This is a genomic window from Oceanicaulis sp. (assembly GCF_051859625.1).
In the GTDB taxonomy this organism is placed as follows: Bacteria; Pseudomonadota; Alphaproteobacteria; order Caulobacterales; family Maricaulaceae; genus Oceanicaulis.
Window position 1 is genome coordinate 57672 of record NZ_JBHYFH010000002.1, and the last position, 54776, is coordinate 112447.

56 protein-coding genes (2 of these 56 cut by a window edge) are annotated in these 54776 nt (G+C 63.1%); 38 read left to right on the plus strand and 18 right to left on the minus strand.

Annotated features, from left to right (window positions below; translation table 11 throughout):
- From ACTIGF_RS09745 to msrA, 7 genes are all read left to right on the plus strand, one after another.
- Positions 1–386, plus strand: partial view of a hypothetical protein gene (locus ACTIGF_RS09745; protein ID WP_439636707.1) — the 3' portion only. 55 nt of this gene lie to the left of the window's left edge; only the last 386 of its 441 coding nucleotides appear in the window; its start codon lies beyond the left edge, outside the window; its stop codon occupies positions 384–386.
- 12 nt (positions 387–398) lie between these two features.
- Complete coding sequence (locus tag ACTIGF_RS09750) at positions 399–4052, plus strand: S8 family peptidase (protein WP_439636708.1); 3654 nt, start codon at positions 399–401, stop codon at positions 4050–4052.
- Between the two features lie 199 nt (positions 4053–4251).
- The gene (locus ACTIGF_RS09755; RefSeq protein ID WP_439636709.1) at positions 4252–4974 is read left to right on the plus strand and encodes a helix-turn-helix domain-containing protein; all 723 of its coding nucleotides are present in this window, start codon (positions 4252–4254) and stop codon (positions 4972–4974) included.
- Positions 4975–5021: 47 nt separating this feature from the next.
- Positions 5022–6542: a serine hydrolase gene (locus ACTIGF_RS09760; protein ID WP_439636710.1), complete on the plus strand. Its 1521-nt coding sequence runs from the start codon at positions 5022–5024 to the stop codon at positions 6540–6542.
- A 13-nt stretch (positions 6543–6555) separates the two neighbouring features.
- Positions 6556–6996: a phosphoribosyltransferase gene (locus ACTIGF_RS09765; RefSeq protein ID WP_439636711.1), complete on the plus strand. Its 441-nt coding sequence runs from the start codon at positions 6556–6558 to the stop codon at positions 6994–6996.
- Positions 6997–7108: 112 nt separating this feature from the next.
- Positions 7109–7576, plus strand: a complete 468-nt coding sequence (msrB, locus tag ACTIGF_RS09770) for a peptide-methionine (R)-S-oxide reductase MsrB (RefSeq protein ID WP_439636712.1) — start codon at positions 7109–7111, stop codon at positions 7574–7576.
- A gap of 2 nt (positions 7577–7578) precedes the next feature.
- Positions 7579–8109 (plus strand): peptide-methionine (S)-S-oxide reductase MsrA, encoded by a 531-nt coding sequence (msrA, locus tag ACTIGF_RS09775; protein WP_439636713.1) that lies wholly within the window; start codon positions 7579–7581, stop codon positions 8107–8109.
- 54 nt (positions 8110–8163) lie between these two features.
- Here the strand turns inward: msrA and ACTIGF_RS09780 are convergent, their stop codons facing one another.
- Both ACTIGF_RS09780 and ACTIGF_RS09785 read right to left on the minus strand, forming a co-directional pair.
- Positions 8164–8478, minus strand: coding sequence for a hypothetical protein (locus tag ACTIGF_RS09780; RefSeq protein ID WP_439636714.1), 315 nt, complete (start codon positions 8476–8478; stop codon positions 8164–8166).
- A 20-nt stretch (positions 8479–8498) separates the two neighbouring features.
- The gene (locus ACTIGF_RS09785; protein ID WP_439636715.1) at positions 8499–9803 is read right to left on the minus strand and encodes a pyridoxal phosphate-dependent aminotransferase; all 1305 of its coding nucleotides are present in this window, start codon (positions 9801–9803) and stop codon (positions 8499–8501) included.
- 179 nt (positions 9804–9982) lie between these two features.
- Here ACTIGF_RS09785 and ACTIGF_RS09790 point away from each other — a divergent pair, with 179 nt between their 5' ends.
- Together ACTIGF_RS09790 and ACTIGF_RS09795 are read left to right on the plus strand one after the other, a co-directional pair.
- Positions 9983–10957: an NADPH:quinone oxidoreductase family protein gene (locus tag ACTIGF_RS09790; RefSeq protein WP_439636716.1), complete on the plus strand. Its 975-nt coding sequence runs from the start codon at positions 9983–9985 to the stop codon at positions 10955–10957.
- A gap of 129 nt (positions 10958–11086) precedes the next feature.
- Positions 11087–12472, plus strand: a complete 1386-nt coding sequence (locus ACTIGF_RS09795) for a serine hydrolase domain-containing protein (RefSeq protein WP_439636717.1) — start codon at positions 11087–11089, stop codon at positions 12470–12472.
- On the opposite strand, the gene ACTIGF_RS09800 is transcribed toward ACTIGF_RS09795, so the two are convergent.
- The gene (locus ACTIGF_RS09800) at positions 12469–13458 is read right to left on the minus strand and encodes a LysR family transcriptional regulator (protein ID WP_439636718.1); all 990 of its coding nucleotides are present in this window, start codon (positions 13456–13458) and stop codon (positions 12469–12471) included. The genes ACTIGF_RS09795 and ACTIGF_RS09800 overlap by 4 nt on opposite strands.
- A 101-nt stretch (positions 13459–13559) precedes the next feature.
- On the opposite strand from ACTIGF_RS09800, the gene ACTIGF_RS09805 reads away from it, so the two are divergent.
- The 8 genes from ACTIGF_RS09805 (at position 13560) to ACTIGF_RS09840 (ending at position 20271) form a co-directional block, all read left to right on the plus strand.
- Positions 13560–14144, plus strand: coding sequence for a hypothetical protein (locus ACTIGF_RS09805; protein ID WP_439636719.1), 585 nt, complete (start codon positions 13560–13562; stop codon positions 14142–14144).
- A gap of 75 nt (positions 14145–14219) precedes the next feature.
- Positions 14220–14813, plus strand: a complete 594-nt coding sequence (locus tag ACTIGF_RS09810; RefSeq protein WP_439636720.1) for a GNAT family N-acetyltransferase — start codon at positions 14220–14222, stop codon at positions 14811–14813.
- Positions 14810–15394 (plus strand): cysteine hydrolase family protein, encoded by a 585-nt coding sequence (locus ACTIGF_RS09815; protein WP_439636721.1) that lies wholly within the window; start codon positions 14810–14812, stop codon positions 15392–15394. Before ACTIGF_RS09810 ends, ACTIGF_RS09815 begins: the two co-directional genes overlap by 4 nt.
- Before the next feature lie 148 nt (positions 15395–15542).
- Complete coding sequence (locus tag ACTIGF_RS09820) at positions 15543–16598, plus strand: isoaspartyl peptidase/L-asparaginase family protein (RefSeq protein ID WP_439636722.1); 1056 nt, start codon at positions 15543–15545, stop codon at positions 16596–16598.
- A gap of 5 nt (positions 16599–16603) precedes the next feature.
- A complete protein-coding gene (locus ACTIGF_RS09825; protein WP_439636723.1) occupies positions 16604–17008 on the plus strand; it encodes a hypothetical protein in 405 nt (134 codons plus the stop codon).
- A 55-nt stretch (positions 17009–17063) separates the two neighbouring features.
- Positions 17064–18203 (plus strand): homogentisate 1,2-dioxygenase, encoded by a 1140-nt coding sequence (locus tag ACTIGF_RS09830; protein ID WP_439636724.1) that lies wholly within the window; start codon positions 17064–17066, stop codon positions 18201–18203.
- A 5-nt stretch (positions 18204–18208) separates the two neighbouring features.
- Positions 18209–19219 carry a hypothetical protein gene (locus tag ACTIGF_RS09835; protein ID WP_439636725.1) on the plus strand — a complete coding sequence of 337 codons (1011 nt, stop codon included), beginning with the start codon at positions 18209–18211 and terminating at the stop codon, positions 19217–19219.
- Positions 19220–19257: 38 nt separating this feature from the next.
- Entirely contained in the window at positions 19258–20271 is a 1014-nt protein-coding gene (locus tag ACTIGF_RS09840) for a fumarylacetoacetate hydrolase family protein (protein ID WP_439636726.1), read from the plus strand.
- Here the strand turns inward: ACTIGF_RS09840 and ACTIGF_RS09845 are convergent.
- The 3 genes from ACTIGF_RS09845 to hspQ form a co-directional block, all read right to left on the minus strand.
- Positions 20268–21509, minus strand: a complete 1242-nt coding sequence (locus tag ACTIGF_RS09845; RefSeq protein WP_439637290.1) for a PepSY-associated TM helix domain-containing protein — start codon at positions 21507–21509, stop codon at positions 20268–20270. The genes ACTIGF_RS09840 and ACTIGF_RS09845 overlap by 4 nt on opposite strands.
- Positions 21509–23671, minus strand: a complete 2163-nt coding sequence (locus tag ACTIGF_RS09850) for a TonB-dependent siderophore receptor (protein ID WP_439636727.1) — start codon at positions 23669–23671, stop codon at positions 21509–21511. The genes ACTIGF_RS09845 and ACTIGF_RS09850 overlap by 1 nt, the downstream gene beginning before the upstream one ends.
- Positions 23672–23751: 80 nt before the next feature.
- The gene (gene hspQ, locus ACTIGF_RS09855; RefSeq protein ID WP_439636728.1) at positions 23752–24078 is read right to left on the minus strand and encodes a heat shock protein HspQ; all 327 of its coding nucleotides are present in this window, start codon (positions 24076–24078) and stop codon (positions 23752–23754) included.
- A gap of 215 nt (positions 24079–24293) precedes the next feature.
- Here hspQ and ACTIGF_RS09860 point away from each other — a divergent pair, with 215 nt between their 5' ends.
- The 3 genes from ACTIGF_RS09860 (at position 24294) to ACTIGF_RS09870 (ending at position 27063) form a co-directional block, all read left to right on the plus strand.
- Entirely contained in the window at positions 24294–25457 is a 1164-nt protein-coding gene (locus ACTIGF_RS09860; RefSeq protein ID WP_439636729.1) for a Ppx/GppA phosphatase family protein, read from the plus strand.
- Positions 25444–26184, plus strand: a complete 741-nt coding sequence (locus tag ACTIGF_RS09865; RefSeq protein ID WP_439636730.1) for an RlmE family RNA methyltransferase — start codon at positions 25444–25446, stop codon at positions 26182–26184. The genes ACTIGF_RS09860 and ACTIGF_RS09865 overlap by 14 nt, the downstream gene beginning before the upstream one ends.
- A gap of 108 nt (positions 26185–26292) precedes the next feature.
- Positions 26293–27063 (plus strand): Coq4 family protein, encoded by a 771-nt coding sequence (locus ACTIGF_RS09870; RefSeq protein WP_439636731.1) that lies wholly within the window; start codon positions 26293–26295, stop codon positions 27061–27063.
- On the opposite strand, the gene ACTIGF_RS09875 is transcribed toward ACTIGF_RS09870, so the two are convergent.
- Positions 27060–27437: a hypothetical protein gene (locus ACTIGF_RS09875; protein WP_439636732.1), complete on the minus strand. Its 378-nt coding sequence runs from the start codon at positions 27435–27437 to the stop codon at positions 27060–27062. The genes ACTIGF_RS09870 and ACTIGF_RS09875 overlap by 4 nt on opposite strands.
- A 170-nt stretch (positions 27438–27607) precedes the next feature.
- On the opposite strand from ACTIGF_RS09875, the gene guaB reads away from it, so the two are divergent.
- Complete coding sequence (gene guaB, locus ACTIGF_RS09880; RefSeq protein WP_439636733.1) at positions 27608–29080, plus strand: IMP dehydrogenase; 1473 nt, start codon at positions 27608–27610, stop codon at positions 29078–29080.
- A gap of 54 nt (positions 29081–29134) precedes the next feature.
- On the opposite strand, the gene ACTIGF_RS09885 is transcribed toward guaB, so the two are convergent.
- Positions 29135–29965 (minus strand): isocitrate lyase/PEP mutase family protein, encoded by an 831-nt coding sequence (locus ACTIGF_RS09885; protein ID WP_439636734.1) that lies wholly within the window; start codon positions 29963–29965, stop codon positions 29135–29137.
- Positions 29877–30950, minus strand: coding sequence for a bifunctional transcriptional activator/DNA repair enzyme AdaA (locus tag ACTIGF_RS09890; protein ID WP_439636735.1), 1074 nt, complete (start codon positions 30948–30950; stop codon positions 29877–29879). Before ACTIGF_RS09890 ends, ACTIGF_RS09885 begins: the two co-directional genes overlap by 89 nt.
- Positions 30951–31209: 259 nt before the next feature.
- Between ACTIGF_RS09890 and ACTIGF_RS09895 the strand changes: the two genes are divergently transcribed.
- Positions 31210–32526 carry an RsmB/NOP family class I SAM-dependent RNA methyltransferase gene (locus tag ACTIGF_RS09895; RefSeq protein WP_439636736.1) on the plus strand — a complete coding sequence of 439 codons (1317 nt, stop codon included), beginning with the start codon at positions 31210–31212 and terminating at the stop codon, positions 32524–32526.
- A gap of 298 nt (positions 32527–32824) precedes the next feature.
- On the opposite strand, the gene ACTIGF_RS09900 is transcribed toward ACTIGF_RS09895, so the two are convergent.
- The 3 genes from ACTIGF_RS09900 to ACTIGF_RS09910 form a co-directional block, all read right to left on the minus strand.
- Positions 32825–33622, minus strand: coding sequence for a copper resistance protein B (locus tag ACTIGF_RS09900; protein WP_439636737.1), 798 nt, complete (start codon positions 33620–33622; stop codon positions 32825–32827).
- Positions 33619–35583 carry a copper resistance system multicopper oxidase gene (locus tag ACTIGF_RS09905; protein WP_439636738.1) on the minus strand — a complete coding sequence of 655 codons (1965 nt, stop codon included), beginning with the start codon at positions 35581–35583 and terminating at the stop codon, positions 33619–33621. The genes ACTIGF_RS09900 and ACTIGF_RS09905 overlap by 4 nt, the downstream gene beginning before the upstream one ends.
- A gap of 74 nt (positions 35584–35657) precedes the next feature.
- Positions 35658–36071 (minus strand): hypothetical protein, encoded by a 414-nt coding sequence (locus ACTIGF_RS09910; protein WP_439636739.1) that lies wholly within the window; start codon positions 36069–36071, stop codon positions 35658–35660.
- Positions 36072–36181: 110 nt separating this feature from the next.
- On the opposite strand from ACTIGF_RS09910, the gene guaA reads away from it, so the two are divergent.
- The 4 genes from guaA to ACTIGF_RS09930 all read left to right on the plus strand — a co-directional run bounded on the left by guaA (position 36182) and on the right by ACTIGF_RS09930 (position 38882).
- Positions 36182–37750: a glutamine-hydrolyzing GMP synthase gene (guaA, locus tag ACTIGF_RS09915; RefSeq protein WP_439636740.1), complete on the plus strand. Its 1569-nt coding sequence runs from the start codon at positions 36182–36184 to the stop codon at positions 37748–37750.
- A 26-nt stretch (positions 37751–37776) separates the two neighbouring features.
- Entirely contained in the window at positions 37777–38091 is a 315-nt protein-coding gene (locus ACTIGF_RS09920; RefSeq protein ID WP_439636741.1) for a cupin domain-containing protein, read from the plus strand.
- Positions 38091–38291: a SlyX family protein gene (locus ACTIGF_RS09925; RefSeq protein ID WP_439636742.1), complete on the plus strand. Its 201-nt coding sequence runs from the start codon at positions 38091–38093 to the stop codon at positions 38289–38291. Before ACTIGF_RS09920 ends, ACTIGF_RS09925 begins: the two co-directional genes overlap by 1 nt.
- A 180-nt stretch (positions 38292–38471) precedes the next feature.
- Positions 38472–38882: a hypothetical protein gene (locus ACTIGF_RS09930; RefSeq protein WP_439636743.1), complete on the plus strand. Its 411-nt coding sequence runs from the start codon at positions 38472–38474 to the stop codon at positions 38880–38882.
- A 45-nt stretch (positions 38883–38927) separates the two neighbouring features.
- Here the strand turns inward: ACTIGF_RS09930 and ACTIGF_RS09935 are convergent, their stop codons facing one another.
- The 3 genes from ACTIGF_RS09935 to ACTIGF_RS09945 all read right to left on the minus strand — a co-directional run bounded on the left by ACTIGF_RS09935 (position 38928) and on the right by ACTIGF_RS09945 (position 41998).
- The gene (locus tag ACTIGF_RS09935; RefSeq protein ID WP_439636744.1) at positions 38928–39434 is read right to left on the minus strand and encodes a hypothetical protein; all 507 of its coding nucleotides are present in this window, start codon (positions 39432–39434) and stop codon (positions 38928–38930) included.
- 105 nt (positions 39435–39539) lie between these two features.
- Positions 39540–40223: a type 1 glutamine amidotransferase domain-containing protein gene (locus ACTIGF_RS09940; RefSeq protein WP_439636745.1), complete on the minus strand. Its 684-nt coding sequence runs from the start codon at positions 40221–40223 to the stop codon at positions 39540–39542.
- A 119-nt stretch (positions 40224–40342) separates the two neighbouring features.
- Positions 40343–41998: a LytTR family DNA-binding domain-containing protein gene (locus ACTIGF_RS09945; RefSeq protein WP_439636746.1), complete on the minus strand. Its 1656-nt coding sequence runs from the start codon at positions 41996–41998 to the stop codon at positions 40343–40345.
- A gap of 49 nt (positions 41999–42047) precedes the next feature.
- Here ACTIGF_RS09945 and ACTIGF_RS09950 point away from each other — a divergent pair, with 49 nt between their 5' ends.
- The 4 genes from ACTIGF_RS09950 to ACTIGF_RS09965 all read left to right on the plus strand — a co-directional run bounded on the left by ACTIGF_RS09950 (position 42048) and on the right by ACTIGF_RS09965 (position 46461).
- Positions 42048–43484, plus strand: a complete 1437-nt coding sequence (locus tag ACTIGF_RS09950) for an alpha/beta fold hydrolase (protein ID WP_439636747.1) — start codon at positions 42048–42050, stop codon at positions 43482–43484.
- Positions 43485–43582: 98 nt separating this feature from the next.
- Positions 43583–44728, plus strand: a complete 1146-nt coding sequence (locus tag ACTIGF_RS09955) for a helix-turn-helix transcriptional regulator (RefSeq protein ID WP_439636748.1) — start codon at positions 43583–43585, stop codon at positions 44726–44728.
- 120 nt (positions 44729–44848) lie between these two features.
- On the plus strand, positions 44849–45637 hold the full coding sequence (locus tag ACTIGF_RS09960) for a MipA/OmpV family protein (protein WP_439636749.1): 789 nt from the start codon (positions 44849–44851) through the stop codon (positions 45635–45637).
- 2 nt (positions 45638–45639) lie between these two features.
- On the plus strand, positions 45640–46461 hold the full coding sequence (locus tag ACTIGF_RS09965; RefSeq protein ID WP_439636750.1) for a CPBP family glutamic-type intramembrane protease: 822 nt from the start codon (positions 45640–45642) through the stop codon (positions 46459–46461).
- Here the strand turns inward: ACTIGF_RS09965 and ACTIGF_RS09970 are convergent.
- A complete protein-coding gene (locus tag ACTIGF_RS09970; protein WP_439636751.1) occupies positions 46436–46879 on the minus strand; it encodes a helix-turn-helix domain-containing protein in 444 nt (147 codons plus the stop codon). The genes ACTIGF_RS09965 and ACTIGF_RS09970 overlap by 26 nt on opposite strands.
- 76 nt (positions 46880–46955) lie before the next feature.
- Between ACTIGF_RS09970 and ACTIGF_RS09975 the strand changes: the two genes are divergently transcribed.
- Both ACTIGF_RS09975 and ACTIGF_RS09980 read left to right on the plus strand, forming a co-directional pair.
- Positions 46956–47807, plus strand: coding sequence for a class I SAM-dependent methyltransferase (locus ACTIGF_RS09975; protein WP_439636752.1), 852 nt, complete (start codon positions 46956–46958; stop codon positions 47805–47807).
- Positions 47804–48298, plus strand: coding sequence for a DUF2938 family protein (locus tag ACTIGF_RS09980; RefSeq protein WP_439636753.1), 495 nt, complete (start codon positions 47804–47806; stop codon positions 48296–48298). The genes ACTIGF_RS09975 and ACTIGF_RS09980 overlap by 4 nt, the downstream gene beginning before the upstream one ends.
- 56 nt (positions 48299–48354) lie before the next feature.
- Here ACTIGF_RS09980 and ACTIGF_RS09985 read toward each other — a convergent pair whose 3' ends face one another.
- Positions 48355–50556, minus strand: a complete 2202-nt coding sequence (locus ACTIGF_RS09985) for a M3 family metallopeptidase (RefSeq protein ID WP_439636754.1) — start codon at positions 50554–50556, stop codon at positions 48355–48357.
- A gap of 118 nt (positions 50557–50674) precedes the next feature.
- A complete protein-coding gene (locus ACTIGF_RS09990; RefSeq protein WP_439636755.1) occupies positions 50675–50941 on the minus strand; it encodes a hypothetical protein in 267 nt (88 codons plus the stop codon).
- A gap of 139 nt (positions 50942–51080) precedes the next feature.
- Between ACTIGF_RS09990 and ACTIGF_RS09995 the strand changes: the two genes are divergently transcribed.
- The 6 genes from ACTIGF_RS09995 to ACTIGF_RS10020 all read left to right on the plus strand — a co-directional run.
- Complete coding sequence (locus ACTIGF_RS09995; protein ID WP_439636756.1) at positions 51081–51665, plus strand: NnrU family protein; 585 nt, start codon at positions 51081–51083, stop codon at positions 51663–51665.
- Positions 51666–51710: 45 nt separating this feature from the next.
- Entirely contained in the window at positions 51711–52088 is a 378-nt protein-coding gene (locus ACTIGF_RS10000) for a DUF6249 domain-containing protein (RefSeq protein WP_439636757.1), read from the plus strand.
- A 27-nt stretch (positions 52089–52115) separates the two neighbouring features.
- A complete protein-coding gene (locus ACTIGF_RS10005; protein WP_439636758.1) occupies positions 52116–52658 on the plus strand; it encodes an RNA polymerase sigma factor in 543 nt (180 codons plus the stop codon).
- A complete protein-coding gene (locus tag ACTIGF_RS10010) occupies positions 52655–53011 on the plus strand; it encodes a hypothetical protein (RefSeq protein WP_439636759.1) in 357 nt (118 codons plus the stop codon). The genes ACTIGF_RS10005 and ACTIGF_RS10010 overlap by 4 nt, the downstream gene beginning before the upstream one ends.
- A gap of 88 nt (positions 53012–53099) precedes the next feature.
- Positions 53100–53927 carry a 3-methyl-2-oxobutanoate hydroxymethyltransferase gene (panB, locus tag ACTIGF_RS10015; RefSeq protein WP_439636760.1) on the plus strand — a complete coding sequence of 276 codons (828 nt, stop codon included), beginning with the start codon at positions 53100–53102 and terminating at the stop codon, positions 53925–53927.
- A gap of 81 nt (positions 53928–54008) precedes the next feature.
- Positions 54009–54776: the 5' portion of a tetratricopeptide repeat protein gene (locus tag ACTIGF_RS10020; RefSeq protein WP_439636761.1), read on the plus strand. Its footprint extends 6 nt past the window's final position; the window shows 768 of its 774 coding nt (coding positions 1–768); the start codon lies at positions 54009–54011; its stop codon lies beyond the right edge, outside the window.

Below are 54776 nucleotides of genomic sequence, written 5' to 3' on the forward strand. Positions count from 1 at the left end.
CGTGTGCAGGGGGTTGCGCTGCGCCCTCAGCGTCTGATCAATCTGGCGCGCAGGAGCACCCCATGGCGGACCGGGTCAACTACATCGTCTCGCTCGAAGACGGACCGGGCGACATCTCGACGCCGGAAGGCGTCGAGCGCGCACGACGAAGCCTTGATCAGCTCCGCGAGCAAGTCCTGTCTGACGTCTTCGGCGCAGACGGGTATGTCGCGGCGGCAGACGGCCATGCTGACCTGCCTCGCTCTGGCCAGAGTTTTATTTCGGCCTATGCTTTTGAAGTGAGGCTGACAGCGGATGAAGCCCGGCGCCTGGCCCGGCATGATGCGGTTCGCACCCTCCAGGAAGATGTTCCCGCACGCCCGATGGGCGCTCGGTCAGACGGCTAGAGGCTTGATTGAATGACCTTTCATAAAACCCTTTTGATCACCGCAGCGCTCGGTTTGGTCGCTTGCCTCGCTGCAACGTCGCCTGTTCTGGCCCAGACAGCCGAGACCGGGGCTGGCGTCCAGGCGCTCGATGGGGCGGTCAGCGCCCGTGCGGTGAGCCGGCTGCAGTCGGGCGAGCGCACATCCGTCATCGTCATTTTGAACGTCTCACAGGATGAAACCTTGCTGGCGGGCGAGCCGGGGTTCGCCGGTCAGATGATGCGTCAGCAGATCGACGATATGCGCCGCGCCGTGACCGCACGCGTGTTTGCGCGAAACGCTGAAAGCATTGGGCGGCAAGACGCGGTCGAGGGGTATGAAGCCTTTGAGCTGACGCCTGGCTTTACCATTATGGCCAATGCTCGGGAAATCGCGGAGCTGCGTGCGAATCCTGATGTGGCGCACGTATACGACAACGTCCCCATGCGCCCGATGACGGACACCTCGGTTCAGCAGGTCGGCGCTCCTGCCCTGTGGGCTCGGGGGTATTCTGGCTTCGGTGTGGCGGTCGCTGTTCTGGACACGGGGGTGGAGAAAGACCATCCCATGATCGGCCCCGCCATCACCGCCAGCGCGTGTTACAACACAACCATCACCGGTGAGTCCTCGTCACTTTGCCCGAACGGGCAGGATGTCCAGACTGACTTGACCTCCGCCGAGGCGGGGGATGCCTGCGTTGAAGATAATTTTGATTCTGAGAACGGAATTGACGGCTGCTTTCATGGCACGCACGTGGCTTCGACAGTGGCCGGGCGTCAGCTGAACCTCTCCTCGGGCCGCACGGTTTCGGGCGTAGCGCGAAGCGCAAGCATTGTCGCGGTCAATGTTTTCAGCCGGTTCGAGCCTGCGGAATGCGTCGAGGATGGCGAGCCTCTCGAGGGGCCGTGCACGCTCTCTTATACGTCTGATCAGATTGCGGCTCTGGACTGGCTTTATCTCAATCGCGACACGCTCAATCTGGGCGCGGTGAATATGAGCCTGGGCGGCTCGACGGCGAATGCGTCTCCCTGCACGAGCAGCTCATATGATCGCACAATGGGCGCTCTCAACGATGCTGGGATCGCCGTGGTCGTCGCCGCTGGCAATGACGGATTCGCGAACGGATTGAGCTCTCCGGCCTGTATTCGCAGCGCCATTTCCGTCGGTGCGGTGGATGATAGCGATGAGGTCCCGTCCTTCTCAAACGATGCAGACTATCTGGACCTTCTGGCGCCAGGTGTAGACATTTACGCCGCTTTTGGCTCTGAAGAGCCCGCGCCCGGGCAGAACTGCGTCATCAACAACGCAACGCCGAATTCTGAGGGATTCTGTCACTGGTTCTCCTCTTCAAACGGCACCTCCATGGCCACCCCGCATGTGGCGGGCGCCATGGCGTTGCTGAGAGACGCATTCCCGAACGCCAGCGTCGCCGATTTTCTCGAAGCGCTGAAAGTCACAGGTGAGCCTGTGATGGATGTGGCGACCCAGCGTGTTCATGCCCGCATTCAGGTGGATGCCGCTTTTACGTTTCTGAACGAGGGCGCTGGCGTGGTGAATTCCGTCAGTCTGAGTGATCTGATGCGCTATGACGCCCGCAACACCACCAGCGCCGTCTCTTCGTTCAACACGGCTGTCCGCGGCCTGAACAACGCCAGTTTCCAGGCGCGCACCGTTCGCGTCATCTCCAAGCCGAGCTGGCTGACCACGGAGTTCTTTTCCGGATCGGGCGCGCCGTCCGGTTCGCCTGTTTCAACAACGGCTCTGACCCTGTCGGCGAATGGAGCCGGGCAGCTGCGCCTGAGCATCGCCGATAACGGCCTGAACGACGCGTTCAATTCCGGCGAGCTGGTGCTTGGCGTCGATGGGGCAAGCACGCGTATCCGTATGAAAGCGACAGCCTTTGTAGCGACTGCGCTTAATGCGAACCAGGAAACCGTCCGCTTTGGTCCGTTTGAGTGGGTCAGCGACGTCGATCAGGGCACGTCCAGCATATTCCGTGTGGTCGGCCTGAACACCGCCATACCCAGCGCCGTCAGCGCGGATATCGAGCGCTGGGGCGACGCCGCAGGGCAGTCCGTGAGCAACGCGTCCATACGCTGTGATTTCAACGTTCGAGCCAATCGTTATTCGGGCAATGAGTACATTATCGGCGGGTCAGATTTCGTTGATTGCGCCCGGTTTGATCGCGGCGACCTGTATATTGATGTGACCGTGGAGTCCGCCGATGCGAGCAGCGTGCGCATGCGCCGTTTCCTGTTCAATTCCAACGGCGGCATCACGGACGCCGCGTTTGACCCTTCAGGGGGGCAGGGGGCGGCGACCAGCGGGACGTCCGGCGTCCGGGTTCGGTCCGTTGCAGGACCTTCAAGCGTGACCTTTGAGAGGGCGGCGGATTTGCAGCCCACCCCGGAAAGCGACAATTCTGCGCCGCAAGCGACTGTCCAGGCGGACTATGGCCCGTTTGAATGGACCTATGACGCCAACGGCGCCCTGCGCAGCGAGTTTCGTCTGACGCCGGTGCTGCAAGGGGACGCCCTGACGATAGACGTGGCGATCGCGAACGCGTCCCAGTCAGGGTATGCAGGCGCGTTTTCTGATTGCCGGCTGACCATCCGGTCCAATCGGCGCAGCGAGAACGATTTCCTGATCTTGCCCGAGGACCTGGCTGATTGTGGCGCTTTCGGACGTGCCGATCTCACCTTCCGGGTGACCGCAGACGATAGCCGCGTCAATTATTCGCCCGGCGACATCGACAATATGCGCATGCAGCGCCTGATCCGTCAGGCCAGCGGTTCGCTGACTGATTTTCATATCGACGCTCAATCCAGCGCCGGCGTGGTCCCCGTGAACATTGGCGGCGGTGTGGGGCAGGTCAGCGTGGGGCCGTTTGAATGGACGGGTGACAGCACGGCGGCGACCTCCAACCAGTTCCGCATCGCCGGCATCGCGAATGGCGCGGTGACCCGCATAGACGTCTCCATCGCCAACGCCACGGCCAATGGCTATTCGGGCACGACGGCCGATTGTTCTCTGGCGATCCGGCCTCAGCGTGCAGGTGCGAACGATTATCTGATCCTGCGCGAAGACCTCGCTGATTGCGGAGCGTTCGGCCGGGGGGATCTGACTTTCACGGTCCAGGCCTCTCTGGCGAACATGGCGAGCCGGATCAAGATTCGGCGCATCGCCTTTGGCGCTCAGGGCGATATCACCGATTTCGGGTTTGACGCCGAGAGCGGACAGGGCGTGAGCCCGACCGCCATTTCCGGTGGCCGCGAAGAAGTGGTGTTCGGGCCCTTTGAATGGGTGGGCGACGCCCATGCGGGCACGAAAGGCGTGTTCCGGATCACGGGCATCAATGGCGGACTGCCAGACTCCATCGAGGTGGCGATCGCCAATGCTGCGGGCGGCAATGGCCAGTTCACCGGCGCCTATTCAGATTGTTCCATCACCCTTCGCTCCAACCGGGCGGGACGCAATGAGTATGTGATCGGAGCCGCCGATTTCGTGGATTGCGGCAATTTCAGTCGCGGCGATCTCAGCTTCCGCATCCGCGCCGACGCAGCGGTGCTGGCGGACACCGTCCGCATGCGCCGCTTCGCAGTCACCACCGCCGGCGGCCTGACCGATTTCGGCTTTGACAACGAATAGCTGAGACGCACACCTGACAGGTGCAACGACGCGGCTCCTGCCTTGGGGGCCGCGTTTTTGTGTCAGGCGAGACTTTATCCTCTGAAACGCCCCGATATTCATGCCTAAGGCGCTGATATTCATCTGTCAGTCGCGCCCCGACTTTCCAAGACTGCGCTCAAGGACGTACGGTTGGCGTACGCATTGAGCGGAGACGGTTATGACATTCGGCGAGTATCTGAGAGCCCAACGAGAACAAAAGGGGTGGACCCAGCCCGAAGCCGCGGCCAAGGCCGAGATCGAACAGTCTTATCTGTCCAAGCTGGAGACGGGGAAGTCTTTCCCATCTCAGGACGTGTTTGAGCGGCTGGCGGCGACCTATGGCTTTGACGCCGAAGCCGTGGCCCGGACCCTGGATGCGCAAAGCCTGAAGGATCTGCGCGAAGTGGCGCAGGTTCGCTCCGCCATCATCACCCTCCAGACGCGCAGTACGCGCCTGGCGCGCAGCTGGCTGGCGGCGGGGGTGGCCAGCGTGTTTCTGGGCGGAGCGTCTTTGGGGCTTTTCAGCCTGGCTGAGGACGACGAACACACCGTCTATCATTACACGTCGCCGGGCGTGATCGCGCCGGGTGAGGACATGAACGTCTACTCCATTCTGGATCGCAGCTTGCGGCCGGATCTCGGCGAAGACCGACCCGAAGAGGCCGCCGCTCGAGCGCTGCAAATCGCCATGATGGAGCGAGCCGATCCGCAAGCGCGGGTCAGTCAGGACATGCATGCAAACGGCTATCTGGAGCGCGTGGAGGGCGGACAACGCTTTTTCAGGCCTGTGGACTCTGAACGGGTGATCACCCCGTCGCCGCTGCGCTGGTTCCTGGCGCCGGCGGTCATGTTCCTGTTGGGCGCGCTGGGCTGTTTCTTCGTCAGCTTTCGCTGGAAATAGCCCAGCCCTGTTTCGTCTCTGACACCATCAAACCTAAGGAGGTCGCCATGTCCGTATGGAAATGGCTGGGAGCGGCGTGTGCGCTGTTCGGGGCGGCGCCGTCTTGGTCTGTTCCCTACGCCCCTGCGCCCTTGTCGGTTCGGATTGGGTCCTATGTTCAGGCGTCAATGGCTGAGGGCGCCACGCCGGGCGTCGTGTGGGTCTTTCAAGGCGGCGTGCCGGTCTATGAGGGCTATCACGGCGCCCTGGACCGGCGATCAGGCGTTTCTCTCCAAGACGATACCCTGTTTGATATTGGGTCTTTGACCAAGTCGTTCACGGCTGCGGCGGTGTTGCGTCTGGTGGAGCAGGGAGAGGTGGCGCTGGATGACCCGCTGGCGCGCTATTTCCCGGAAACGCCTGAGGACAAGGCAGGCATCACGATCCACCAGCTGTTGACGCATAGCTCGGGCGTGTCGGACGAGACCGGCGCTTTCGAGGGACGCGACTCCGATCCCTACCTCTCCGACGCTGATTTCCTGGCGCCGCTCTGGGCCAGTCCGCTCAATCGGTCGCCGGGTAGCGGCTATGAGTACTCGAACGCCGGCTATTCTTTGCTCGCCATGGTGATCGAGCGCGCCACGGGGGAGGGATATGAAACCGCTCTGCGCCGGTTGGTTCTGGAACCAGCCGGGCTGACCCAGACCGGGTATCGGTTGATGAACTGGTCCGCCCGGAACGCCGCGCGCGGATATGATGACTTTTACGCGGACCCGAATCGCGCAGACCGGGGCTTGTTTTATCTCGAGCGTTGGCGGAACGAGCCGGTCTCATACCGCTTGCTGGGCAATGGCGGGCTCCATTCAACGCCCGCCGATATGCGCCGCTGGATGATGGCGCTTACCGCTGGCGACGTGCTCAACACGGACTCGCTGGCTCTGTTGCAGGCGCCATTGATGCAGGTTGATGCCCCCTATCCGCCGTCCTTCACGCATTACAGTTACGGGTGGGGCGTGGGCGCCCGCCCGTCTGGCGAGCCCTGGATGAGCCATGCAGGAAGCAATGGCGTCTTCTTCGTCAGCGTTCAGTACGGCCCGCGCTCAGACACTTTGATCCTTCATATGACCAACGCCGCGCGTGGATCTGTCGGCCGCATGGGATATGAGATCGCGCGCATGATGGATGATCCGCGCTATGTCCCTGATCCGGTGCATGGAGGACCTGTGCGGCTAGTGCTGGCCTTCACGGCGGCGCACGCCCCGGAGAGAATCAATCAGCTTCCTGACTATCTGGCGTCGCGCCTGGGAGGTTCGGCGCCGGCGCCCTGGGTGCTGAACCGCGCGGGGCTGCACCAGATAGAACGGGGGCAAGGGGCATGGGGGCTGGCGCTGCTGGAGCTCAATGCCGAGCTGTATCCCGGAAACGGTAATCTGCAGGACAGTCTGGCGTATGCCTATGAGCAAACCGGGAGGCATGACCTGGCTCTCCGACATTACCGGCAGGCTTTGACCTTGGGTCTGGGCGAGGAGGACTGCTATTGGTGTTCCAATACTCAAGAAGCGCTGGACCGGTTGGCCTCGTCAGAATGAAAAGGGACGCCTTATGCTCAAGCTCAGCTGGACCGATATTGAAGCCCTGTCCGCCAACATCGCCGATCAGCTGATCGAGCGGCATGGCCCGATTGATCCCGACACGGTGCTGGTGGGCGTGGCGCGGGGCGGGCTGATCCCCGCTGCGCTGGTGGCCCACCGGCTGGGCTTGCGCAAGATGACCTCTCTGGGCCTGATGTCCTATGCGGACGGCGTTGAGGGCGCGCAGGGGCGGATGCAGGCCTATGGCGCGGCGCCAGAGAGCGCGGCCATCGTGATCGACGACATCATTGATTCCGGTCGGACCCTGGAAGCCGTCCGGGCGCGCTATCCCGACGCCATCGTGGCGGCGCTGGTGGACAAGACCGGCGGCGCGCCAGGCGTCGTCATCGGGCGTCAGACGCCGGCCGATGAATGGGTGGAGTTCCCTTGGGAAGCCATCGGCGCTCTGTAGCGTCGCGTTCTGCGCCTCTTGTCTGATGAGCCTGTCGCCTCACATTGAAGAGAGCAAGCTGGCGGGCGCTCTAATGCGCCCCATATCCGTGTGAGAGGCTGAGGAGATCGTGATGACGACTGACCCCAAATGGGCCCGCACGCCGGACGCGCTGGCGCGGCTGACCCCTGAACAGCGTTATGTCACTCAAGAGAGCGGAACGGAGCGCCCGTTCACTGGCGCGCTGCTGGATGAAAAACGCGACGGGATTTTCGTGGATATCGTGTCGGGCGAACCCTTGTTCGCTTCGGCTGACAAGTATGAATCGGGCTGTGGCTGGCCCAGCTTCACCCGGCCCATCACGCCCGAGGCGCTGGATGAGTTGCGCGACGACACGCACGGCATGGTCCGCACGGAAGTGCGCTCCACCCATGCCGACAGTCATCTGGGCCATGTCTTTCCGGACGGCCCGGAAGAGGCGGGAGGCTTGCGGTACTGCATCAACTCCGCGGCGCTGCGCTTTATTCCGCTCGAAGAGATGGAGGCGGAAGGCTATGGCGAGTATATCGATTTCGTGAAAGCTGGCCGTAAGGAGGCCTAGTCATGGTTGAGACCACCGAACGCGCCCTGCTGGCGGGCGGCTGCTTCTGGGGCATGCAGGATCTGATCCGGCGTCGTCCCGGCGTGATCTCCACGCGCGTGGGTTACAGCGGCGGCAAGACAGACAATCCCACCTATGACACGGTGAAGACCGGCCAGACCGGCCACGCAGAATCCATCGAGATCGTGTTTGATCCGGCCCAGACCAGCTATCGCGAGATGCTGGAGCTGTTCTTCCAGATCCATGATCCCACCACCGTGGACCGTCAGGGCAATGATATCGGCGACCAGTACCGATCCGCGATTTTCTATCTGAACGACACGCAAAAGGCGGTCGCGGAAGATACGATTGCCGACGTGAACGCGTCAGGCCTGTGGCCCGGACAGGTGGTGACGCAAGTGGTTCCCGCCGGTGAATTCTGGGAGGCGGAAGACTTCCACCAGGATTATCTTGAGCGCTATCCCAATGGCTATACCTGCCATTTCCCGCGCCCCGACTGGGTCTTGCCCAAGCGGAACGCCGGCGCCGCGTAAGCCAAAACGCCTGATGCTGACAAACCCCGTCTCCTTTGGGAGGCGGGGTTTTGTTTATCCGCCTGTGGCTTGCCGCCAGAAGAACAGCACCACCGCGCCCTGGATAAAGAGTGGGATGGCGAAGCTGGCGCCGCCGAACAGGGCGGCGACCCCCAGCAGCAAAAACCGGGTCGGCAGGCGCATCATCATGCGCGAGCGTTCGCCCGCCGTGGCGTAGCGCGAGGTGATCACTTCGGTCATGTCTGTGAAGCCGCCGCGCAACAGCACGACGAACAGCCAGATCACGCATGCGACCCACACCCAGATCATGATGCGGATCCAGGTGGAGAACCCCTCGGCGGCCATCACCGCATTCCAGTCAATGTCCATGACGGTCCCGCGCGTGAGGGTCAGCCGCGCGCCCAGTGCGCCATGGCCTTGATCCCCTCGATCACCCGCCAACAATGCCGGTTCAGAAAGGCTTCGTCGAGCGTTTCGCCTTCTGACAAGGCCCGCAGCGCCAATTCTCCGTCAAAATCCACAAACGCCAGCCGCAGCGACAGCTCGCTCTCGGGGCGTCCGAACGCCGAGCCGGGCAGGGTGGCCACGCCGGTGTCTTCCAGCAGCGCTTCGCAGAGCTGGGAGCTGGTTGTGATCCCACGCGCGTTCAGGGCGCTGCGCAGCGGATCAAAATTGGGGAAGCCGTAAAATCCGCCGCGGATCGGATTGACCTGCGCGCCGGCGCCGGTCAGCTCTGCGGTGACGAATTCCGCTAGAGCGGACAGCACCTGCCGGGAGCGAGTGAGATAGAGCTCCATCTCCGGTCCGCCTTCAAAGGCGAGCTTGGCGGCGTGCTGGATGGGGGCGGAGACCGAGGTGTAGGTCTCGCTCGCCGCGGTCGCCATGGCGTCCTTGAGCCAGCTGAGGGATTTGGGGAAGGCGAAAAAGCCCAGGCGCCAGCCGCCCGCGCCCGCCCATTTCGAAATGCCGTCGGAAATGATGGTGCCGCCGCGATAATAACGCGCGGCGGAGTGGTGCTTGCCGTCAAACTGCACGCCGCCATAGATCTCGTCTGACAAGAGCAGCAGGCGATGCTCGCGCGCGGCTTCCGCGATGCCGAGCATCTGGTCAGGGGTATAGGCCGTGCCGGTCGGATTGCCCGGCGAGTTCAGAATCAAAAGCCGTGGACGATCAGGATCGGCTTCGCACGCCCGGTGCAGCACCTCCGGCGTGACGCCGAGGCCGGTGTCAGGCGCGGTCGGCAGCCAGCGGATCGGGCGGCCGATGATCTGGGCCTGAGGCGCATAGCTGACCCAGGACGGTGTGGGGATGAGAAGGTCGCCATAATAGACCAGCTGCAGCAAGAACATCAGCTCTTTGGAGCCAGGCCCCACCAGAATGTCTTCGGGATCAAAATCGAGCCCCTGGGTGCGTTCAAGATACCGGCAAATGCTTTCGCGCAGGCTGTAGAGCCCCTGAACCGGCAGATAATCCTTCTGGAAGGCGTTGTCGCGCAGCGCCTTCTGCATGATGTCCGGCACGGGGAAGGGGGATTGGCCCAGACCCAGCTTTGACACCTTGCGGCCCTGCTTCATCAAGGCGGCGGAGCGTTCGTTGATCGCCAGTGTCGCGGACAGGCCCAGCCCGCGTATGTTGAGATTGAGCTGCACGGACGGAGCGAAAGTCTGGGGCGCCTGAATGTCTTTGGGGCTCATGAAGCGGCCTTTCTGCTCGGGTCTGAATAAGGATGCAGCCTGTCGTTAGTCATCACCCTGCGCCATACGTAGAGATTCGGGAAGCGCAGGCGCTTTAGCGGTTAAGGAGTTGCTTGCGCCACGCGTTTGCTGCTCTATCGTGCCCTCAAACAGACAGACGAGTCAGGGAGGAGCCGTTCATGCGCGCATTGATCTGCAAGGATTTCGCACCTTACAAAAATCTCACCGTGGAGGAGGCGCCCGAACCGCCTCTGGGTGAAGGCATGGTGATGCTCGACGTCAAGGCGGCGGGCGTGAACTTCCCCGACATCTTGCTGGTCGAGGGCAATTACCAGATGAAGCCGCCGACCCCTTTCGTGCCGGGCATGGAGGCGGCGGGCGTCATCTCCGCGCTGGGCGACAAGGTTCAGGGCGTCAAGGAAGGCGACAGGGTGATCGCGGCGACCATGCTGGGCGCGTTCGCGGAAAAGGTGCCGGTGCATTTCAGTCAGGTCGTGCCGATGCCTGACAGCATGAGCTATGAAGAAGGCGCGGCGCTGACCACGATTTACGGCACCAGCTATCACGCGCTGAAAGACCGGGCGCAGCTGAAAGAGGGTGAGACGGTTCTGGTGCTGGGCGCCGCCGGCGGCGTCGGCATCGCCACGGTCCAACTCGCCAAGGCCATGGGCGCAAAGGTGATCGCGGCTGCGAGTTCTGAAGAGAAGCTGCAGTTCTGCCGCGACAATGGCGCTGACGAGACGATCAATTACACCACCGAAGACCTGAAAGTTCGCGCCAAGGAATTGAGCGGCGGCAAGGGCGTGGATGTTGTCTATGACCCGGTCGGCGGTGATTTCGCCGAGCCTGCGCTGCGGGCGACGGGGTGGAACGGTCGCTATCTGGTGATCGGTTTTGCGTCCGGCCCGATCCCGAAAATTCCGCTCAATCTCGCCCTTCTCAACAGCCGCAACATCCAGGGCGTGTTCTGGGGCGCCTGGGCGGGCCAGAACCCGCGCGCCAATGCGCAAAACCTCAAGGAAATCTTTGATTTCTACGAGGCCGGCAAGATCAAGCCGCAAGTCTCCGCGAGTTACAAACTCGAAGACTACGCCAAGGCGTTCGAAGATCTTCTGGAGCGCCGCGTGAAGGGCAAGGTCGTCCTGACGCCGTAACCTGATCTAGCGTTGATGCTATCCAAAGCTCCCGGGCGAGACTTCGCCCGGGAGCTTTTTCATGAGCGGACAAGGCGGCTTGGTCATTTCAGACGCCCGGTGCACGATGACCTCGGACAGGGGGACTTCATGCGGCATATTCTGATAGCGGTTCTGACGTTGCTTGCCCTGGCGACGAGCGCCCTTGCGCAGACTTCAGACGATCTGGACGCCTTCATTGCGCGTCACATGGCGAGCTCGGGCGCACCGGGCCTGGCTTACGCCTTTGTGGACGGGGAAGGCATCGTCTCTGACGCTTCGGGCGTCATGCGCTCGGGCGAGAACGCGCCGGTCACGCCGCACACCCTGTTTCGCATCGGCTCGGTTACAAAGGGCTTCACCGCGCTCGCCATCGTGCAATTGGCCGAGGCGGGCCACCTGACATTCGACGATGAGGTGGCGAACCATCTGCCTGTGTTTGAAGCGCAGGCGCCGATCACGCTGCGCCAGTTGCTGGGCCATATGAGCGGGTATTCGACAGTTCAGGGGAATGCTGCGGCCTCCGGGCTGACGCTGTCTGAGCGCGGCGTCCAGCTGGCGCAGGACGGCCCCGCCCGGACGCCCGGAACGGGCTGGGCCTATTCCAACGCGAACTATCAAATCCTTGGCGCCGTCATCGAAGCTGTGAGCGGCCAGACTTATCCCGATTATGTTGAAACCAACATTCTGAGGCCAGCGGGCATGCATGACAGCCACGTGCTCAACGGAGAGCCGGTTGAAGGCCTCGCGACCGGTCATCAGCCCTGGTTGTTCGGACGCCGCCCCTATGACACCCATTGGGGAGATGGGGTTCATGCGCCGTCGGGCGGCATCGTTTCAAGCGCTGCTGACATGGCCCTTTATCTGAGCCTGATGCTCAACGGCGAAGACGATCTGGTCTCAGCGGCCAGCAAGGCTGAGATGGTGCGTCCGGCGAGTGAAAGCTCGCCCTATTACGGTCTGGGCTGGGCGCTCGATCCTGAGGGCGGCTACGCGCTTCACACCGGGCTGACGCCAGGGTTTGAGGCGATCGCCTTGCTTGAGCCTGCGCAGCAGCGCGGCGTTGTCGTGCTGATCAACGCCTCGGGCGGTATGGGGTTTGGCGAGGTGCAGCCGCTTCTTTTCGGCGTCACCAATCTGGCGTTGGGCGAACCCTATGAGGCCGGCGTCGGCTGGGGTCCCAGATCGCTCTACCTGTTCGTGCTGTTGACGCCGCTGGCCTATCTCGCGGCCAGCGTCTCGGCTTGGGTCTTGCGGGACGGCCTGCGCGCCAAGTCAGGGCTCGCAGGGGCGTTCAGCCTATGGTTTCCGCTGGTGATGTCCGGCGTGCTGGCGGTCGTTCTGCTGGGCCTGTTGCCGCGCCTGTTCGGGACGACGCTGGGCGGCCTGGCGCTTTACCAGCCTGATTTCGTTCTGTTGCTTCATGCCTGCGTCATCACGAGTGCGATCTGGGCGGCGCTCCGCCTCGTCATCGCTCATACCGGACCACGCGCCTAATCCAGTGCGCGGGGCCTGGGGCGTTCACCGCGCACATGCACCACATCCACGTCCGAGAAGGTGCTGGGGGGCAGGTAATCCTTGCGGAACCAGGGATAGAGGCTGCCGTCGAAAATCTCGCGCAGCCAGTCCAGAACCTTGCGCACGCGCGTCACCCGGCGCTGATCGGGGTGATAGACCATCCACAGGGTGATCGGCACTTCCAGCCCCAGATCCACATGCACCAGATCAGGCTGGACCTTGGCGGCGTAGGTGGGGATCATCGAGATGGCCGTACCCGCGCGCACCGCCTCAACCAGCGCTAGTGAATTATCCGTCGTCAGGGACGGGTTCATCATCTGTTTGATGGCGCTGGCTTCCTTGGGCCAATGGGTTTGCTGCTCGCGATAGCTCACAAGATCCGCGATGCGGTGATTGAGCACGTCCGCGACGCTTTTGGGCGCGCCATAGGTGTCGAGATAGGCGCGCGCGGCGAAGGGCACGTAATGCAGCGTCGCCAATTCGGTCGCCACATGGCTCATCCGTTTGGATTCCGTCATTTGCAGGCTGATATCGCTCTGATCGAGCGCCAGCTCGCCATCCACGCGGGTGTTGATCTCCAGATTGATCAGCGGATTGGCTTCCACAAAGCTCGGCAGCTGACGCGCGATCCAGTATCCGGCCACGCCTTCAGGCGCCGCCAGATGCACTGTGCCGGCGTCGGCGCGGTCCGCCTGGTGGGCGATGCGTTCAATGTCGCCGGCGGTGTTCTGCATGATCTGGACCTGCGCCCAGATGCGCTCGCCGATATCGGTCAGCTCCACACCATCGGCGCCGCGGGTCACCAGACGCGCGCCGATGCGGGTTTCAAGCTGCTCCAGACGCCGACTCACGGTTGGCTGTCCGATACCGAGCTTGCGCCCGGCGCTGCTCATGGATCCAGAGGACACCAGCGCATGAAAAATACGCAGATCGTCCCAGTCAAACAATTGCGGCTTAGTGGTCATGAGCGGGTCCGCTTTGCGGATGAATAGGGGGCATGTCGACTTCGCTGGAGGGGATGAGGGATCAGAACCGGTACCATCCGTCTCATTGGATGAGGGGCTACATGCGCGATCAGGATAAGCAACACCGGCTTGCAGGGCCAGATGCGCCAGCGACCGCTGAACTGTTCCGTATATTTGCGCGCCATGGCTTTACATCTTCTGAAGAGCCTCTCGACGTCGCAGACGCCTCCACAGTTGCAGAGACCGCGCTGGGCGGCGCACTGGCGTCCAAAGACATCGTGCTGGCCTGCCAGGCCAAGACCGGGCGTTGTTTTTTCATCCGTCGTAATGAAGCGGGCGAGGCCAGCGGCTTCATCGCCCTGTTGTTTCTCAATCCAGTCGGGTTCGAAGCGCTGATGTACGGGCGCTTGTCGCCGGATCAGCCCGACCTTGATCAGCTGACTGCGCCTGATGAGCGCGCATCTGCGATTTACGTCTGGTGCCTGGCGGGTGTCAGCGAAGCCGATAAACGCGCCGTGGTGCGCGCTGTCACAGAAGCACGCCGCAAGGCGTTTCCGCATGTCGCCCTGTTCGCCCGGCCGATGAGCCGGGAGGGCCGCATGATGACCGCCGCGCTTGATGCGCCATCGGCGGGCGCAGCCTGGCTGGGGTGGGTGCCCCAGGCTGCGGACACCAACAAGACTTAGGGTTTGGAGGGGGCTATGGACGGAACGCATGTTGAGGAATTTGAACCGCCTGTGATCGTGCGCGTGGCGCGAACCATGGACGATATGCAGCGGATCTCGGTGGTTCGTGCGCTGGTTTACATGTCCGAACAGGACTGCCCCTACGACGAAGAATTTGACGGCAACGACCTTGCGGGCGCGACACATTTGCTGGCTGAAGCCGGTGGCGAGCCGCTGGGCTGCCTGCGGGTGCGCTGGTTCGCCGACTTCGCCAAGATTGAGCGGGTCTGCGTGCGCAACGGGCATCGGTCAGGCCGGGTTGCGCGCCAGATGATGAAGGATGCGATCGATCTGATCCGCCGCAAGGGCTACCGCAAATTCGTGGGCCATGTGCAGGAACATCTGATCCCGTACTGGAAGCGTTACGGCTTTATTCACCGCGAGCATCGCGGGGTCTTCGTATTTTCAGATAGGGCGTATGCGGAAATGGAGGGGCGTCCGGACCCTCATCCCAAAGCGCTTCACATTGATACCGATCCGCTGATCCTGGATCGGCCCGAAGGGGATTGGGACAAACCCGGCCCCTTGGACAAGTCGGTGAAGCGTGGCGCTTCACCGTTACAGGGGAGGGAGCCTGGACGCGGAGCCAAAGCCGCGCCGGCCAAAAAACAGACGGAGACAGCAAAATGAGCCTGGGAGTTCCTGTATTGGTATGCCTGGACCTGCAGATGGAGTTCGTCGCCAAAGGTCGTCCCTGGACGGATCCTGAAGGTGAACGAGTTGCTCAGGTCAGCGCCTCTATCCTGTCCGAGGCCCGCGCGGCGAACTGGTCTATCGTGCATGTCCAGCTTCATCCCGGCGGCCCGATCATGGCCGATAACGGTCTTCATCAACCTGCGCCGGGCTGTGAGCCGCGTCCGGGCGAGATTTTGCTCCGGCGCGCCGGCGTCTCCGCTTATGCGCACCCGGATCTGTCCGGCATTCTGGAAGGCGCCATGGGCGCGCCAGCCTATCTGATGGGCTTTTCCGCGCCGACATCCCTGACAGCGACCCTTTATGACGCTGAAGAGCGGATGCACCCGTTGAATCTTGTTGAGGAAGCGGTGGGATCCGCAGATGTGGGCGAATGGTCGGCTGAGCATGCTCGCGCTCTGTGCAAGGACACCGCGCAAAAACTCAACCGCCTCGCCTCCCGGACGGGAATGTTTGGTGAAAAAGCCCAGTATGCGCTCGGGCGCGTGGGCATGCTGTCCCAGCCACGACTGAGCTAGACTGCAGCAGTTCAGACGTGCGGAGAAAGGCGAGGTCGGGGGCCTCGCCTTTCGTTTTTTCGCCCTGCGCTTTCCTGCGTGACTGCGTCCTTGCCAAGGCGCGCGCAAGCTGGTCCTCTCATCGAAAGATTTCTTCGGGGAGAGTGAAATGCGGCGTTTGGTTCTAGGCGTGTGTGCGATGGCTCTGGCGAATGGAGCCGCGCTGGCTCAGGCGCAAGAGCAAGACTGGTCGATCGTCCTGCATGGGGGCGCCGGGGTGATCGAGCGCGGCGACATGGACGCTGAGACCGAGGCCGCCTATCGCGACGCCCTGGACGCCGCGATCCGGCTGGGCGGCGACATGCTGGCGGACGGGGCGTCGGCCATGGATGCGGTCGAAGCGGTCATCCACACGCTTGAGGACGACCCCAAATTCAATTCCGGCGTCGGCGCGGTGTTCACCGCAGAAGGCCGAAACGAGCTGGACGCATCCATCATGCGCGGATCGGACATGCAGGCCGGCGCCGTGTCGGGCGTGACCACAGTGCGTCACCCGATCAGCCTGGCGCGGGCGGTGCTGGAAAACAGTCCCCATGTGATGCTGCAGAGCCCGGGCGCGGAAGCGTTCGCCGCCGATCAGGGGCTCGAGCTGGTGGACAATTCGTATTTCTTCACCGAGCGGCGCTGGGCGTCGATGGTGCGCGCGGTGCGCCGCATGGGCCTGCCCGTGCCGCCGCGTCCTGAAGGCGCGCCAGAGGCTGAACCCATTCGTGAGGGTGCTTTGGATCTGATGGAGCGCGAGCACGCCTTCGGCACTGTCGGCGTGGTCGCGCGCGATGTGTCAGGTGAAGTCGTCGCCGGAACGTCGACGGGCGGCACCACAGCCAAGCGCTGGGGCCGGGTGGGCGACAGCCCGATCATCGGCGCCGGCACCTACGCCACGCCAGATTGCGGCGTCTCGGCCACCGGAACCGGCGAATACTTCATCCGGCTCAATGTCGCCGCGCGCATCTGCACGCAGCTGGAGGTTTTGGGCGAGGAGGGCGGCCAGCAAGCCGCTGACGCCGTGATCCAGGATGCGCTCACCAACATGGGCGGCGATGGCGGCGTCGTCATGCTGGGCCATGGTGAGCCGATCTGGAGCTTCAACACGGCGGGGATGTATCGCGCCAGCTGGACGCCGGGCGACGAGCCTGTCGTGTCCATTTATGGCGATGAGGACTAAGCGCGATGAAGCGGGCCGCGCTTGCCGGTCTCGCCTATTTCGCGATTGTTTTCGTTTTCGGCTTTGGTTTGGGAAGCGTGCGGGTTCTTCTGGTCGCGCCAGCTCTTGGGGAGTTCAAGGCTGTGCTGATCGAGCTTCCCGTCATGTTGATGGCGTGTTGGTTGATCGCAGGGTGGCTTACGCGTCGGCTGCGCGTTCCGAACAGTCAGGCGGCGGCGCTGCTTATGAGCGGCGTCGCCTTCACCTGCCTGATGCTGGCAGAGCTGAGCTTTGGGGCTTTGGCCTTTGACCGTACGATTTCAGATCAACTGCAGCATTGGCTGACGCCTGCAGGCGCGCTTGGACTGATTGGTCAGATCGCGTTTGCACTGTTTGCATGGATTCAGGTCCGCCGCCCGGCTTCCAATTAGTTTCAAATGTAACTAACTTGTCCGATATACGGTTTCGCCAGTCAGGGAGCGCCTCATGGCTCGCAAGTGGATTTACGCATCGCGCGTTGAAGGCAACGCCTCGCGCCAGGCTCATGCCGACATGCCCGAGGGCACCTATGAGCGGGAGATGAGCAAGGAGGGGTTTTTCGGCCCCGCCGCGTTCCTGCATCACAAGCGCCCGCCCACGGGCTGGGTGGATTTTGAAGGTCCGCTGCAACCGCGCGCCTTTGATCTCAATAAGCTTGGCACGCCGCAGAACACGCCGTGGGAGTCCGCCTCCGTTCTGTTCAACGCCGCCACCGATATCCGCTTCTGGTCGCTCGCCGAGCCGATGACCACACTGGCGCGCAACGCCGATGGCGATCAGCTGCTGTTCATCCATCGCGGCGCAGGCTCGCTGTTCTGCGACTTTGGCCATCTGGAATATGAAGCGGGCGACTACATCGTCCTGCCGCGCGGCACGCTGTGGCGCATGTCGCCGTCAGAGCCGACGCTGGTGCTGATGGTGGAAGCGACCAACACCCATTACACCTTGCCGGACAAGGGGCTGGTGGGTCCGCACGCCGTGTTCGACCCGGCCATGTTTGACGTGCCCGCCATGGATGACGCCTTCAAGGCCCAGCAGGCGGAGGAGGATCATGAGTGGAAGGTGCTGATCAAGAAACGCGGCCAGGTCTCCACCATCACCTATCCCTATAATCCGCTCGATGCGGTGGGCTGGCATGGCGAGCTGCACCCGGTGCGCCTGAATGTGCGCCATATCCGGCCGCTGATGAGCCATCGCTATCATCTGCCGCCGAGCGCCCACACGACCTTCCTGTCCGACCGCTTTGTGATCTGCACCTTCGCCCCGCGTCCGTTCGAGACCGATCCGGGCGCGCTGAAAGTGCCGTTCTTTCACAATAATGACGATTACGACGAAGTGCTGTTCTATCATGCCGGCGACTTCTTCAGCCGCGACAATATCGATGCGGGCATGATGACCTTCCACCCGGCGGGCTTCACCCATGGTCCGCACCCCAAGGCGCTGGCGAACATGCTGGAACAGAAAAAGCCTGCGACCGACGAATACGCCGTGATGATCGACACCCGCGACCCGCTGGATGTGGGCGAGGGCGCATCACGCGTAGAAAATCTTGATTATGTGAACAGCTGGAAGCCGAAAGCGGAATAGCGTCCATGGCGTCATCTGATGTGTATCTGGACCCGGCCTGGCGGCTGGACCGGTTTGACCCGACCGGCGCGGAGGCGATTTTCGTCCGCGCCGAGCGGAGCCGGTTGAGCGAGGCCCCGTTTCTGGATCAGAGATGGCGCCGGACCGAGGACGAGCTTGCGTCTGTGACCGTGCAGAATCTCGTCACGCATGCGCCTCAGAGCGCGCCGCCGGCCTTCATCTGGCACAGTGCGTTTTGTTGCTCGACCCTCCTGGCGGGCGTGCTGGACCATGACGGTCTGGCGCTGGGCGTGCGCGAGCCGGACATGTTGATGACCCTCGCCAATCTCAAACGGCAGGGGCAAACGGTGACCGGCATCTTGCCGGCGGCGCTCAACTGGATCGGTCGCGGCTATGCGCCGGGCGAGCGCGCGGTGATCAAGCCCACCAATCTCGCCAATAATTTGATGGGCGATGTGATGGCGGCCAGTCCGTCGAGCAAGGCGATCCTGCTGACGTCTTCCTTGCGGGCCTTTATCCTGTCGATCGTCAAGAAGGGGGAGGCCGGGCGCGCCTTCGCCCGCTTCATGTACACCGTCTTCGCCATGGATGGACGGGCCTTGCCGATCAGCGAGGTGGATCGGATGCGCCTGACTGATCTTCAGGTGGCGGCTCTGGTCTGGCACATGCAGATTGCGGAAATGAACGCCCTGTCGCGCGGCGCCGGGGCCGGGCGCGTCGCCTGGCTGGACGGCGACGCCTTCATCGCCGACCCCGAACCGGTTCTGAAACAAGTCTCCGATTTTCTGGAGCTGGGTTTGTCCGACGATCAGGTTTCACAAGCCGCGAATGGTCCTAAAATGCGGCGAAACGCCAAGGCTCCGGAGCAGGACTTCGCGTCATCCAGCCGGGCTGACCAAAACGACCAGATCGCCCGCTCGCTCGGGCCTGACCTCGACCGTATCATCGAGTGGAGCTACGGGCTTCACACCGACACCCCCGCTGACATCCCCGTCGCGCCCGCCCTTCTGGGCTGACCGCGCGTCCGGCAACGACATTTGCAGAGGAAAGAGCCATGAAACTCGCCACGCTGAACAATGGAAAACGCGATGGCCGCCTGGTGGTGGTCTCCAGAGATCTCGCCTGGTGCGCAGACGCCAGCCATATCGCGCCGACCCTGCAGGCGGCGCTTGATGACTGGGCGACGACCGAGCCGGCGCTACGCAGCCTGTCTGACGAGCTGGAGCGCGAATCCATCCCCCGCGAGCGCTTCCATGAGCGTGAGGCCTTGTCGCCGTTGCCGCGGGCGTTTCAGTGGGCGGACGGCTCGGCCTACGTCAACCATGTCGAACTGGTGCGCAAGGCGCGTGGCGCCGAGCTGCCGGACAGCTTCTGGACCGATCCGCTGATGTATCAGGGCGGCTCTGACAAGTTCCTCGCCCCCCGTCAGGACATTCCGCTGGGCGATGACAGCTGGGGCTGTGATTTTGAAGCCGAAGTCGCCGTGATCACCGGCGACGGTCCGGCGGGCCTCAGCGCGGATGACGCCGCGAAGGAGATCCGCTTGCTCATGCTGGTCAATGACGTGTCGTTCCGCGGCCTCATTCCGGGCGAACTGGCCAAGGGGTTTGGCTTTTTCCAGTCCAAGCCGCCGAGCGCGTTCTCTCCGGTGGCGGTGACGCCGGACGAGCTGGGCGAGGCCTGGGATGGCCGCAAGGTTCACTTGCCGCTGCAGTCCTGGCTGAACGGTTCGAAATTCGGCGAGCCTGAATGCGCCGTCGACATGACGTTCGACTTTGCTCAGCTGGTCGCCCACGCCGCCAAGACCCGTCCGCTGTCAGCAGGCTCGATCATTGGGTCAGGCACCATCTCCAACAAGCTTGATGACGGCCCCGGCAAGCCGGTCGCCGAAGGCGGCAAGGGCTATTCCTGCATCGCTGAAATCCGCATGATCGAGACGATCTATGACGGCGCCGCGAAGACCCCGTTCATGACGCCGGGCGACACCGTGCGTATCGAGATGCTCGACAAGGACGGCAAGTCCATCTTCGGCGCTATCGAGCAGAAAGTCGTGCGTTACGAAGGCTAGAGCACGAAGGGCGCAAGCCCGAAAGGCAGCAGGATCAGGGCCGCCGCGAGCCATCGCGCGCGGCCCATCTTGTTCCAGAGCCGGTAAAGCCCGCTGATCCAGCCCGGCTCCTCGCGCTCGGTCTTGGCGATGCGCAACACGTAAATCACGGCGCCCGTCGCAGCGAGGCCGGTGAGCATCGCGCCGAACAGGAACCAGAGCGTCTTCGTCCAATAGCCGCCGAACGTGCCGAAATGCAGCGGGTCCGCCATCTCGGCGATGCGTTGATGGGCGGTGAGGGTGCGCGGGTCCGCCTCGCCCAGAAGCGCGCCCGTCTGCGCGTCAATCCACACCGCGTTGGCGCGGGGACGCACCAGCAGGGCGCGGCCAGCTTCGCCATGAACCTCGATCACGTCCGGCTCCGCACGGGTCCAGCGCACCAGCGCGACCTGATAGCCCGGTTGGCTCTCGTGCAGGCGTTTGAGACCGGCGTCGAGCGCATGGCCGGGAGAGGGGAGGCTTCCCGCCTCCACAGCGACTTCCAGACTTGCCGGGGTCATATTGGCGGCGGGCGCATCCAGCCCCCATTGCTCGGCGAGATACCAGTATCCGGTCAGGCAGATCAGCGCGACGAACCAGATTGACCACAAGCCCGCCAACCGATGGATGTCGCCGATCAGGGCGCGCATTGTGCGGCCCTTGGGCCAGCGCAGAAAGCCGCGCCACCAGCGTTTGTAGACCCAGAAGGAGGTGACGAGCGTCACGCCCAGCAAGATGGCCGCGAGGCTGACCAGGCTGACGCCGATCTGCACGGGCAGCATCAAATGGCGGTGCGTGTTGCGCAGGAAACGCTGAAAGCCGACCCAGTCGCCCGTCCCGGTCAGTTCCGCCGTGCCGGGATGGATGTAGTAATGGGTGTTCTCACCGCCAGCGCGCGCCACGGCGTCATAGGTCGCCAGCGGATGGAGCGGGCGGTAGATGTTCATGCCCACCGCGTCCGGCGCAGCCTGCCGAGCGCTATCCAGCACCTCGCCCCAGCTCGCCTGATCTTCCACGGCCACCGGCGCCGTCCACATGGCGGGGCGGGCGATCCAGTCGAGCTCATAGGAGAAGACCGCCAGCGTGCCGGTCAGGCAGACAAAGGCGAGAAAAAGCGAGACCTGCAGCCCCGCCCAATGGTGCAGCCGCCACCAGATTGACCGCGCCGGTTTGCCCGGCGCGGTCTTGGGTTTCAGAGAGGACAGGCCGAACCGACGCATCACCAATGGCGGGTCAGCTCGATGAACACGCTGCGCGGCGCGCCGGGGAAGTGCCCGGTGCGGTCGATGAAGCCGCTGGCGGCGTAGGTTTCATCAAACAGGTTGTCCACCCGCAGCATGGCGCGCCACTGGTCCAGCTCGTAGATCACCGAGGCGTCAAAGACGAGATAGTCGCGGACCTTCTGGCCGCTGCGCGACAGGCGTACGTCCACATAATCCCCACCCAGCGCAAACGCCGTGTTCCAGGCCGGAACCTGATAGCGGGTCCAGAAACCGAAGGTGTTTTCCGGCGCGTTCGAGAAACGGTCGCCCACGGCGCCGTTCAGCGTCGAGGTGCCTGCGTTCGCCGTTATGCGGGTGTCGTTATAGGCATAGGAGGCAGTGGCCACCCAGTTGGGCGTGATATCGGCCGTGACATCAAGCTCGAAGCCTTCAGACGTCACCTCGCCAAAGGCGATGAAGTCATCCACGCCGTCATTGCCGCGGTCGCCCGCCGGATCGGGCTGCAACACGTTGGTGCGCACGATCTGGTAGATCGAGGCGGAGGATTGCAGGCGTCCGTCAAACAACTCGGTTCTAACGCCGCCCTCGATGATCTCGCCTTCAGTCGGGTCGAACGGGCCGCCGGCCAACGGCGTCTGGGAGCCGATGTCCTGGGGCTCAAAGCTTTCCGCCCAGTTCAGGAAAAGCGAAACATCATCACGCAGCCGATAGACGCCGCCGGCGCGCCAGGTGATGCGTTCATCGCTAAAGCTGTCGCCTGTGCCGGGGTCTTCATCCTCGAAGCGGTCGAAGCGCGCGCCGCCCACGAACACGAAATCACCCAGCGTGACCTCATCAAGCAGGTAGACGCCGGTGCGCTCGGTCTTGGTCAGCGTGACGCGGTATTGATCGCGTGAGGGCAGGGCGTAAGTGGAAGGATCGGTGAGGCCATAGTCTGGATCAAACAGGCTCAACGGCGTCGGCAGGCCGGGGGTCGCCACAGTGCGCCCTCGCAGGCTGAAGCCTGTAAAGTTGGCGTCGCGCGTATACCAGTCCATGCCTGCCAGAAGCCGGTTGCCGACCTGTCCGAAACGGCGCGCCCAGATGGCGTTGGCTCCGAAGGACCAGGAGTCGCCGCTGCGCACCTGATCGCGGAATTCACGGATGGAAGAGTCGATCACGCCGTCGCCGTCTGAATCAAACAGGCCGCGCGGTTCGTGATACTGCTGGACTTCCTCGGCGTCGTTCCAGCGCAGGCCTGCGTCCAGATGAAGCGAGGGCGTCAGCTGGTAGTTGAACCGCGCCTGCAGAACGCTGGAGCGAAGATCGAGGAAATCGCTCGCCTCGTTATGGTTCCAGCGCCGGTCGGTCAGGAAATGGCCCAGATCATCGGTCGGCACGCCGCGAAGCCGGTTGCCCCCCAGATCCTGATCATACTGGGTGGCTTGCAAGATGATCTCGCCCTTCTCCAGCGCGTAGCTCAGCCCCAGATCGTAGATCTGCGTGCGGCTGTCGGCGTTGCGGCGAGGCAGGTTGCGATCTTCATAGAACACCCCGGCGCGGCCCGAGAGGCGATCGGTGAGCGCGCCCGTCGCTTCCACCGCGCCGCCGATGCGGCCTTCCGTGCCAAGGACGAGACGGGTCTGGATGTCCTGATCGGGGGAGGGCGTCTTGGTGATGTAGTTAAACAGGCCCCCCGGAGCGCCGGGCCCGTACAACATGCCGGCCGGTCCCTTGAGATATTCCATGCGCTGGACATTGAAGAGTTGCGGGACCGAGAATCCGGCATAGGGATCGCCGCGCAACCCGTCGAAAAAGTTCTCTTCCTGCCGGAAGCCGCGAGCTGTCACGCCGGCATAACTGTAAACGCTGACGCCTGAGATGTTGCGGTAGAGGTCGGCGGCGTCACGTGCGCCTTGATCCTCGATCAGTTGCTCATTGATGACCTGGATGGTCTGGGTGGACAGCAACGGATCGACGGGCAGCTTCCCGCTTTCCAGGACTTGCGTGCGGTACAAGGCGCGGGCGCGGCCTGTGACGATGATCCGGTCTTCGGTCTGAGGCGGCGCAGTGTCAGTCTGTCCGGCGGAATTCAGATCGGATTGCGCCAAAGCGGGCGCGGCCGCCAACAGCGCCGCGAGCATGCTGCTCGAAGCCAGAATTGATTTGAACGACGCCATGTCCGCCCCCTTGATGCATCAACAGGAGGCTGGATTAGCTGCAAATGAGAATGACTGTCAACTGCAATGGCTGGCGATGATCAGTTCGCCATGTGATTTGATTTCAGCGCATAACGCTGGCCGTCAAAACCGTCGAAAATATCCACCGTATCAGGATGGGTGACGGCGCCGTTCTCGGCGTCGTGCAAGAGATTGCCTTCGGAGACATAGGCCTCGTAATGGCCGTCCTCGTTTTCAGCGAGCAAATGATAGAAGGGCTGATCCTTGTCAGGCCGCATGGATTCAGGAATGGACAGCCACCATTCCTCGGTGTTCGCGAACACCGGATCCACGTCAAAAATCACCCCCCGGAACGGGAAGAGGCGATGGCGCACCACGTCGCCGATTGTGAACTTGGCCTCACGCAAGGCGGACACTCCTCAATTCGGGCCGTCATATGTAGCTGCCATGGTATGCAATTCCAGTGCCTGACGCTGCAAGAGCCGGGTTCCGTGCTTTCACAAGCGTGAAAGGCGAGCTATCCTTAACGTCAAACTGAAGTATCGCCCGCGGCCGGTTTGTCGGCTTGCGCCGTTCGACCGGCGCGCTGCAGGCCTTTGCGGGCGCGATGAGGACGAACATCATGGCGAAGGACGCCGCTGGCCCCGCGCCTGCGCGCCAGCGCCCGAATCGAGGCCGGAAATCCGCCCGCCAGGACCCGATCTACGGGGCTATCGATCTGGGCACGAACAATTGCCGCATGCTTCTGGCGCGGCGCACGCGGGAGGGTTTCCGCGTGGTCGACGCCTATTCGCGCATCGTCCGTCTGGGCGAGGGCATCACGGCGTCCGGCGAATTGTCTGAAGCCGCTATGGAGCGCGCGGTGGAGGCGTTGGCGGTCTGCGCGGAGCGGATCAAGCGGCGCAATGTGACCAAGTTGCGCGCCATCGCCACAGAAGCGTGTCGCCGCGCCCATAACGGCGCGATTTTCGTCGAGCGGGTCAAGGCGCAAACCGGCCTGGAGATGGAGATCATCGGCCCGGAAGAAGAGGCGCGCCTGGCGGTGCAAGGCAGTCTGGACCTGCTGGATGAAGCCATGGACGCCGCCGTGGTGGTCGACATCGGAGGCGGCTCCACTGAGCTGTGCTGGGTCGACCTTGAGGAATGGCGCAATCGCGGCGGCTATGACAGCGGCGGTCGTCCGCCGCTTCGCGGCTGGTCGTCCATGCCTTTGGGCGTGGTCACGCTGTCCGAACGCTTCCCTGAGCCCAGGTCCGGCGGCGCTGAGGCGCGGGCGGACTGGTACGCCGAGATGAAGGCGTTCGCGGTTAAACACCTCAAGGCGCCCAAGGGCGCACGTCGATTGCGGCCCATATTTGATGACGGGCGTGCGCACATGGTGGGCACGTCCGGGACGGTGACCTCGGTCGCGGGCGTTCATCTGAACCTGACGCGCTATATGCGTGACAAGGTGGACGGGATGTGGATGACGTCTGAAGACGCGCACCTCGCCTGCCAGCGTCTGGCGAGCCAGGATCGCAGCGGGCGGGCGCGTGAAGGCTGCATCGGTCATGATCGCGCAGATCTGGTGCTGGCGGGTTGCGCCATATACGAAGCCGTGATGGAAGCCTGGCCGACTGAGAAGGTCCGGGTCGGTGATCGCGGCCTGCGTGAGGGCATGCTGCTCAACCTGATGCGTCCCAAGCGCAGGCGGGGACGGCGCGGCGCCGGCAAGCGCGCAGACTCCAGCGAAACCCGGAGCCAGGCGTCCGAAACAGAAAAGAGAGACGGCCATGAGCAAGGATGACGATAACGGCGAAGGCGAACCTGAACGCCGTCGCCGCCGGTCCGGTCCCGTCACGGCGGGGGGAGATGCGCGCTCGGCCAAGCAGTTCCGCACGCGGGTGAAAACCGCGCGCGGCCGGAAATATTCGTCCAAGCTCTGGCTCGAACGCCAGCTCAACGATCCCTATGTGGCGCGCGCCAAGCAAGATGGCTATCGCTCCCGTGCGGCCTACAAGCTGATCGAGCTCGATGACAAGTTCGGTCTGATCAAGCCGGGCATGCGGGTGGCCGATCTCGGCTCGGCGCCAGGCGGCTGGACCCAGGTTGCGCTCAAGCGCGGTGCGGCGCATGTGGCGGGCATCGACCTTCTGGAGGTCGAACCGATCGCGGGCGCAATCCAGCTGGAGCTCGATTTCACCGAAGAGGGCGCCGAAGACACCCTCAAGGAAGCCTTGGGCGGGCCAGCTGACCTTGTGATCTCGGATCTGGCGCCCTGGACGACAGGACACAAATCCACAGACCACTTGCGTATTGTGGCGCTGGTGGAGGCGGCGGCGTATTTTGCGCTGGACGTGCTCAAGCCGGGCGGCGGATTCGTCGCAAAGGTGTTCCAGGGCGGCGCCACAGGCGAATTGCTGGACCTTTTGAAGGCTCGCTTTGAAAAAGTACGCCATTACAAACCGCCCGCCAGCCGGTCGGAGAGTGCGGAAACCTTCCTGATCGCGACCGGGTTCCGACCTGAGGCGTGAGTGGCGCGCTCTGGCGGTAAACGCTGTTCACTTTTAACTTGGCGTTTCCATTCAATTGTGGATACTCCCATTCAGAGCGGCATGAGCAAGACCGCCGGGAGGACAGTCATGACCGAGCAGCACGCAGCCTGCCCACCCTATCCGTGGGAACCGTTCAACCCGATCCGCGCCTGGAGCGCGTTCTGGGGGCTGGTCGGTGATCGCGACGACACGCGCTATGTGTTCGAGTTTTTCCGCGCCGTGAACGGGCAGAGCATGGGCGGCATTCTGGGCCGGTTCGCCAATTCAGACTTCGGGCGCAGCCAGATTGAGGATCGCACGCGTTTTGCGAACAAGCTGCTCGATCGTGAAACCTTGAAATCCTACGGCCGCGGAACCTTCGCTGCGGCGTATCTGCATTATCTTGATAGTGAGAATCTCGACCCGCTGGGCGTGCATGTGGCCGCTGTGGAGAATGCGCCTGATCTATATGCGCAGCTTGAGCGCGAGTATCCCGAATTCGCAGCGATGACCTATACCTTCCACCTCGCCCATGACTTGCATCATGTGCTGACCGGGTACGGGCGTGATCCGCTGGGGGAGGCTCTGCTGCTGACCTATAACGGCAATCAGAACGGCACGCGTGGTTCACGCCTTCTGGGCATGTTCGCGGGCCTGCGCATCCGCTCGGAAATCTGGCAATGGCCTGTGGGCCGCATGATGGCGAATGCGCGGAAAATGGCGCGCGAGAGCACGGATATGGTCGTTACGGATCTGACCGAACTGCTGCCTTTGCCGCTGGAAGAGGCGCGGGCGCACCTGAATCTTGTGCCGGATCCGCTGTACCGCGAGGTTCGCGACAGCTGGACCGGGCCTGAACCGGTAAGCGCAAAGGCCTAAAGGCCCGGCGCCGGCCGTCCGTTCAGAAGGTATTCCATGACTTCAGGGTCCTGGATGTCGAGCTTCTCGTAAGGTCCGAGCAGCCGCAACCGGCTTTTGGGTTTGCCCGGCCCCAGTCGGCGAGCGGTCAGCATGACGACGATGCCGTCAAAGCCGCAGCCGTCCAGCACGGGAAGACTCTCGACGTAATCACTGTGGGGGGGCACACGGCGGTCGAGGAAGACGAGATCGTAATCGGACGCTTTCGGATCCTCGCAAAAAGCATTCACTGAATTATAATGGTCAAAGTGAAACGATCCGGGAACATGTTCGGCAAGGCCTGACAAAATTGTCATCTCAACAGGGTCATCATCAATAACCGCAACGAGTCTCATGCGTAATTTCCTTATACCTGTCAGGGGAATACGCGTATTACGCGCACAGGTTGGTTTACCATAACCATGTAGGCTAAACGGGGCAATCCGTCGAGCCGCGCGGTTAAACAGCCTTGCGCTAACGCTGAAACCTGCTAAAGCGGCCCCGCAAGAGACAAGGAGGCCTCCCCATGCAGATTCGCGAGGGGCTTACCTTTGACGACGTGCTCTTGCAGCCCGGTTCGTCTGAGGTTTTGCCCGCTGACGCTTTGGTGCGAACACGGCTCACGCCGTCGATCACCCTGAACATTCCCATTCTGTCGGCCGCCATGGATACGGTGACCGAAGCCGGTCTGGCGATCGCCATGGCCCAGGATGGCGGTCTGGGCGTCATCCACCGAAATCTGACGATCGAAGAGCAGGCTGAAGAAGTCCGCCGCGTCAAACGCTATGAGAGCGGCATGGTGGTCAATCCGATCACCATCTCGCCTAACTCGACGCTGGCCGAACTCCTGGCTCTGATGAACCATCACAAGATTTCCGGCATTCCCGTTGTGGAAGGCGGGGAGGGCGTGAACGGCAAACTGGTCGGGATCATCACCAATCGCGATGTCCGCTTCGCCGATGACTTGAACCAGTCTGTGGCGTCGCTGATGACCCGTGAGAACCTGGTCACCGTCAAGCCGGGCGTGGATCAGGCCGAAGCGCGGCGTCTGTTGCACAAGCACCGCATTGAGCGGTTGCTGGTCGTGGATGACGCGGGCCATTGCGTCGGCCTGATGACCGTCAAGGACATGATCAAGGCCGAGGCCTATCCCAACGCCGCCAAGGACGAACACGGTCGCCTGCGCGTCGCCGCCGCCTCCACAGTGGGCGACGCCGGGTTTGAACGCGCTGAAGCCTTGATTGATGCGGGTGTGGACGCGGTCGTGATCGACACCGCGCACGGCATGTCCGCCTCCGTCCTTGAACAAGTCAAACGCATCAAGGCCGCCTCCAACGCCACCCAGGTCGTGGCGGGCAATGTGGCCACCTATGACGGCGCGCGCGCCTTGTTTGATGTGGGAGCTGACACGGTGAAAGTGGGCATCGGACCCGGTTCGATCTGCACCACCCGCATCGTGGCGGGCGTGGGCGTGCCCCAGCTGACCGCCATCATGGATTGCCGACGGGCGGCGGACGGCTTTGACGGATCCATCATCGCAGACGGCGGGATCAAGTATTCCGGCGACCTCGCCAAGGCGATCGCTGCAGGCGCGGATAGCGTGATGATGGGCTCCATGCTGTCGGGCACAGAAGAAGCGCCGGGCGAGACCTTCCTGTACAAGGGCCGGGCCTATAAATCCTATCGCGGCATGGGCTCTGTCGGCGCCATGGCGCGCGGCTCCGCCGACCGGTATTTCCAGAAGGAAGTCACCGACCGGATGAAGCTTGTGCCTGAAGGGATCGAAGGCCAGGTGCCCTACAAGGGTCCGATTGCGCCGATCCTGCATCAGATGGTGGGGGGCCTGCGCGCCGCCATGGGGTATACCGGCGCCAAGACGATCAAGGAATTTCAGGAAAAAGCCGAGTTCGTGCGCATCACCAGCGCGGGCCTTAAAGAAAGCCACGTCCATGACGTGACGATCACCCGCGAAGCGCCCAACTATCCGACCCCGTCCTAGACAGGGTGAGGTTTGAATGAAAACGCCCGGCGGAAACGCCGGGCGTTTTTCGTTTCAGAGCGTCAACGCCTCGCGCGAGCAATTGGTCAGCATCTCCATCGCCGACAGATACGGCGCCGGGCCGAAGCTGATGCGGCGCGCGCCGGCCTGTTTCATGATCTTGAGCTGTTCGACATCGGGGACCATCACATTGATGGGCGCTCCGATCTCCTCAACCAGTCTCGCCACCAGATCGGGGTCTGTGAGGCCGGGGAAGAAAATCCCGTCTGCGCCTGCGTCCACATAGGCATGGGCGCGCTCCACTGCATGGCCCATGCGTTCAGTGGGATGGCTGGGGTCTTCGGGGTCAAAGAACACGTCGCTGCGCGCATTGATGAACAGGGGTTCGCCTTCAGACTTCTGGGCGCTCGAGATGGCGCGCAATTTGAGGACGTGCTTCGCCAGCGGGACGGGGCTCGCGGTCTTGCGGTCGCGATCCTCGATATTGATGCCCACGGCGCCCGTATTGCGGATGCGCAAGGCGTGATCGGCGACTTCGGCAGGGTCTTCTGAATACCCGGTCTCGATATCCACCGTCAGCGGCACGGAAATGGATTTGGCGATCCGGCGGGTGATCCGCTCCAGCCATTCCAGCGGCAGGGATTCTCCGTCTTCAAATCCCAAGGCGGCGGCGACCGCCCAGCTGGAGGTGGCGATGGCCTTGGCGCCTGAGCGTTCAATGGCGAGCGCGCTGCCGGCGTCCCAGGCGTTAAACAGCACCAAGGGAGTCCCCGGGGCGTGCAGTGAAGCAAAATGATCATACATCAGCGTCATTCCTCTCGGGCAGAGGCGCGGCTTGCTGTTCAAGATCAAGCAAGGCGCGCTTGCGATGAAGCCCGCCGCCATACCCGGTCAATGATCCGTCGGCGCCGATCACCCGGTGACACGGGATGATCAAAGCGAGCTGATTATCGCCATTGGCGCGGGCGACCGCGCGAACGGCGGAAGGTCGGCCCATTTGTGCGGCGAGCTGGCTGTAACTGCGGGTTTGTCCCATGGGGATCGCCTGCAGTTCACGCCAGACAGCTTGCGTGAACGGGCTGCCGTGAAATTTCACGGGAACCTGAAAGTCTCGCAGCCTGCCGTTAAAATAGTCCTCCAGATCATTTGCAATCATGGCGTGTGGCTTTGTGCGTCCGAAGCCGAGCCCGCCCGGCGTCCGCTCGGACAGGCGTTTAAGCTCTGTGGGCAAGGCTTTGCGGTCCATGAACTCCAAGAGATGTAGGGCGTGGTCATCCGCGACGGCGATCATCGGCCCCAGGGGCGTGGAGATCGGCGCGCAGCGCAGCAGTGCGTCATCGCGAAAGGCGCCGGGCGCGAGGCCCAACAGCTTGCTGACGGCGGACCGGAAGCCGCTGGCGGAGTCATAATTGGCGGTCAGCTGGGCCTCGATCACGCGCTCGCCGCCGCCCAGGGCCGCAAAGCCTTCCTGCAGTCGTCGCAAGCGCGCCAGCTCCAGAAAGGTCACGCCGAGCTGCCGCTTGAAGGCGCGCCGTACGGTGGACGGGTCCAGGCCGAGGGCGACCAGATCATCTTCGCGCCAGCGCCGCCCCGGATCGGCGTTGAGCTTTGCAGACAGGTCCGCGACGAGCGGCTCCATGCCGTGTTCCAGCGGTTTGCAGCGTTTGCAGGGGCGGAAGCCCGCATCAAGGCACTCCGCCGCCGTCTCGTGAAAGCGGCAATTCTCTGCTTTTGGCTTTCGGGCCGGGCAGCTGAGGCGACAGAAAATGCCGGTGGAGGTGACGTCGACAAACATTCGGCCGTCCCAGGCGGAGTCCCGGTTCAGAAGGGCGTAATAGAGCGCGGTGTCGGAAGGGCGTGAAAACAACATGCAGACTGTGTATCAGAGGGCGCGAGAGCATGACGCCGATTTTCGGGCGTTTATTGATTTTGACTGCAGAGCCTAAGACCCTCTGTGATCAGCCACCCCGGAGCTTTGCTCCGAAAGCGCGACCGCGCGCCCGCCGAATGGCGGACCATCAGCCCCTAAGGGCGAACAACCATCGGAGCGTTGCTCCCAAAGCGCAAAGCGCGCCCGCCGAATGGCGGAACACCCAGCCCGAAGGGCCAAAGAAAAGAAAGACTTTTCCATGCGCGACGCAGGACGGATCGCCGGCGCCATTGACGTGCTTGATACGGTGATGAACCGGCACCAGCCGGTGAAGGACGCCTTGCGCGATTGGGGCAAGGCGCATCGGTTCGCCGGATCGGGGGATCGCGCCTGGATATCGGGTCTGGTGCTGGACGCGCTGCGTCGCCGCGGCGCCTTGCGACATGTGATGGGCGAGGACACGCCGCGCGCGCTGGTGCTGGGCGCTTTGACCTATGCGTGGGACATGGACGCCAGCGCCATCAGCGCGGTGTTTGAAGGCGATGAGCATGCGCCTGAGCCCCTGACAGAGTCCGAGATTGAGGCGTTGTCCAAAGGGCTCGACGCTGACGCGCCGCTTCATGTGCGCGCCGACGTGCCCGAATGGCTGGGGCCGAGCTTTGAGCGCGCCTATGGCGAAACCGCCGAAGCGGAAGGTCAGGCCATGGCCGGCCGGGCGCCGGTGGATCTGCGGGTGAACCGTCTGAAAGCCGAGCCGGACAAGGCGTTCGGCGCGGTCGCCCCCAAAATCAAGAACATCGAGGTCTCTGACCTGATCCTGGATGGCCTGCGCATTCCTGAAACCGATCCGCGCGCCAAGGCGCCGGGGGCTGACAGCATTCCTGCGTTCGGCAAGGGCTGGGTCGAGGTGCAGGATATCGGCTCGCAACTGGCCGCTTTGGCGGCGGGCGACATCAAGGGCGGCCAGGTGCTCGATTATTGCGCCGGGGCGGGCGGCAAGACTTTGGCGCTGTCGGCGCTGATGGAAAACACCGGTCAGCTCTACGCCTGGGATTATGATGGCCGCCGCTTGCGCGCGATCTGGCCGCGCCTGCAACGCTCGGGCGCTCGCAATGTGCAGGTGCGCGATGGCAAGGAAGCGGAAACGCTGGGCGATCTTGAGGGGAAGCTTGATTGCGTCTTCATGGATGCGCCGTGCTCGGGCGCGGGCACCTGGCGGCGCCGCCCCGACAGCAAATGGCGGCTGAAGGAAGAGGCGTTCAAGCGCCGTCAGTCCGAACAGGATGAAGTGCTGTCCAAGGCCTGGCGCTTCGTCAAACCGGGCGCACGCCTCGTTTATGTGACCTGCTCGATCCTGCCCGAAGAAAACGAGGACCGGGTCGCGCACTTTCTTGAAACGCACCCTGAATTCACGCCTGTGCCGACAAGCGAGGCCATGGCCCAGTCCGGCCGCCTCGCCGAAGGCGCACAAGATCGCCTGAAAGCCATCGAAGGCCGCTTCGGCGCAATCCAGCTCACCCCGCACCGCACAAATACGGACGGGTTCTATGTCTGTGTGATGGAGCGGGCGAAGTAGTGGTTTGAAGCATGAGCCTGACAAGCAAGCTATTGATTCTCTTCACCGCGCTTTTGATGTGGTCGGGAATCTATTTTATTGTGGGGTACTTGCTGACCGGCTTCTGGAAGGGTGGTTTCTTGATGCTGGGGCTGTACTTGTTACTCACTACAATAATTCTGTCTGTCCAATGGATTCGAGGTGATCGAATTCTGGACGATTGAGAATGTGATCCTGAGCTGTTTCAGTCAGGCTGAGGCTGAACCCGTACTCGGGCTCGCCCAAGAAAAAGGCCCCGGCATTGCCGGGGCCTTTCTCGTTAGAACCAGAGGCGCACACCGGCGAGGAGGGCGGTTTCCTCCACCTCGTCGCCCATGGAGCGGGCGATCGTCGCGGTTTCGCCCAGCTTGCGCTCCCAGCTGACGCCCACATAGGGGGCGAATTGGCGGCGGATTTCATAGCGCAGGCGTAGACCGGCTTCGATATCCGTGAAGCCCGTGCCCTGATCGAGCGAGGGGGCGTCCCCGAACGCAAAGCGGGTCTCGACGACCGGTTGCAGGATCAGGCGCTGGGTGAAGAGAATTTCGTACTCCGCTTCAGCCTCGATGGCGGCGCCGGCTTCGCCGCCCAGATAGGCGTGGGCGTTCACCTCGAACCAGTAGGGCGCCAGGCCCTCGACCCCGATCACACCTTGCGTCTCGTCCGGGCCGAACTCATGGCGCAGGCCGGTCTGGACGTTGAAATAGCGGGTCGCGGCGCGGCTGTACAAAAGCTCCACCTCGCCGCCGTCAAAGCTGTCTTCGTCGGGCAGGTACGCGCCTTTGTAGTTCATGACGAGGCGGTTGATGTCGCCGCCGGTCCAGACGCCGCCCTCCCATTTGAGGGCGGTTTCACCGTCTGCATCCTGCCATTCCAAGCGGTCGATCATCACCATGGAATGCTTCGTGGCGCCCGAATGGTGCAGCACGTCATGACGCGCCCGGGCCATCACATCGGCGTCGAAATACCGATCCGCGGCGTTCCACAGCGGTTCGGCGTGGTCGCCCTCGTGGCTTTGCGCGAGGGCAGGGGCGGAGACGAGGGCGCAGGTCGCGCCCAGAAGGAGTGAGCGGATCATGATGCGTCACCTCCGTGATGACCGGAATGGTGATTATGGTGGGCGGGCGCCGGTTCAGGCTCTGGCGCAGGGGCGTGATGAGCCTGATGGCCGCCGCCATGGCTCGAATGGTCCATCGGCGCGGGTTGCGGCTGATCATGGCCTTCATGTCCGGAGTGACCCTGGTGCGCTGAATGATCCATCGGCCCGGGCCGCACCGAGACCACCTGCATCATCCCCGCATGCATGTGATAGAGCAGGTGACAGTGGAAGGCCCAGTCGCCGGGCTCGTCCGCCGTGACGTCAAAGGCCAGGCGCTCGCCCGGTTTGACGATCACGGTGTGCTTGCGCGGCTTGTGATCGCCGCCGCCGTTCACCAGCTCAAAGAACATGCCGTGAAGGTGAATGGGGTGGGGCATCATGGTGTCGTTCACCAAAGTGACCCGCAGCCGCTCGCCCTCATGAAAGACGATGGGCGCCTCGATCTCGGTGAAGCGTACGCCGTCAAACGACCACATGTATCGTTCCATGTTGGAGGTGAGGTGGATCTGCATCTCACGGCCCGGCGCGCGCACATCAGGATTGCGGTCAAGGCTGCGCAGCTGGGAATAGGTGAGGACGCGATGGTCCACATCCTCCAGCCCGATCCCCGGTTCATCCAGACGACTGATCGGCGCCGTATTGAGATTGGCGACGCCGGGGCCTTCGGAATGGTTGTGGATGACAGGTGCGTCGTCCTGCATCGCCCCGGAATGATCCATGGAGCCATGGCCCATCGTCCCATGATCCATCGAACCGTGGCCCATACTGCCATGATCCATCTGGCCCTGAGCCATTGACCCATGATCCATTCCGCCATGCCCCATGGCGCCGTGATCCATGCCCATGTCGCGCATGGTCAGAAGCGGGGTGGGGCGCAGTTCGGGAACCGGCGCTGTCATGCCCTCGCGCGGCGCCAGAGTGGCGCGGGCATAGCCCAGGCGCTCAATGCTTTCCGCCATCAGCGTATAGGCCCGGTCCTCGCGCGGGGTGACGATGACGTCATAGGTTTCCGCCACGCCGATCTGCAGCTCGTCGGTCTCCACCGGCGCCACGTTCTGCCCGTCCGCCTGCACGACCTGCAAAGCAAGACCCGGAATACGCAGATTGAAGATCGTCATGGCCGAGGCGTTGATGATGCGCAGGCGCACCCGCTCGCCGGGCTCAAACAGGCCCGTCCAGTTGCTGCCCGGCCCCTGGCCATTGATCAGATAGGTGTAGGTCTCGCCGCCCACATCTGAGATGTCGGTGGGCTTCATGCGCATCTGGCCCCACATGGCGCGGTCTGACAGCGCGGCGCGCGCGCCGTCCTCGCCCATGTCGCGGACCAGATCACCCAAAGTGCGGTGATTGTAATTGAGGCTTTCAGGATTGGTTTTCAGCCGGTTGAACAGCGCCTCGGGCGACATGAAGGTCCAGTCGCTCAGCACCAGCACATGCTCGCGGTCATAGCCGACCGGATCATGATGGGCCGGATCGACGATGATCGGGCCGTAAAGACCCTCCTGCTCCTGAAGCCCGGAATGGCTGTGATACCAGTAGGTGCCAGACTGGCGCAGCCGGAAGCGGTAGGTGAAGGTCTCGCCGGGGCGGATGCCGGGGAAGCTCACGCCGGGAACGCCGTCCATCTGGAAGGGCAGCAGGATGCCGTGCCAGTGGATGGAGCTGTCCACGTTGAGATGGTTGGTGACGTTGAGCGTCACTTCATCGCCCTCGCGCCAGCGCAAGAGCGGCGCAGGCACGGTTCCGTTCACCGTGAGCGCGCTGTCGCGGCGGCCATCCACGCGGAAGGGCGTGCGGGCGATATCCAGATTGAACTGCGTGCCGGTCAGGGCGTCGGGCGCGCGCTGGGTGAGGGCGCGGGCGCCATAGGCCCAGTTCGGGGTCAGGCTGGCGGCGGCCAGCGCGCCGGCGCCGGTCAGCCAGGATCGTCTCGTAAGCATGATTTCAGTCTTTCAACAGGGTTCGTCAGACAGGGCGAAGCCCGCGCAAGGCGCGGATCAGCGTGTCTGGCGTCCTAGTTGTGCTGGACCGAATGAAGCTGGACGGGGGTTTGTCGTGGCGGTGGTCTGGGCCGCAGCGGATCATAGACGGGCGCTTTCACCGCGGTGCGCCGCAAGAGCGCCAGGTTCGGGCGTGGCGCCGCGGGAAGAATCGCCGGGGCGTCCAGCTGGGGCGTATCGCTGAGCACCAGCGCCGCGCCGCACAATGCGTTGTCGTCGCAATGCGGATCGGCCTGGTCTTTGGCGGCGGCGTGATGGGCGTGCCCCGCCATCCGGTGGTCAGTAATGGCTGGCGCGTGCGTAGCCACATGCGCGTGTTCATGACCGCCGGGTTCAATCGGCTGGGCGCACACCTGCACGGTCCAGCACGCGATGAAGATCATCGCGGTCAGGATTTTGGGCAGGGAGGCGGCGAACCGTTGAATCATAGTCGCAACATAGCACTCCCGCAGCCGGAGGAAAACCATTTGCATCCGGATGTGGCGCGCGCGTGCGCTTACCCTCTGGCGAAACGCGTCCGTCTGCGCTATGCGCAGCCATGACCGAGATTCAGGCCCATCATGAAAAAGTGCTGGTGATCGACTTTGGCAGTCAGGTCACCCAGCTGATCGCTCGCCGGCTCCGCGAAAGCGGCGTGTATTGCGAGGTCCACCCCTTCAATCGTGTCGATGACGCCTTCCTGGACGGCTATGCGCCCCAGGCGATCATCCTGTCGGGCGGTCCCAATTCCGTCCACGGCGAAGGCACGCCGCGCGCGGCGCAAAGCGTCTTCGAACGCGGCCTGCCGGTGCTGGGCATCTGCTATGGCGAGCAGACCATGTGCGCCCAGCTGGGCGGCAGCGTGGAGACGGCTGAGGAACGCGAGTTCGGCCGCGCTGATATCGAGATCGTCGCCGACAGCCCGCTGTTTGAGGGTCTGGGCGCGGTGGGCCATCTCGAACGCGTCTGGATGAGCCATGGCGATCGCGTCAACGCGATCCCGCAGGGCTTCCACCCCATCGCCGCCAGCGAGAACGCGCCCTTCGCCGCCATCGCGGATGAGGGACGGCGCTTTTATGGCGTTCAGTTCCACCCTGAAGTGGTCAACACCCCGCGCGGCGCGCTGATCCTGCGCAACTTCACCCACAATATTGCGGGGTTGAAGGGCGACTGGACCATGGCCGCCTTCAAGGAAGAGGCCATCGCCAAGATCCGCGAACAGGTCGGCTCGGGCCGGGTGATCTGTGGTCTGTCGGGCGGTGTGGACAGCTCTGTCGCCGCCGTGCTCATCCACGAAGCCATCGGCGATCAGCTGACCTGCGTGTTCGTGGACACGGGCCTGATGCGCACCGGCGAGGCCGATCAGGTCGTCTCGCTGTTCCGTGAGCACTACAATATTCCGCTGGTCGCCGCTGACGAGGAAGAGCGCTTCCTGTCCGCGCTGGCGGGCGAAAGCGATCCGGAGAAAAAGCGCAAGACCATCGGCAAGCTCTTCATCGACGTCTTTGAAGACAAGGCGAAGGGCGTGGGCGGCGCCGACTTCCTGGCCCAGGGCACGCTTTATCCGGACGTGATCGAGTCCGTGAGTTTTGACGGCGGTCCTTCCGTGACCATCAAGTCGCACCATAATGTCGGCGGTCTGCCCGAGCGCATGAACATGAAGCTCGTCGAACCGCTGCGCGAACTGTTCAAGGACGAGGTCCGCGCGCTGGGGCGCGAGCTGGGCCTGCCCGAGAGCTTTATCGGTCGTCACCCTTTCCCGGGGCCGGGCCTCGCCATCCGTATTCCGGGCGAAGTGACCAAGGACAAGGCCGACATCCTGCGCAAGGCGGACTCGATCTATATCGAGGAGATCCGCAAGGCCGGCCTGTACGATTCAATCTGGCAAGCCTTCGCCGTGCTGTTGCCGGTCCAGACGGTCGGCGTGATGGGCGATGCCCGCACCTATGACAATGTGCTGGCCCTGCGCGCTGTGACCTCGACGGACGGCATGACGGCCGATTATTTCCCGTTCGATCATGACTTCCTGGGCCGTGTCGCCACCCGCATCATCAATGAAGTGCGCGGCGTGAACCGGGTCGTCTATGACGTCACCTCCAAGCCGCCCGGCACGATTGAGTGGGAATAGGGCGGCCAATCTGACCGGAGCCGCAGATGAGACTGATCAAGCCAGAGAGCTATACGGGCGAGCGCGCCTGGGCCGCCTTGGACATTGAGCGCTTTGATGCGGCGACCGTTCGGATGCACTGGACCGATCAGCCCTATAAATGGCATGTCAATGACGGCCCGGAGGTGTTTGTTCTTCTCAAGGGCAGGCTCGACATGCACGTCAAGAACGCCGCCGGTGAGATCTCTGTCCTGCCGATGGATGAGGGCGACGTGTTTCACGCCCAGTCCGGTGACGCCCATGTGGCGCACCCGCAGGGCGCGGCGCGCGTGCTTGTGATTGAAACGCCAGGAAGCGTGTGATGAGTTCCAACCGCCTCGACCAGCTTGAAATCCATGTGGCCGAGCAGCAGCAAATGCTCGATGACCTGTCCGAGGTTCTGACCCGTCAGACTAAAGAGATCGAGGCGCTGAAGGCGCGCTTGAGCCAGTCTGACGGCCGGATCGCCGAGCTGGAAGCGGGCTTGCCCGCGCCGGGCAATGAGAAGCCGCCGCATTACTAAAGCGCGCAAATGGGGCGGTGTTCGCATCGCCGCCTTCATGACACATGTCACCGTTTTGACGTGACAGGCTTCCCTGACGAAGCGGTCGATCCTGGATCATCTTGTGCCTCAGATCACTCCTTGTGGGTGACGCACACGGCGCGCCGCTTGAAGGCGCGTCAGGCACAGGAGACCTGATTCATGGACAGCTTCGTCGCACTTTTCAGCGCGTATTGGTGGCTTCTGTTTCCGCTCGGCTTCTTTATCGCTGCCGGGTGGAGCAGCCTGATGCGGTTCAAGAACACACAGGCCCGGCTCGAGCTTCTCAAAGCCTATGCCGCCTCCGGTCAGGAGCCGCCTGAGGCCTTGCTCACCGACATTGATGCGCCTCATGCGGAGTTTGACGCCACGCCGCCGCGGGCGACCGGCGCGACCGGGTTTCTGGTGACGTTGTTCGCGGGGTTGGCGGGGGTGTTCGCGATCCTTGGATATACTGGCGCGCTGGGCAACCATGACGCGGAATTCTATGTGGTCGCGGCCATTCTGGGCGTGCTGGCGCTGGCCTTTCTGGTCTCCGGCGTCGCCACGGGCGGACGTCGAAGCCAGTCTTGACGCCACTGGCGAGCGGGCGTCCGCAAAAACGCTGCAGCTATCGCGTCAATTATACGGGTTGGGCATGCGGCCCATAAAATGCCAATCCCCGTCGCGCATGAAGAACAGGCCTGTGGCGCTTGCGGTCAGGCGCGGTCCGGGCGGCGGTCCAGAGCGTTGAAAATAGAGCGTGAAGTCGCACTCATAAGCGGCCGGCGGGGCCGTTTGCAGCCGCTCGCGCGCCCAATCGGGCAGCTCGTCTTCGCTGACGCCGCGCCAGGCGCAGTCCGCAAGATCAACACGTCTTAAGGCGTCCAGCGCCACCAGCGTATCTTCGCGGGTGCGTTCGCGTCGCGCTTCCTGAACCTCCAGCTGATAGCGGAAGGCGGACATGCGCTCGGCCCGGCTTTCGCTCGCCAGATTGTCATAGCCGTCAAACCGCAGGGCGGTTTCATAGGCGCGCTGTGCGATATGGTAATTGGGAGCGGGATAATCCGGCTCAGGGGGCGGACCTGCGGCTTCCTGACAGGCGGTGAGACCCAGTAGGAGCATCGCCGGAATCATAACACGCATAAATTCCCCCATCAGGCATCGCCAGGTTCGGCCCAGTATCGCCTCAGGGGATTTAACGAGATGCAAAAAGCCCCGGACTTTCGCCCGGGGCCTTTCTAAGTGGACTTAGCCGATCTTGAGCTGAGCCATCAGCGCTTCAGCGACCGGCTTGGACGAGGCCGGGTTCTGACCGGTGATCAGGCGGTGATCAGAGACGGCGAAGGGCGCCCAGTCCTCACCCTTGTGATAATCGCCGCCCTTTTCCTTGAGCGCGTCTTCCAGCAGGTGGGGGACGACATTGGTGAGGCCCACAGCCTCTTCTTCGGAATTGGTGAAGCCGGAGACCTTGCGGCCTTTGACCAGCGGATGGCCGTGCTCGTCCTTCGCGTTCAGAAGAACGCTCGGGGCGTGACAGACCGCTGCGACCGGCTTGTCAGCGTTCCAGAACGCCTCGATCAGCGCCACGCTATCATCATCATTGGTCAGATCCCAAAGCGGGCCGTGGCCGCCGGGATAGAAGACGGCGTCAAAATCATCCGCGCTCACCGTTGAGAGCTTCACCGTATTGGCGAGCGCCTTCTGCGCGTCTTCGTCGCCCTTGAAGCGTTTTGTGTCTTCGGTCTGGGCGTCTTCGCTGTCGCTCTTGGGATCAAGCGGCGGCTGGCCGCCCTTAGGCGAGGCGAGGGTGAGGGTCGCGCCGCCATCCTTGAACGCGTAATAGGGGGCGGCGAATTCTTCGAGCCAGAAGCCGGTCTTCTCGCCGGTGTCGCCAAGCTGATCGTGTGAGGTCAGGACCATCAGGATATTCATGGGGGGAGCTCCTATCGGGGGTGTGCCGCTAGAGGTAAGGGGCTGTGGGCGGCTTACAAGCGCGCGTCCTCAGCCATCGGGGTCTCTTTGCTAACGTCCGGGGCTTGGACACGTTCCGCTCAAAGGGCTGACGGTGCAGTGGAGGCTGCGCCAGACCGTGACAATGCGGTTTTCACCCGTGGCATGATGCGGCGGCTGACGGGGACTTCGATCGCGCCGGTCGTCAGCACCAGTCGCCCGCCGCCGCCCGGCTCACGCTCCAGATGGTCCACATAGGCGGTGTTGACGATATGAGAGCGATGCACCCGCAGGAATGTGGGAGGCAGAAGCTGTTCGAGCGCCGTCAGCGTCAGCGTGTAGAGCACAGTGCGGCCATCGGCATAGACCAGGTCCACATAATCGCCTGCGCCCTGGATGCGGACGATCTCTTCAGTGCGCACATAATCGGTGCGACCCGCGCTTTCGAGCGTCAGCACTGCGGGCTTGGACGCTTGCTGCGCCAGAGCGAGCGCCGTATCCAGCGCTTCGGCCCGGCGGGTTTCAGCGCGGCGGCGCGCCTGTTCGCGGATCAGGCTCAGCGCCTGCCGGATGAAGAGCGCGATCAGGAACAGCGCTCCCAGCCAGTACAGGTGCAAATCGATGAATTGGCTCTGGGTGAAAACCGCCAGGACCATGGCGAGGCTGAAGCCGCCGGCGTAGGGCCAGGCGCCGCGCTTTCCTTTCACGGTCGCATAACCCGCGCCGAGCGCAACAAGGCCGAACGCCAAAGTGAGCGTGGTCCAGGTCTTGCCGTCAAAGCCGCGGGCCAGAGCGACCGGCGCGAGCAGCACGACAGCCGCGCCTGCCAGGCCCGACAGGCGGCGCTTCAGGCTGAGAGCGGAGAATTCCTTCAAGCCATAGGCGATGAGGCTGAGCGAGAAGACATATGCGCCCAGAACAATGCCGATCAACCGCGCATCATGTAGCGGGTAGGGATAGGCGACGAGCCCGCGGGACGTCTCGATCAGCAGCTGCGCGCCCAGGCTGGCGCTCATCACGGCGAGAATGATCGGCGCTTCGCGGTCTTCTGACCGCGCGGCCATGGCGAGAAACACCATCCCCCCCAGAATGAACACGCCGAGCATGATCAGGCCGGGCCAGTAATAGCTTAGAATGTCGGCAGTGGGAGAGCTGTACTCGTCCAGAAACAGGCCTTGCATCGGCGCTGTCAGGGTCAGAAAACCGTGATGGCCGGACAGGCGCAGATCCAGCGTGTTCTCGCCCGCCACAAACAGATCGCGCGGGGCGTGGGCGGCGTAATCGATGCGGCCGGGACGTTCTGACGCCCGGTCTGGGCCGGGCTGGCCGTTGGCGCCGATCTTCACCCCGTTCAGATGCAATTCGCTGGCGGCGAGGCCTGAAATGAAGACGCCCTTGGGGCCGGACGTGTCGATCCAGTCCTGATCGACGTTGAAAATCAGTCGCGCCCAGAGGTCCCGGCCTTGCGGGTCAAGGGCGTAAAACCGTCCGGGTTCGCATGTGGACGCGTCAAACGCCGGCGGCGAGGCTTGTTGAGCTTCGACAGGGCAGACCACCATGGGAAGGCCGCTGAGATTGATGGCTTGGCGTGCGTGCGCGCCAGACGGCAGGGCGAGCCCAATCAGCAGCGCCAATGCAAGGGGGAGCAGGGTGTGCGCTTGGATCTTCAACTGGGCTCTCTCCGGGCGCCGTTCACCGATCAGGCCGCGCCGCTGACCGAAGCGCGCCTGACACAGGGCGCTGATCAGACCAACCATGCTCCTTGCCCCGCCGCAAGAGCGGGATGATGTCATAATGGAGAAACACATGCGGTCAGGCTTGTTTGCAATCGTTTCCGCTCTGGCGCTGACAGGCGCCGCTCAGGCGGAAGATCCCATAACCTTCACCAGCAACGCCGGCGACAGCGTCGAGGCGTATCAAGGCGCGTTCCTGGCGCCGGAAAACCGCAACGATCCGGATAGCCGGATGATCGAGATCGGGTATGTCCGCTTCCCGGCGCTGGACGGGGCGGAGGGGCCGCCCATCGTCTACCTCGCCGGCGGGCCGGGCGGCTCGGGAACCGGTACGGCGCGCGCGCAGCGTTTCGAGCTGTTCATGCAGATGCGTCAGCATGGCGATGTGATCGCCTTTGATCAGCGCGGCACGGGCCTGTCGAGCAATGACCTGCCCGGCTGCGTGTCCCATGTGGCCGTGCCGGACACCGAAGCCACAACCGACGCCGAGTTTGCGGAGGCCCATCGTCAGGCCGCGCTGGAATGCCGGATGTTCTGGCATGAGCAAGGTGTGGAGATCGACGGCTACACCACGGCGCAAAGCGTCGCGGATATTTCCGATCTGCGCGCCCATCTGGGCGCAGAGCAGGTGACGCTGTGGGGTATTTCCTATGGCACGCATCTGGCCATGGCGGCGCTCAAAACGATACCCGACGAAATTGATCGCGCCATCCTGGCCAGTGCGGAAGGTCTCGACCAGACCGTGAAACTGCCATCACAGACAGAGGCTTACATTGAAAGGCTGCAAGCAGCTGTGAACACGCAGCCTGCGGCGTCCGCTGCCTATCCCGATATTGCGCGCCTGATGGCGCGGGTGCACGCCCGGCTAGAGGCCGAGCCCATGATGATCCAGGTGCAGACCCGAGACGGCGTGCATCCGTTCTTGCTGCAACGCCGGGACCTGCAACAGATGACCTCCGGTCTGATCGCGGATCCGGGCCTCGCGGCGATCGCACTCGCCATGTACGCCGAGATCGACCAGGCGGGCAGCGCCTTCATCGCCTCGGGGATCGTGGCGCGCTTCTACGAACTGGGACAGCCGATCACCTTGAGCCCGATGTCCACCGCCATGGACCTGGCGTCGGGGATTACAGAGGCGCGTCTGGCGCAGGTGGAGGCTGAAGCGCAAACGGCGCTGCTGGGCGCCTATCTGAACTTTCCGATGCCCCAGCTGAACGGGGTGTGGAGCGGTTTCGGACTGGATGACGCGTTTCGCACAGCGCCGCAGGGCGATACGCCGATCCTGCTGCTCTCGGGTACGCTCGATGGCCGCACCTATCCCGACAGCCAGCGCGAGGCGCTGTCCGCCATGGCGAATGTGGACTGGGTGATCGTCGAGAATGCAGGACACAACCTCTTCATGACGACGCCTGAGGTTCACGCGGTCATGCACGCCTTCATGGCGGGTGAGGATGTGGACGGCGCGCGGATCACCGCGCCGTTGCCGGACCTGACTGAACTGCCGTTTTAGGGGCTTGTCTCGGCCTCCGGGGTGCGCGCCGGACATTGTCAGGTCTTTCATTCACAGCCAGTCTTGATGGATCAAGCCTGTGTGGAGAGGCCTTTTCAATGACCGAAGCCTGGGTGCAGTTCATCTCCTCAGTCGAGGTGGGCGTGGCCTTGTTCGCCGCGTTGCAGCTTTATTTGCAGGATCGGCGTGAGGCGGACGCCAGGCCGCGCCATGCCCGCAAGGGTCTCGCTGCCTTCTTGATCCTGAGCGCTCTGTCGGGATTTGAACTCCTGTTTGATCAGTCGGGCTTTTATGATGAGGTCCCCATTCTGGTCGGCGTCCTCTGGCCGTTCCGCCTGTTCTACGGGCCGGTCTTGCTGGTCTATGTCCTCGATATGACGCGGACGCCGGATGTGGCGTGGCCGATGCGTCTGAAGCTGGTGATCTGGGGGCCTGCGATCGCAGCGTTTGTGGCGAGCCTGAGCTTTTTCATCTTGCCCGCCCCGCTCAGGCAGACTGTCTACGGACTGAGCGATGCAGACACCCCATTCGCCATCATCGTGGTGCTGGTGTTCAGAGGTCTGTTCCTGGTGATGACGCTCGCCTATCTCAGCGCTGCCTTTTGGGTGCTGACCCGCCATCTCAAGACGGTTCGCCAGATTTTCTCCAACATCGAGAACCGGACATTGTCCTGGTTGCGGGCCGTCTTGTTGATCATGCTGGCCGCATGGAGCTGGGCGGCGATCACCACGGTCTTTCTGTTCTCGCTGATCTCCGATCCCGTTATCGATCTCGTAGATGCGCTGGTGGAGTGCGCCTGGATCGTCACGCTGGGCCTGTACGGGCTGTGGCAGACGCCGGTCTATCGCGATCAGACCGATGCTCCGCAAACCTTGGAGCCGGTGGAGAAATATGCGCGCTCCGCCCTGTCTGCAGAGCGTCAGGCGCAGATCGCCGGGCGGTTGGACGCGGTCATGCAGAGAGACAAACTCTATCGCGATCCGATGTTGTCGCTCAGCGCGCTGGCGTCGCGTCTCGCGGTCAGTCCCAACCATTTGTCGCAAAGCCTGAACGGGCATCTGGGCACGAGCTTCTTCGACTATGTCAATCGCTTGCGGGTCGAGGAGGCGGTGACGCGCATCCGGCGGACCTCTGACCCTTTGCTGACCATCGCCTATGATGTGGGGTTCAACTCGCGCTCCACTTTCAATCTGGCCGTCAAGAAAACGACCGGACGCACGCCGAGCGCTTTTCGCGAGGGGTGACCCTCTGTCCGACCCGTCCCGTTCGGACGCGGCGAAGGTCTGAACGGGTCCGTTCGGACGCCAGCGTGCGTGCGTCTTGCTACAGCCGACAAGTCACCTCCCCCAAAGAAGAGACTTGTCATGACCAAACTTCTGACTGGCGCCGTTGTGTTGCTGGCCGCATCCGCCCTCCCGTTCTCCGCATCCGCACAAAGTGAAGAGGACGCCTCCAGGCGCGTGTTCATGCTCGGCGCGGCTGTCCACGCCAGCACCAACCCATATGAAACCGCAAAGAATGACGTGGAGCTGGGCGCGCTGCCGCTCTTCTTCTTCCAGCAAGGACGGGTGCAGCTTGATCTCGGCGGGCTGAGCTGGCGCGCGCTTGACGCCGGAGCTGTCCAGCTGGACGCGCGGATCAGCCCTCGTATTCCATTCGTCGATCCGGACGACACTGAAATGTTTGACGAGCTCGACCGCGACATCGGCGTGGATGCGGGGCTGCGTCTCAGCGCGCAACGGGGCGCGTTCAGCGCCAGCGCAGAATACCTGATTGATATCACGGACCAGTCAGGCGGCCAGTCCGTGGACTTGAACCTCGCCTGGTCCGCCCTGTTGATCGATCGACTGGAACTGGAAGTCTCCGCCGGGGTCGTGTGGAGTGATGCGGATCTGTCGACCTGGCTTTACGGCATCGGTGCGGACGAAGCATTGGGCGGTCTCGTCTACGAGTTCGGCGAGACGCCGGGCGCGCCCTCGGGCGGTGTTTGGACACCAAATCTGGGCGTCCAGGCGCGCTATCAGCTGACCGAGCGGACACTGCTGATCGGGGGCGTTCAGGCTGAGTTTTATGGTTCGGACATCGCCGACAGCCCGCTGATGGCCGATGACGGCTCGGCGGGGATGTTTGTCGGCGTGATGCGCCGGTTCTGATCATGGACGCGCTTCGGTTCATGAAGGCGGGGCAGGGCGGCGTCATAGCGCCGCCCCTGTCCGGCGCCGCGCGATGGCGCGAGACCGCGCGGATCGGGATGATCTGGTTGGCCGTCGCGGTTCCCATGCCGGTCTTGGCCTGGATCATCGCCCCGCTCTGGATCCGGCACAGCGCAGATCTGCCCGGTCTGATCTTCTGGCGCTGCATAATTCTGGGCATGGTCTGGCAGACCGTCGTGGCGGTGATCGTCTTGCACCTGGAGGGCGTTGAGTGGCGTTGGTCCGCGCTCAAGGCTCGGCTCTGGTTGAACCCGCCGCTCTGGCCGATCGGGCGCAAACCGGCGCCGCCCGCCTTCTTTGTCATACCCTTCCTGTTCGTGGCGGGCTGGCTCGGCGATTACGCCGTTGAGGCCTGGTTTAGCTCAACGCCGTTGGGGCGTCAGCTGGAAGCGTTGGCGCCCGCTTACGCCTTTATCCAGACACTTGCTATTCCTCAGCTGGAGGGGCGCTGGGACGTGGTCGGGCTCGCGCTTGTGTCGTGCCTGTTCAACTATGTGCTGGGCGAGGCGCTCTTGTTTCATGGCGTGCTCTTGCCCCGCATGGTCAGGGCATGGGGGCGCTGGGCGTTCCTGGGCAATGGCGTGTTGTTTGCGGGCTATCACGCGCACAAATTCTGGATGATGCCGGCCCTGATCCCCAGCTGCATCGTATACGCTCTGCCGGCTCAGCTTTTCCGATCAAACTGGATGGCCGTGATCCTTCATGGGCTTGAGGGCGTCATCCTGATGTGGGTGGTGATCAGCGTGGTGTCGGGCGCGGCTTGAGCGTCATTGTTCGAGCACGGCTTAACGCGCCGCGCGCCGCCACGTCCACGATGCGCTGGAATTTCGGGCAGTCCATATGACGCGGATGCGGACAGTCTGCGGCATGGCGCAGACCATCGCGCATGGCGGTGAGCCGCCTGATGGACTGATCCAGCTCATCAGCCTTTTCCAGCAGCCGCGCGCGTTCGATGCGGGGCTGGTCGCCGTCGCCGAACATGGCGGCGATCTCATCAAGGGTGAATCCCGCCGCCTGACCCAGTGCGATCAACGACAGCCTTTCGATGACCTCGGCCTCGAACAGGCGTTTCAAGCCACGCCTACCGACTGCCCGGATCAGTCCGCGCTCCTCGTAATAGCGCAAGGTGGAGGCAGGCAGGCCGGTGTGGCGGGCGACCTGGCTGATATCAAGATCGGGCACGGCTTGACCTCAAGTTGGCTTGAAGTGGCAGTGTGCGCCTGTTGCGAGCCTTTCGCAATAATTTTTAGGAGCTCCCATGTCACACGCGCCCACTCAAAGACCTGATCAGACGCAAATCTGGAACGGTCCCGCCGGTCATGCCTGGGTCGAGGCCCAGAGCGTGCTTGATGAAATGTTCTCCGCGATCGCCGGGTATCTCACAGCTCAAACACAATCGCTTGCCGCCCAGCGCGTGCTGGATGTGGGCTGCGGCGCCGGTGGGACCAGCCTGCAGATTGCTGAGGCGACCGGCAGCTGTATCGGCGTAGACGTGTCAGAGCAGCTTGTCGCGCTTGCGCGCGAGCGGGCGGAGGTCACAGGCGCGCCCGCCTGTTTTATACAGGATGACGCTGAGACCCATGGGTTTGAACCCGCGCGCTTCGATCTGATCGTGTCGCGCTTTGGCGTCATGTTCTTCAACGATCCCAAGGCCGCCTTCGCCAATCTGCTTCACGCCACGCGTCCCGGAGGCGCACTCCGTCTTGTTGTCTGGCGCAGTGCGCTGGAAAATGCATTCCTGACGACCGCTGAGCGCGCCGCCGAGCATATGCTGCCCGATCTCAGCCGCCGCAAGGATGGTGAAGTGGGGCCGTTCGCGTTTGCGGACCCGGACACGGTGACGCCCCTTCTGGACGCCGCAGGCTGGCGCAATGTGAGGTTCGAGGCGGTCGATTTTCCCGCCAGTTTCACGTTGGACTCCCTTGAGCTCTACATGACCCGGCTGGGCGCTGTCGGACTGGTCTATCAAGCCCTGGAACCCCGGCTTCAGACGGCGCTGATCGAGTCCCTTCGCAAGGCCTATGCCCCATATGAGTCAGGCGGACGCATCCGGTTCACAGCCGCCTGCTGGATCATATCCGCGGATGCGCCGGGCGGCGTGTCGGTATGACCTCTGGCGGGGTCACGTACAGCGTGCTTTTGGGGCTGGGCGCCAGCCTCATCATGGATATCTGGGCGGTCTTGCGTCAGCAGGCGACAGGCGCGCCCATGCTCGACTATGGGTGGCTCGCGCGCTGGATTGACGGCCTGAAGGCTGGGCGCTTGAGTGTGTCGCCCGAACAAGAGGCGCCTCTATCGGTTCTGGAGCGCGTTTTGGGATGGGCGCTGCATTATGCGATCGGCATGGTCTACGCTGGGCTCTTTGTGTTGATCATGGGCAGAGACTGGGTGACGCACCCCGCGATCACGCCCGCTCTCGTCTTTGGCGCCATCACCGCGCTTGCGCCTTTCTTGATCCTTCAACCCGCGCTTGGACGCGGTTTGTTCGCGTCCCGGACACGAACGCCGTGGTCGGCGCGGATCCAGACACTCATCACCCATCTGATCTTCGGTGCAGGTCTGTTTGCAACGGCGATCGGCATGGCGCGGCTGGAGGCCTGAATGCAAAACGGGCGGCTCATCGAGCCGCCCGTCTGGTCTGATCTAAGGGGAGAGGCTTATTCGCCGTCTTCCTCTTCGCCCGGCACCGGGAAGCCCCGGTCGCGCATCAGCGGCTCGACGGTGGCGTCGCGGCCGCGGAACTGGCGATAGGCCTCGGCCGGATCAATCGAGTTACGCGGTGCGAACAGGTACTGAACCATGCGTTCGGCCATCTCGGCGTCATAGAAGCCGCCCGGGGCTTCCATGAAAGCTTCGGTGGCGTCCGAGGTCAGGACATCGGCCCACATATAGCCGTAATAGCCCGCCGAATAGCCTTCGCCGGAGAAGATGTGGCCGAAGTGCGGGGTGCGGTGACGCATCGGCAGCTCGTCGGGCATGCCCAGACGCTCCAGCGTTTCACGCTCGAACGCATCGGGGTCGATGCCTTCAGGGTCGGCGGTGTGGAAGTACATGTCCACCAGCGCCGAGGCGAGATACTCGGTGGTCGCAAAGCCCTGATTGAAGGTGGAGGCGGCGCGGATGCGGGCCACCAGATCATCAGGCATCGGCTCGCCGGTTTCGGCGTGACGCAGATAGTTCTCGATCACCGGCTCGGTCAGCACCCAACGCTCCAGAAGCTGGGACTGGAACTCGGTGTAGTCGCGCACGCCGCCGTTCAGCGACGGATAGGCGACGTTCGAGGACAGGGCGTGCAGCGCGTGACCCATTTCGTGGAAGAAGGTCGTCGCATCGTCAAAGCTGATCAGCACAGGTTCGCCGGGCGCGCCCTGGATGAAGTTTGAATTGTTGGACGACAGCACGGTTTCTTCACCGTCAAAGGTGGTGTGGCCGCGATAGCTGTTCGCCCAGGCGCCCGAGCGCTTGCCCTGACGGGCGTAGGGGTCGAGATACCACAGGCCGATATGGGCGCCGGTGTCGCGATTGGTGACTTCCCAGACGCGGACGTCGGGGTGGAAGACCGGCACGGAGCCGTCAGTGATTTCTTCAAACTGGAAGCCGAACAGCTCGCCCGACACCATGAACATGGCTTCGCGCAGGTTCTCGATGTTGAAGTACTGCTTCACTTCCTCGGAGTTCAGGTCGTATTCGGCCTGACGCACCTTTTCCATGTAGTAGCGGTAATCCCACGGCTCGATGGTGATGTCGTCGCCGCGCTCATCGGCCAGAGCCTGCATCTGAGCGACTTCTTCCTCGACGCGGGCGATGGCGGCCGGCCAGACGGTCTCCATCAGCTCCAGCGCGTTTTCCGGATTGCCCGCCATGCGGTTTTCCAGACGCCATTGGGCGTAATTGTCATAGCCCAGAAGCTCAACGCGCTCGTCACGCAGCTGCAGGATTTCGGCGATGATGGCGTTGTTGTCATACTCATCGCCATTGTCGCCGCGATTGTAATAGGTGCGCCAGACTTCCTCGCGCAGATCACGCTCGTCTGAATAGGTCAGGAACGGATCCATGGAGGAGCGCGTGTTCAGGACGGCGTACTCGCCATCATGATCGCGCTGGGCGGCGAGGTTCGCGGCGGCGGTGACGAAGCTTTCCGGCAGGCCGGACAGCTGGTCGTCATTGAGATAGGTGACGTAGTTTTCTTCGTCCGCCAGCACATTGTTGGCGAAGCGGGTGTGCAATTCAGCCAGACGCGACTGAATGGCGGCGTAGCGCTCGGCCTCGGCGCCCTCAAGGGTCGCGCCATTGCGGGCGAAGCTGTCATAGGTCAGCTGAACGAGGCGCTGCTGGTCGGGGCGCAGCGTCGCCATTTCTTCGCTTTCATAGACGGCGCGGATGCGCGCGAACAGCGCTTCGTTCTGGGTGATTTCCGACGAGAAGGCGGAGAGGACCGGCGCCATCTCTTGCTGAATCTCGCGGAATTCCGGCGAGCTCATATTGGCCGACCAGATGCCGTAATAGGTGAAGACACGGTCCAGAGTGGAGCCGGTGCGCTCCATGGCGACGATGGTGTTTTCAAAGGTCGGCGCGTCGGGGTTGTTCGCGATCGCCTCGATCTCGGCGCGGGAGCGGTCCATGCCGATCTCCAGCGCATCGCGCAGATAGGACAGATCCATCTGGTCAAAGGCGGGCACGCCGCCGAACGGGCCGTCCCACTCGGCGATCAGCGGGTTCGTGCTGTGCGCCTGATCAGACATGGAGGCGTCCTGCGTGTGCGGCGCCGTCTGAGATTCGGTGTTGGTCGTGGTGTCGGCCGGTTGGCTGCAGGCGGCGAGGGCCAGCCCGCTGGCGGCGGCGAGAAGAAGTGAACGCATGATATCCCCTCCCAAAGGATGATAACTCGATTGCGCGCACCATAGGGCATCGCCCCCCTGCTATGAAACAGTCCAAGCAGCAGGCGCGCATTACGAAAGAGTCAGATGGGGAAGGCGATCAGTCTTCGCCAGCCTCGCCATCATCATCGGCTGAGGTTCCGGCGCCGGGCGGGGCGTACATGACCGCGATGCCCATCTGCAGGCTGGCGAAGGTTGAGCCGATGAAAAAAGCCAGCAGGAGCCGGACGCCGGTTCCGCTCACACTGCCTTCGGTCAGCTGTCTGAGATGGCCGACATCCAGCACCAGAAGCACCGCCGTGAAGGCGATGCCGATCGCCATGCCCAAAACAGCGTGGCGGAGCAAGAAGCGCAAGAGATCTGTCATAGAGCCTCCGGACCTGCGCCCCAGTCTGGCGTTTGTAAGACACGGGACAATTAGACTTAGCGCCGCAGACGGAGAAGCCCACTCGCCAGCAGGGACAGAGTCGGTTTAGGATTCGCGCTGCTCAAGGGGAGGGCGGCGAATGGGCGTGCTGATCACAGGCCTGGTGTTTTTCATCGGGGTGCATCTGACGCGGGTTTTGGGGATCAAGGCGCTTGTGGTCAAAGTGACCGGCGAAGCGCTGTTTGCGATCTTCTATTCCGTGCTCAGCACGATCGGGCTGACCTTGATCATCTATGGTCAGATCCTGGCCCACCCTTCCGTCAATATCTGGTGGCCGCCCGCCTGGACGCGGACGCTGGCGTTGGTGGCGGTGCCGCTGTCGATCATTTTGATACTCGCCGCCTATCTGCCCAGCCATATCCGCTCGATCACGCGTCATCCGATGACGCTGGGCGTGTTTTTGTGGTCGGGCTCGCATCTTCTGGCCAATGGCGAGCTCGCCTCCATCGTGCTGTTCGGCGCGTTCGCTGTCTGGTCAGCGATCTTGCTGGTCGAGGGCTATTGGAGCGGCGGGCACTTTGCGCGACCCGGCCAATTATGGGCGGACCTCACCGCTGTGCTTGTCGGCTTGCTGGCGTCCGCCTTGATCGCTTATTTCCACATGCAGCTTTTTGGCGTCGCTATCGTCGAGTTTGCATCCAATCGCACCGCACCCGGCATCTAAGCGGTACAGGACGCCTTGAGCGCGTCCCAAATCTGGAGGTTGATTATGGAAGACATTCTGGTTCCGCTGGGCCTGTTTGCAATGGTCGTGGCGATTGTCGCGCTGAATGTGATCGGGTCGGCGTCGCGCCGCAAAGCTGTGCTGGAGACGGTGCGTGAAGCGGTGCGCAGCGGTCAGCAATTGAGCCCTGAGACCATCAAGGCGCTGGGCGTGCAGGAAAAGCCGAAAGGCGGCGATCTGAAAGCCGGCGCGATCCTGATCGCAATAGCGGCGGCGCTGGTGGTCATGGGCTGGACGATCCAGATGACGTCAGCAGATGATGAAGTGTTTCCGATCATGCTGGCTGTCTCGGCTTTCCCGGGCTTTATCGGCGTGGTTCTGATGCTGTTCGGTCTGTTCGCTCGCAAGAAAGACCAGGACTGATCCGGTCTTGGCAGGGGGAGCTGTGGCATGACGCCCAGTGACGGTGAACTGATAGCGATGGTGATCGCGGGCAAGGACCAGAGGGCGTTCTCCTCTCTGGTCACCCGTCACCAGTCTGCTGTGCGCGCCGTGCTGATGCGGTTATGCCGCAACGCCGCCCTGGCCGATGATCTGGCGCAGGAGACGTTCATCAAGGCCTATAACAAGATCTCCGCCTATACGGGCGCAGGATCGTTCAAGGCCTGGCTGTGCCGGATCGCCTACACGGAATTCCTGATGAGCGCGCGCAAGCGCAAGGCGATCGACAAGACGATGGAAAAGCTCAAGGCCCAACCCATGGAGACCCACCAGGCGCCCTCTGATGGCGGCGCGCGGGTGGATCTCGACCGGGCGCTCGCCACGCTGGGCGAGGAAGAGCGGGTCTGTGTCGTATTATGTTACGCGTCGGGATTGTCGCATTCTGACGCAGCGGAGGTCACAGGCCTTCCGCTGGGCACGGTGAAGAGCCATGTCAATCGCGGCAAGGGTAAGTTGAAAGCCTGGTTCGAGCGCAAGGAGGCGGCGGCATGACGGACGAACATGATCATCTGAACGACGATGCCTTTGATGCGGACCTGTCGGCGATGTTCGCCGAGGTGGCGCCGCCGCAGGACGATCCGGTCTTTGTGGAGCATGTCACAAAGAGGCTCAACAGCCCTGACCGCGTGCGCTTTCTGGCGCTGGGCGGCGCCGGGGCGACGGGCTCGGCGGTCGCCGGCAGCCAGCTTGAGAACCTTGTGGGGCTGATCCCGGCTGACCAGGTGCATGGCGTGATGGGGCAAGCGCTCGGCTTTTTCGGACCCGAGGCCATTGTCACGGCGCTATTCGGCATCATGGCGCTGGGCTTCGCCTGGGTGTTGCCCGGCGTGCGCAGCTATATCTGAGGCGCACACGACAGGGTGAAGACGCACCGCTTGTGCGCCTGCGAAAGCGCGATAGTCTGCCGGGCTCTGATTGCTAGGGAGTCCCGCCATGTCCGCTCAAACCCAGGCGCCGATCAAGCGGCTCACCCCGCCCGACATTCGCGCCCGCAAGGGCGCTGAGCCCATTGTCTCCCTGACCGCCTATGACGCGCCGATGGCCGCAGTGATGGATCCGCACACGGATTTGATTCTGGTGGGCGATTCGGTGGGCATGGTGGTCCATGGTCTGCCCAACACCATTTCGGTGACGCTGGAGATGATGATCCTGCACGGTCAGGCGGTGATGCGCGGCTCCAAACAGGCGCTGGTCGTCGTGGACATGCCGTTCGGCAGCTATGAGCAGTCCAAGGAACAGGCCTTCGCCAATTGCGTGCGCGTCTTGCAAGAGACAGGCGCCGGCGCCGTCAAGCTCGAAACCAGCGTGCAGATGGCGGAAACCGTGCGGTATCTGGTGGATCGGGCCGTTCCGGTGGTGGCTCATGTGGGGCTGCGGCCCCAGGCGGCGCTGGCGGATGGCGGGTTCAAGGCGAAGGGCCGGGATGACGACAGCCGCGCCAAGGTGCTGGCTGAAGCGCGCGCGATGGACGAGGCGGGCGCCTTCGCCATGGTGGTGGAGGGCGTCGCCGAGGATGTGGCGCGTGAGGTGACGCAGATGGTGTCTGTCCCCACCATCGGCATCGGCGCCTCTTCAGCGTGCGACGGCCAGGTGCTGGTGATGCAGGACATGCTGGGCCTGTTCGATTGGACGCCGAAATTCGTCAAGAAATACTGCAGCTTGAGAGAGTTGGCGGACGCTGCGTTTGAAGCGTACGCGTCGGATGTGCGTAGCCGCTCCTTTCCGGGCGAGGAACATGTCTACAGCGCCAAGAAGCGTTGATACCGCAAGCACGTATTGCCCGCCGCGATGCACGCGGCTAGGGTCCGCCGCACAGAGATTTTAAACAAGTGGAGCGCCCCGGTGGTCGACGTTTTCGACGAAGTTGAAGAAGAGCTGCGCCAGGAACGGTACAAAGCCCTTCTCAAGAAATGGGGCCCGTGGGTTGGCGGCGGAGTCGCCGCGATCGTGCTGGGCGTGGGGACGTATCAATTTATTGAATGGTCGACCAAGCAGCGCGCTGACAGCGCCTCTGACGCCTTCCAGGCGGCGGCTGAGCTGTATGAAGCCGGCAATGTGATGCAGGCCGACAGTCAGTTCCAGGCGCTCGCTGAGTCTGCGCCGCGCGGTTATGAAACCCTGGCGCTGATGCGTCGTGGCGACATCGCGCTCTCCCAGGGTAATCGTGAAGAGGCGGCGCGCCTGTTCAATCAGGCGGGCGAGATCAGTCCTGAGCCGATGATCCGCGATCTGGCCCGCTATCAGGCGGCGCTCGCCCAGTTTGACGCTCTGTCTTATGACGACCTCGCCAACCGGCTCGAGCCGCTGACGGAAGGCGCCGCGCCGGTGGGGCTGCTGGCGCGTGAGCTGATGGCCGCCGCCGCCCTGCGCGACGAGCGCTGGGATGAGGCGCGTCAGCGCTATCAACTTCTGTCCATTGCGCTCGATATGCCTGAAGGCATGAGCCAGCGCGTGGTGGAGGCGCAGTCCTATCTCAATCAGCGCGCGCCTGTCGCTGCGCCCGCACAGATGACCGAGCAAACCGTGGCCGAGCCGGCTGCGGACGTTCAAGAGCCGGCGCAAGCCCCGGCCGAGACTGCGGGTCAGACCGCCGAGCAAGAGGAGGACGGG

Coding starts and splice junctions, on each gene's coding strand:
- ACTIGF_RS09750 (WP_439636708.1), top strand. CDS start 399: ATGACCTTTCATAAAACCCTTTTGATCACCGCAGCGCTCGGTTTGGTC.
- ACTIGF_RS09755 (WP_439636709.1), top strand. CDS start 4,252: ATGACATTCGGCGAGTATCTGAGAGCCCAACGAGAACAAAAGGGGTGG.
- ACTIGF_RS09760 (WP_439636710.1), top strand. CDS start 5,022: ATGTCCGTATGGAAATGGCTGGGAGCGGCGTGTGCGCTGTTCGGGGCG.
- ACTIGF_RS09765 (WP_439636711.1), top strand. CDS start 6,556: ATGCTCAAGCTCAGCTGGACCGATATTGAAGCCCTGTCCGCCAACATC.
- msrB (WP_439636712.1), top strand. CDS start 7,109: ATGACGACTGACCCCAAATGGGCCCGCACGCCGGACGCGCTGGCGCGG.
- msrA (WP_439636713.1), top strand. CDS start 7,579: ATGGTTGAGACCACCGAACGCGCCCTGCTGGCGGGCGGCTGCTTCTGG.
- ACTIGF_RS09780 (WP_439636714.1), bottom strand. CDS start 8,478: ATGGACATTGACTGGAATGCGGTGATGGCCGCCGAGGGGTTCTCCACC.
- ACTIGF_RS09785 (WP_439636715.1), bottom strand. CDS start 9,803: ATGAGCCCCAAAGACATTCAGGCGCCCCAGACTTTCGCTCCGTCCGTG.
- ACTIGF_RS09790 (WP_439636716.1), top strand. CDS start 9,983: ATGCGCGCATTGATCTGCAAGGATTTCGCACCTTACAAAAATCTCACC.
- ACTIGF_RS09795 (WP_439636717.1), top strand. CDS start 11,087: ATGCGGCATATTCTGATAGCGGTTCTGACGTTGCTTGCCCTGGCGACG.
- ACTIGF_RS09800 (WP_439636718.1), bottom strand. CDS start 13,458: ATGACCACTAAGCCGCAATTGTTTGACTGGGACGATCTGCGTATTTTT.
- ACTIGF_RS09805 (WP_439636719.1), top strand. CDS start 13,560: ATGCGCGATCAGGATAAGCAACACCGGCTTGCAGGGCCAGATGCGCCA.
- ACTIGF_RS09810 (WP_439636720.1), top strand. CDS start 14,220: ATGGACGATATGCAGCGGATCTCGGTGGTTCGTGCGCTGGTTTACATG.
- ACTIGF_RS09815 (WP_439636721.1), top strand. CDS start 14,810: ATGAGCCTGGGAGTTCCTGTATTGGTATGCCTGGACCTGCAGATGGAG.
- ACTIGF_RS09820 (WP_439636722.1), top strand. CDS start 15,543: ATGCGGCGTTTGGTTCTAGGCGTGTGTGCGATGGCTCTGGCGAATGGA.
- ACTIGF_RS09825 (WP_439636723.1), top strand. CDS start 16,604: ATGAAGCGGGCCGCGCTTGCCGGTCTCGCCTATTTCGCGATTGTTTTC.
- ACTIGF_RS09830 (WP_439636724.1), top strand. CDS start 17,064: ATGGCTCGCAAGTGGATTTACGCATCGCGCGTTGAAGGCAACGCCTCG.
- ACTIGF_RS09835 (WP_439636725.1), top strand. CDS start 18,209: ATGGCGTCATCTGATGTGTATCTGGACCCGGCCTGGCGGCTGGACCGG.
- ACTIGF_RS09840 (WP_439636726.1), top strand. CDS start 19,258: ATGAAACTCGCCACGCTGAACAATGGAAAACGCGATGGCCGCCTGGTG.
- ACTIGF_RS09845 (WP_439637290.1), bottom strand. CDS start 21,509: ATGCGTCGGTTCGGCCTGTCCTCTCTGAAACCCAAGACCGCGCCGGGC.
- ACTIGF_RS09850 (WP_439636727.1), bottom strand. CDS start 23,671: ATGGCGTCGTTCAAATCAATTCTGGCTTCGAGCAGCATGCTCGCGGCG.
- ACTIGF_RS09860 (WP_439636729.1), top strand. CDS start 24,294: ATGGCGAAGGACGCCGCTGGCCCCGCGCCTGCGCGCCAGCGCCCGAAT.
- ACTIGF_RS09865 (WP_439636730.1), top strand. CDS start 25,444: ATGAGCAAGGATGACGATAACGGCGAAGGCGAACCTGAACGCCGTCGC.
- ACTIGF_RS09870 (WP_439636731.1), top strand. CDS start 26,293: ATGACCGAGCAGCACGCAGCCTGCCCACCCTATCCGTGGGAACCGTTC.
- ACTIGF_RS09875 (WP_439636732.1), bottom strand. CDS start 27,437: ATGAGACTCGTTGCGGTTATTGATGATGACCCTGTTGAGATGACAATT.
- guaB (WP_439636733.1), top strand. CDS start 27,608: ATGCAGATTCGCGAGGGGCTTACCTTTGACGACGTGCTCTTGCAGCCC.
- ACTIGF_RS09885 (WP_439636734.1), bottom strand. CDS start 29,965: ATGGCGGCGGGCTTCATCGCAAGCGCGCCTTGCTTGATCTTGAACAGC.
- ACTIGF_RS09890 (WP_439636735.1), bottom strand. CDS start 30,950: ATGTTGTTTTCACGCCCTTCCGACACCGCGCTCTATTACGCCCTTCTG.
- ACTIGF_RS09895 (WP_439636736.1), top strand. CDS start 31,210: ATGCGCGACGCAGGACGGATCGCCGGCGCCATTGACGTGCTTGATACG.
- ACTIGF_RS09900 (WP_439636737.1), bottom strand. CDS start 33,622: ATGATCCGCTCACTCCTTCTGGGCGCGACCTGCGCCCTCGTCTCCGCC.
- ACTIGF_RS09905 (WP_439636738.1), bottom strand. CDS start 35,583: ATGCTTACGAGACGATCCTGGCTGACCGGCGCCGGCGCGCTGGCCGCC.
- ACTIGF_RS09910 (WP_439636739.1), bottom strand. CDS start 36,071: ATGATTCAACGGTTCGCCGCCTCCCTGCCCAAAATCCTGACCGCGATG.
- guaA (WP_439636740.1), top strand. CDS start 36,182: ATGACCGAGATTCAGGCCCATCATGAAAAAGTGCTGGTGATCGACTTT.
- ACTIGF_RS09920 (WP_439636741.1), top strand. CDS start 37,777: ATGAGACTGATCAAGCCAGAGAGCTATACGGGCGAGCGCGCCTGGGCC.
- ACTIGF_RS09925 (WP_439636742.1), top strand. CDS start 38,091: ATGAGTTCCAACCGCCTCGACCAGCTTGAAATCCATGTGGCCGAGCAG.
- ACTIGF_RS09930 (WP_439636743.1), top strand. CDS start 38,472: ATGGACAGCTTCGTCGCACTTTTCAGCGCGTATTGGTGGCTTCTGTTT.
- ACTIGF_RS09935 (WP_439636744.1), bottom strand. CDS start 39,434: ATGCGTGTTATGATTCCGGCGATGCTCCTACTGGGTCTCACCGCCTGT.
- ACTIGF_RS09940 (WP_439636745.1), bottom strand. CDS start 40,223: ATGAATATCCTGATGGTCCTGACCTCACACGATCAGCTTGGCGACACC.
- ACTIGF_RS09945 (WP_439636746.1), bottom strand. CDS start 41,998: ATGGTTGGTCTGATCAGCGCCCTGTGTCAGGCGCGCTTCGGTCAGCGG.
- ACTIGF_RS09950 (WP_439636747.1), top strand. CDS start 42,048: ATGCGGTCAGGCTTGTTTGCAATCGTTTCCGCTCTGGCGCTGACAGGC.
- ACTIGF_RS09955 (WP_439636748.1), top strand. CDS start 43,583: ATGACCGAAGCCTGGGTGCAGTTCATCTCCTCAGTCGAGGTGGGCGTG.
- ACTIGF_RS09960 (WP_439636749.1), top strand. CDS start 44,849: ATGACCAAACTTCTGACTGGCGCCGTTGTGTTGCTGGCCGCATCCGCC.
- ACTIGF_RS09965 (WP_439636750.1), top strand. CDS start 45,640: ATGGACGCGCTTCGGTTCATGAAGGCGGGGCAGGGCGGCGTCATAGCG.
- ACTIGF_RS09975 (WP_439636752.1), top strand. CDS start 46,956: ATGTCACACGCGCCCACTCAAAGACCTGATCAGACGCAAATCTGGAAC.
- ACTIGF_RS09980 (WP_439636753.1), top strand. CDS start 47,804: ATGACCTCTGGCGGGGTCACGTACAGCGTGCTTTTGGGGCTGGGCGCC.
- ACTIGF_RS09985 (WP_439636754.1), bottom strand. CDS start 50,556: ATGCGTTCACTTCTTCTCGCCGCCGCCAGCGGGCTGGCCCTCGCCGCC.
- ACTIGF_RS09990 (WP_439636755.1), bottom strand. CDS start 50,941: ATGACAGATCTCTTGCGCTTCTTGCTCCGCCACGCTGTTTTGGGCATG.
- ACTIGF_RS09995 (WP_439636756.1), top strand. CDS start 51,081: ATGGGCGTGCTGATCACAGGCCTGGTGTTTTTCATCGGGGTGCATCTG.
- ACTIGF_RS10000 (WP_439636757.1), top strand. CDS start 51,711: ATGGAAGACATTCTGGTTCCGCTGGGCCTGTTTGCAATGGTCGTGGCG.
- ACTIGF_RS10005 (WP_439636758.1), top strand. CDS start 52,116: ATGACGCCCAGTGACGGTGAACTGATAGCGATGGTGATCGCGGGCAAG.
- ACTIGF_RS10010 (WP_439636759.1), top strand. CDS start 52,655: ATGACGGACGAACATGATCATCTGAACGACGATGCCTTTGATGCGGAC.
- panB (WP_439636760.1), top strand. CDS start 53,100: ATGTCCGCTCAAACCCAGGCGCCGATCAAGCGGCTCACCCCGCCCGAC.